This is a genomic window from Lewinella sp. JB7 (assembly GCF_024297185.1).
In the GTDB taxonomy this organism is placed as follows: Bacteria; Bacteroidota; Bacteroidia; order Chitinophagales; family Saprospiraceae; genus Neolewinella.
Genome location: NZ_JANCTD010000003.1, coordinates 460,444 through 513,601 on the forward strand (window position 1 = coordinate 460,444; position 53,158 = coordinate 513,601).

Annotated in this window: 39 protein-coding genes; 25 read left to right on the forward strand and 14 right to left on the reverse strand. The window is 59.9% G+C overall.

The window, feature by feature from the left end:
- The first annotated feature begins 376 nt into the window (after positions 1-376).
- On the forward strand, positions 377-3,043 hold the full coding sequence (locus NMA52_RS08040; RefSeq protein ID WP_254827148.1) for a PKD domain-containing protein: 2,667 nt from the start codon (positions 377-379) through the stop codon (positions 3,041-3,043).
- A 157-nt stretch (positions 3,044-3,200) separates the two neighbouring features.
- Positions 3,201-6,740, forward strand: coding sequence for a DNA polymerase III subunit alpha (gene dnaE, locus NMA52_RS08045; protein WP_254827149.1), 3,540 nt, complete (start codon positions 3,201-3,203; stop codon positions 6,738-6,740).
- A 6-nt stretch (positions 6,741-6,746) separates the two neighbouring features.
- Here the strand turns inward: dnaE and NMA52_RS08050 are convergent, their stop codons facing one another.
- The 5 genes from NMA52_RS08050 to NMA52_RS08070 form a co-directional block, all read right to left on the reverse strand.
- The gene (locus tag NMA52_RS08050) at positions 6,747-8,027 is read right to left on the reverse strand and encodes a Gfo/Idh/MocA family protein (protein WP_254827150.1); all 1,281 of its coding nucleotides are present in this window, start codon (positions 8,025-8,027) and stop codon (positions 6,747-6,749) included.
- A 58-nt stretch (positions 8,028-8,085) separates the two neighbouring features.
- Positions 8,086-9,282, reverse strand: coding sequence for a hypothetical protein (locus NMA52_RS08055; protein ID WP_254827151.1), 1,197 nt, complete (start codon positions 9,280-9,282; stop codon positions 8,086-8,088).
- Between the two features lie 182 nt (positions 9,283-9,464).
- The gene (locus NMA52_RS08060; RefSeq protein WP_254827152.1) at positions 9,465-10,655 is read right to left on the reverse strand and encodes a hypothetical protein; all 1,191 of its coding nucleotides are present in this window, start codon (positions 10,653-10,655) and stop codon (positions 9,465-9,467) included.
- 241 nt (positions 10,656-10,896) lie between these two features.
- On the reverse strand, positions 10,897-12,585 hold the full coding sequence (locus NMA52_RS08065; RefSeq protein WP_254827153.1) for a RagB/SusD family nutrient uptake outer membrane protein: 1,689 nt from the start codon (positions 12,583-12,585) through the stop codon (positions 10,897-10,899).
- Positions 12,586-12,596: 11 nt separating this feature from the next.
- Positions 12,597-15,575 (reverse strand): TonB-dependent receptor, encoded by a 2,979-nt coding sequence (locus NMA52_RS08070; protein ID WP_254827154.1) that lies wholly within the window; start codon positions 15,573-15,575, stop codon positions 12,597-12,599.
- Between the two features lie 294 nt (positions 15,576-15,869).
- Between NMA52_RS08070 and NMA52_RS08075 the strand changes: the two genes are divergently transcribed.
- Both NMA52_RS08075 and NMA52_RS08080 read left to right on the forward strand, forming a co-directional pair.
- Entirely contained in the window at positions 15,870-16,286 is a 417-nt protein-coding gene (locus tag NMA52_RS08075) for a VOC family protein (RefSeq protein WP_254827155.1), read from the forward strand.
- 62 nt (positions 16,287-16,348) lie between these two features.
- Positions 16,349-17,716 (forward strand): MFS transporter, encoded by a 1,368-nt coding sequence (locus NMA52_RS08080; RefSeq protein WP_254827156.1) that lies wholly within the window; start codon positions 16,349-16,351, stop codon positions 17,714-17,716.
- Here NMA52_RS08080 and NMA52_RS08085 read toward each other — a convergent pair.
- Positions 17,713-20,097, reverse strand: coding sequence for an outer membrane beta-barrel family protein (locus NMA52_RS08085; RefSeq protein WP_254827157.1), 2,385 nt, complete (start codon positions 20,095-20,097; stop codon positions 17,713-17,715). The two genes, NMA52_RS08080 and NMA52_RS08085, sit on opposite strands and share 4 nt — an antisense overlap.
- A gap of 428 nt (positions 20,098-20,525) precedes the next feature.
- On the opposite strand from NMA52_RS08085, the gene NMA52_RS08090 reads away from it, so the two are divergent.
- The gene (locus tag NMA52_RS08090; RefSeq protein ID WP_254827158.1) at positions 20,526-21,494 is read left to right on the forward strand and encodes a phytanoyl-CoA dioxygenase family protein; all 969 of its coding nucleotides are present in this window, start codon (positions 20,526-20,528) and stop codon (positions 21,492-21,494) included.
- 332 nt (positions 21,495-21,826) lie between these two features.
- On the opposite strand, the gene NMA52_RS08095 is transcribed toward NMA52_RS08090, so the two are convergent.
- Entirely contained in the window at positions 21,827-23,329 is a 1,503-nt protein-coding gene (locus tag NMA52_RS08095) for a DUF1593 domain-containing protein (RefSeq protein WP_254827159.1), read from the reverse strand.
- A 592-nt stretch (positions 23,330-23,921) separates the two neighbouring features.
- On the opposite strand from NMA52_RS08095, the gene NMA52_RS08100 reads away from it, so the two are divergent.
- The 15 genes from NMA52_RS08100 (at position 23,922) to NMA52_RS08170 (ending at position 38,544) form a co-directional block, all read left to right on the forward strand.
- Positions 23,922-25,655 (forward strand): alpha-glucosidase, encoded by a 1,734-nt coding sequence (locus NMA52_RS08100; RefSeq protein WP_254827160.1) that lies wholly within the window; start codon positions 23,922-23,924, stop codon positions 25,653-25,655.
- Between the two features lie 319 nt (positions 25,656-25,974).
- The gene (locus NMA52_RS08105; protein WP_254827161.1) at positions 25,975-26,652 is read left to right on the forward strand and encodes a response regulator transcription factor; all 678 of its coding nucleotides are present in this window, start codon (positions 25,975-25,977) and stop codon (positions 26,650-26,652) included.
- Positions 26,649-27,926, forward strand: coding sequence for a HAMP domain-containing sensor histidine kinase (locus NMA52_RS08110; RefSeq protein ID WP_254827162.1), 1,278 nt, complete (start codon positions 26,649-26,651; stop codon positions 27,924-27,926). Before NMA52_RS08105 ends, NMA52_RS08110 begins: the two co-directional genes overlap by 4 nt.
- Entirely contained in the window at positions 27,923-28,501 is a 579-nt protein-coding gene (locus NMA52_RS08115; protein ID WP_254827163.1) for an HD domain-containing protein, read from the forward strand. Before NMA52_RS08110 ends, NMA52_RS08115 begins: the two co-directional genes overlap by 4 nt.
- Positions 28,502-28,542: 41 nt before the next feature.
- Entirely contained in the window at positions 28,543-29,358 is an 816-nt protein-coding gene (locus NMA52_RS08120; RefSeq protein ID WP_254827164.1) for a phosphatase PAP2 family protein, read from the forward strand.
- A 247-nt stretch (positions 29,359-29,605) separates the two neighbouring features.
- Positions 29,606-30,025 (forward strand): Rieske 2Fe-2S domain-containing protein, encoded by a 420-nt coding sequence (locus NMA52_RS08125; protein ID WP_254827165.1) that lies wholly within the window; start codon positions 29,606-29,608, stop codon positions 30,023-30,025.
- Positions 30,025-31,209 (forward strand): MFS transporter, encoded by a 1,185-nt coding sequence (locus NMA52_RS08130; protein ID WP_254827166.1) that lies wholly within the window; start codon positions 30,025-30,027, stop codon positions 31,207-31,209. The genes NMA52_RS08125 and NMA52_RS08130 overlap by 1 nt, the downstream gene beginning before the upstream one ends.
- Positions 31,210-31,298: 89 nt before the next feature.
- A complete protein-coding gene (locus NMA52_RS08135; protein ID WP_254827167.1) occupies positions 31,299-31,979 on the forward strand; it encodes an RluA family pseudouridine synthase in 681 nt (226 codons plus the stop codon).
- Positions 31,980-32,027: 48 nt separating this feature from the next.
- Complete coding sequence (locus NMA52_RS08140; protein WP_254827168.1) at positions 32,028-32,519, forward strand: TlpA disulfide reductase family protein; 492 nt, start codon at positions 32,028-32,030, stop codon at positions 32,517-32,519.
- Between the two features lie 76 nt (positions 32,520-32,595).
- Positions 32,596-33,177, forward strand: a complete 582-nt coding sequence (locus NMA52_RS08145; RefSeq protein ID WP_254827169.1) for a hypothetical protein — start codon at positions 32,596-32,598, stop codon at positions 33,175-33,177.
- A 96-nt stretch (positions 33,178-33,273) separates the two neighbouring features.
- Complete coding sequence (locus NMA52_RS08150) at positions 33,274-34,128, forward strand: tetratricopeptide repeat protein (protein ID WP_254827170.1); 855 nt, start codon at positions 33,274-33,276, stop codon at positions 34,126-34,128.
- On the forward strand, positions 34,128-34,877 hold the full coding sequence (locus NMA52_RS08155) for a hypothetical protein (protein ID WP_254827171.1): 750 nt from the start codon (positions 34,128-34,130) through the stop codon (positions 34,875-34,877). The genes NMA52_RS08150 and NMA52_RS08155 overlap by 1 nt, the downstream gene beginning before the upstream one ends.
- Before the next feature lies 1 nt (position 34,878).
- A complete protein-coding gene (locus NMA52_RS08160; protein WP_254827172.1) occupies positions 34,879-36,924 on the forward strand; it encodes a 3-deoxy-D-manno-octulosonic acid transferase in 2,046 nt (681 codons plus the stop codon).
- A 40-nt stretch (positions 36,925-36,964) separates the two neighbouring features.
- On the forward strand, positions 36,965-37,189 hold the full coding sequence (locus tag NMA52_RS08165; RefSeq protein WP_254827173.1) for a dodecin family protein: 225 nt from the start codon (positions 36,965-36,967) through the stop codon (positions 37,187-37,189).
- Between the two features lie 44 nt (positions 37,190-37,233).
- On the forward strand, positions 37,234-38,544 hold the full coding sequence (locus NMA52_RS08170) for a gluconate:H+ symporter (RefSeq protein WP_254827174.1): 1,311 nt from the start codon (positions 37,234-37,236) through the stop codon (positions 38,542-38,544).
- Between the two features lie 11 nt (positions 38,545-38,555).
- On the opposite strand, the gene trpS is transcribed toward NMA52_RS08170, so the two are convergent.
- On the reverse strand, positions 38,556-39,554 hold the full coding sequence (gene trpS / locus NMA52_RS08175; protein WP_254827175.1) for a tryptophan--tRNA ligase: 999 nt from the start codon (positions 39,552-39,554) through the stop codon (positions 38,556-38,558).
- 65 nt (positions 39,555-39,619) lie between these two features.
- Here trpS and NMA52_RS08180 point away from each other — a divergent pair, with 65 nt between their 5' ends.
- The gene (locus tag NMA52_RS08180; protein ID WP_254827176.1) at positions 39,620-40,522 is read left to right on the forward strand and encodes a hypothetical protein; all 903 of its coding nucleotides are present in this window, start codon (positions 39,620-39,622) and stop codon (positions 40,520-40,522) included.
- Here the strand turns inward: NMA52_RS08180 and NMA52_RS08185 are convergent.
- The 3 genes from NMA52_RS08185 to NMA52_RS08195 all read right to left on the reverse strand — a co-directional run bounded on the left by NMA52_RS08185 (position 40,493) and on the right by NMA52_RS08195 (position 42,633).
- Entirely contained in the window at positions 40,493-40,918 is a 426-nt protein-coding gene (locus NMA52_RS08185) for a lipocalin family protein (protein WP_254827177.1), read from the reverse strand. The genes NMA52_RS08180 and NMA52_RS08185 overlap by 30 nt on opposite strands.
- A gap of 95 nt (positions 40,919-41,013) precedes the next feature.
- Positions 41,014-41,244 (reverse strand): hypothetical protein, encoded by a 231-nt coding sequence (locus NMA52_RS08190; protein WP_254827178.1) that lies wholly within the window; start codon positions 41,242-41,244, stop codon positions 41,014-41,016.
- Between the two features lie 177 nt (positions 41,245-41,421).
- A complete protein-coding gene (locus NMA52_RS08195) occupies positions 41,422-42,633 on the reverse strand; it encodes a GNAT family N-acetyltransferase (protein WP_254827179.1) in 1,212 nt (403 codons plus the stop codon).
- A gap of 102 nt (positions 42,634-42,735) precedes the next feature.
- On the opposite strand from NMA52_RS08195, the gene NMA52_RS08200 reads away from it, so the two are divergent.
- Positions 42,736-43,557, forward strand: coding sequence for a universal stress protein (locus tag NMA52_RS08200; RefSeq protein ID WP_254827180.1), 822 nt, complete (start codon positions 42,736-42,738; stop codon positions 43,555-43,557).
- Positions 43,558-44,291: 734 nt separating this feature from the next.
- Here the strand turns inward: NMA52_RS08200 and NMA52_RS08205 are convergent.
- Positions 44,292-46,142, reverse strand: coding sequence for a DNA topoisomerase IV subunit B (locus NMA52_RS08205; protein WP_254827181.1), 1,851 nt, complete (start codon positions 46,140-46,142; stop codon positions 44,292-44,294).
- 163 nt (positions 46,143-46,305) lie between these two features.
- Between NMA52_RS08205 and NMA52_RS08210 the strand changes: the two genes are divergently transcribed.
- Positions 46,306-48,822, forward strand: coding sequence for a hypothetical protein (locus NMA52_RS08210; protein ID WP_254827182.1), 2,517 nt, complete (start codon positions 46,306-46,308; stop codon positions 48,820-48,822).
- Here NMA52_RS08210 and NMA52_RS08215 read toward each other — a convergent pair.
- On the reverse strand, positions 48,819-49,913 hold the full coding sequence (locus NMA52_RS08215; protein ID WP_254827183.1) for an AI-2E family transporter: 1,095 nt from the start codon (positions 49,911-49,913) through the stop codon (positions 48,819-48,821). The two genes, NMA52_RS08210 and NMA52_RS08215, sit on opposite strands and share 4 nt — an antisense overlap.
- Before the next feature lie 237 nt (positions 49,914-50,150).
- Here NMA52_RS08215 and icd point away from each other — a divergent pair, with 237 nt between their 5' ends.
- Positions 50,151-51,380, forward strand: coding sequence for an NADP-dependent isocitrate dehydrogenase (icd, locus tag NMA52_RS08220; RefSeq protein WP_254827184.1), 1,230 nt, complete (start codon positions 50,151-50,153; stop codon positions 51,378-51,380).
- 69 nt (positions 51,381-51,449) lie between these two features.
- On the opposite strand, the gene NMA52_RS08225 is transcribed toward icd, so the two are convergent.
- Positions 51,450-52,115 (reverse strand): hypothetical protein, encoded by a 666-nt coding sequence (locus NMA52_RS08225; RefSeq protein ID WP_254827185.1) that lies wholly within the window; start codon positions 52,113-52,115, stop codon positions 51,450-51,452.
- Positions 52,116-52,259: 144 nt separating this feature from the next.
- On the opposite strand from NMA52_RS08225, the gene NMA52_RS08230 reads away from it, so the two are divergent.
- Positions 52,260-52,769, forward strand: coding sequence for an O-acetyl-ADP-ribose deacetylase (locus NMA52_RS08230; protein WP_254827186.1), 510 nt, complete (start codon positions 52,260-52,262; stop codon positions 52,767-52,769).
- Positions 52,770-53,158: the final 389 nt, after the last annotated feature.

Here is a 53,158-nt window from a genome sequence, read left to right on the forward strand (position 1 = left end):
CCATATAGTAGAATTTTTCTACCACTTGATAAATACTCCGGTATATTAGTAGAACACCCGCAAGGAGCTCTCCACGGATAACTCCCCGCAAGCTTGCGTTTTACCACACTTTGAACAACACCCATACCTCCATTTAACCCGTACTGAGTTCGCCACGCGCGATACCCTCCGCACCGTGGGGCTACCCTACTACGGCACTACCGCCGTGCGGGGTACCTGCCTCGTAACCGTCCTTTTTTACTACACGATACCGTTCGTAGGCTGGTGCTATCCGTGGCATTATGTACACCTTATTCAAACACCCTAAAGATTCTATTTCATGCAATACTTTACTCAACCAATATGCAGGATACTAAGCTGTATCCTCCCCTGCCTTATGCTGGCATCCCTGCCGTATACCGTGCAGGCCGGTTCCTCTTCCCAGGAAATTCCGGGAGACCGGGACAACGACGGCATCCCCGACGAGGAAGACACCTGTCCGGACCGGGCCAACCGCGACCAACTGCTGTTCAACTACTACCCGGATGCGGACGGCGACTCCTACGGCACGGATGAGGGGGTCGTTCAGGCCTGCGACCAACCCGCCGGCTACACCACCCGGGGGGGCGACTGCAACGATACCGATCCGGACATCAACCCGGGGGCGTTAGACGTGAATGATGTTACGTTCCTGGCTTTTGAAGACGAGGTAGACGGTATCGATAACAACTGCGATGGAAGTATCGACGAAGGCCTTATAGGCAGCAAGGACCGTTCGCAGCCAGCTTTCTACGAACCGGAGTGCGCGGAGACCGGGAGCGACTGGACGCTGAAACTGGATAAGGACGCCACCAATCAGCGATACTTTGTAGTAGAAAATGGCCGGAGTACCCTAACCGTGCCCGGCAATGATCCGCAGCAGCGTATCCGGATCGAGCGGTTTATTGATTCCCATTACGATATAGATAAATTCTCCTTCTCCGTTAAGGCGCGTAAGTCAACCGGCAACGGGAGTAATAGCCTGTGGATAAGGGCGAACGATGGAGAATGGAGCACGTTCGACTTCAATGCCGGCGATACGTTTGACTGGTTTACGTTTAAGCTCCCACGCTTAGAGTACGGTAACAACAACATCGATATAGTATCGCGGGTGGATGGCACCGACGTAGACCTGTTCCTACTGGATATTGGCGGAGACCCCCCCTCTTACTATGAGTGGGACCCCGACTACCGGGACGAGTGCGGCGGGGTGTTCTTCGACCCCAATCGCGCCCCGACCGCCCTGGCCACGGCCGACGTCACCTCCGGCGTCGCACCGCTCACCGTCCGGTTTGACGGCAGCGGGTCTTCCGATCCGGAAGAAGACTCCCTCAGCTACCACTGGGAATGGGAAGGCGGCTCGGCGACCGGCATGACGCCCACGGCCACTTTCGCGCCGGGCATTTACGAGGTTACCCTGACGGTAATGGACCCGGTCAGAAATACCGACCAGGCGACCATCTCCATTGTTGCCTCGGATGCGAACGTCGACCCCACTACGGAATTCTGGCTGGAGGCGGAGTGTGCCGAGGTCGGCAGCCACTGGCAATACCTGGAGGATACCACGGCTTCGGTCGGCCGCTCGGTAGTGGTAACCGACCGGCGTTCCGTAACCGCACCTCCGGACGATCTGCCCGAAAATCGGCTGCGCTTCTACCTCTACGGGGCGGAGGCCGGCAATTACCGGCTTTTTGCCCGCATCAGCGCGCCCGGTCCGGACAACGATTCCTACTGGGTCCGCGTAAACGAGGGACCGTGGTTACGCTGGCGTGACGGGATCCGGCGCGACGGAAGCTACGCGTGGAACCGCTACCGCGATCACCTGCTCTCCCTCACGGACGGTGACAATACCGTGGATTTTGCCTACCGCGAGAGCAATACCGAACTGGATAAGATCCACCTCAACCTGACGGGCGAAATGCCCACCGGCCTGGGACTGACGGCGAGTAACTGTACGCCCTTCATCGACACCGACGGGGACGGGGTGGCGGACGATCAGGACAATTGTCCGAACCTGCCTAACCCCGACCAGACCTTGCCGATCTTCTACGGCGACTTCGACGGCGACGGCTACGGTGACCCCGACGATACCGTACGTGCCTGTACGGCCCCGGTAAATTACGTCGACAATGACCTGGACAACTGCCCCGCCCTCAACACTTTGTACAACATAGATTCCGATAACGACGGGGTCGGCGACGCCTGTGACGAGGATTATTCCGGTCCTACCAACTTCTGGCTGGAGGCGGAGTGCGGCATGGTCAGTGCCGGATGGCGGCCGGGCAATTTCGGCGGTGCATCCAACGGAAAGTACCGGTACTACCTGGGACAACCGCACTTTAACGAACCCACTGCGACCGACCCCGCGGCGGAGCTCACTTTCCCCCTTACTATCACCGAAGCGGGAGATTACCAGGTGTTCCTGCGGATGAACGCGGTAGACAACGGCAAGAACTCCTTCTGGGTGCGTTTCGATCAGGGAGAATGGGTACAGATGTGGCAGGAGATCGGAGGCACCCAGCTCAAAACGTCCGGCTTCGAATGGAAGCAGGTCAACGACAGTGGCATCGCGGTTTCCTTCCCGCTCGTACCGGGTGACCATACGCTAACGATCGCGAACCGGGAACCGGGCACCCAGCTGGACAAAGTCTTCATTACGGCACGCTCCGCCGCGCCCACCGATGTAGGTCTGCCGGCCGGCAATTGCGGTGCCGCGCCGCTTGCTCGAAATGTAGCCGTACCGGTCAATCGTCCTCCGATTACCCGCTCCGCCGCTCCCGATCTGTCCCTTTACCCCAATCCGGTGGCCGATGAACTCACTCTGGAAACGACCAGTCTCTACGTCGGACAGGTACTGGCCCGCATCTACGACGTCAACGGTCGGATGATCCGGGAACTGACTTACGACAAGGCGGCCGAGCGCTTACAGCGGAGTGTCGACGTCCGTGCATTCGCGCCGGGCGTCTATCGTCTCCAGCTGATCGAGGGTGACCGGCAAGTTGCCCGGTCGTTCGTCCGCCACTAGGCGGTTACGTTCACCACTTTATTTAATGAGGGCCGGACCTGCGGGTGCCGGCCCTTTTTGTTGGTTACCCACATAGCCGCCGGGGTTTTGTGGATAACTTTTTGTTTGAAAAAGGCGTTTTCTGGGTACCTTGCCGGGGCCCGAAAGTCCGACCATTATGCCCGAATTTTGCCACCTCCACTGCCACACCCAGTACTCCTTGCTAGACGGCGCGTCCGAGATCGGGGTGATGATGGACAAGGCGGTGGCCGACGGGCAAAAGGGCGTGGCCCTGACCGATCACGGCAATATGTTCGGGGCGTTCAAGTTCGTCGCCGAAGCCGATAAGCGTGGGATTAAGCCCATGATCGGCTGCGAATTTTACCTCGTGGAGGATCGCCACAAGAAAGCCTTCAGCCGGGCCAACGGGGAGCGGGACAATCGCTACCACCAGCTCATGCTGGCCAAGAATAAACAGGGTTACCAGAACCTCGCCAAGCTGTGTAGCATCGGCTACATCGAGGGACTGTACGGTAAGTACCCGCGGATCGATAAGTCCCTCATTGCCCAGTACAGCGAGGGGGTCATCGCCAGCAGTTGCTGCATCGGCGCGGAGTTGCCCCAGCTGCTCATGCAGGGCAAGGACGAAGAAGCCGAGACGGCGCTGAAGTGGTGGCTCGATATTTTCGGCGAGGATTACTACATCGAACTGCAGCGTCACCGCGGACTGGACAACATCGACAACCTCGGCGTCAGTCAGGAAGACATCAACCAGAAGCTGCTCCGCCTCGCCCGTAAGCACGACGTGAAGGTGATCTGTACCAACGACAGCCACTACGTCGAGGAAGACGATTACCTGCCCCACGATATCCTGCTGTGCGTGAATACCGGCAGCCTCATGGAGGACATGAGCCGCTTCAAGTTCCCGAGCTCCGACTTTTACTTCAAGTCGCAACAGGAAATGGGCCAGTTGTTCCAGGACGTGCCGGAGAGCGTGGCCAACACCATGGAGATCCACGACAAGATCGAGCACCTGAAGCTGACCAGCGACGTACTGTTGCCCAACTTCCCGATGCCGGCCGGCTTCACCTCCCAGGACGACTACCTGCGGCACCTGACGTACGAAGGTGCCAAAAAGCGCTACGGTGAACTCACCGCCCAGGTGACCGAACGCCTCGACTTCGAACTCGAGGTCATCAAGGCTTCGGGTTACCCCGGTTACTTCCTCATCGTCCAGGACTTTACCGATGCGGCCAGAAAAATGGGCGTGAGCGTCGGCCCCGGCCGGGGATCGGCGGCGGGTTCGGCCGTAGCCTACTGTACCGGAATCACGAACATCGACCCCATTAAGTACGACCTGCTGTTCGAGAGATTCCTGAATCCCGAACGGGTATCCATGCCCGACATCGACATCGACTTCGACGACGTGGGTCGCCAGAAGGTAATCGATTACGTGATCGATAAGTACGGCCAGCAACAGGTGGCCCAGATCATTACCTATGGCACGATGGCCGCCCGCTCCTCTCTGCGCGACGTAGGGCGCGTCATGGACGTGCCCCTCAGCGAAGTGGATAAGGTAGCTAAGTCCTTCCCCGCCCAGCTCGGCGCCACGCTCCGCGACGTGCTTGCGCCTAAGGATATTCACCCCAAACTAAAGAGCAAGCTCAACGGCGACGATACCGAGAAGGCCTACCGCTTCCGCCAGATGGCCGAGCAAAACGACCAGATCGGCGAGCTGATCCGTACCGCCGGTAAGCTCGAGGGCAGTATCCGCAACACCGGCGTCCACGCCTGCGGGGTCGTGATCACCCCTACCCCGGTGACGGACCACGTCCCCGTCACGGCCGACAAGGACACGGGGATGTACATCAGCCAGTTCGACAACTCCGTCGCGGAAACCGCCGGCCTGCTGAAGATGGACTTCCTGGGCCTCAAAACGCTGAGCATCATCAAGGATGCTCTCGTTATGGTGAAGGAAAACCACGGCGTCGACATTGACATCGATGCCATCCCCCTTGACGACGAACTGACCTACGCCCTCTTCCAACGCGGCGAGACGAACGGCATCTTCCAGTACGAGTCGGGCGGGATGCAGAAGCACATGAAGAACCTCAAGCCGACGACCTTCGACGACTTGATCGCCATGAACGCCCTGTACCGGCCCGGTCCGCTGGAGTACATCCCCGAATTCATCGAGCGCAAGCACGGCCGCAAACCAATCGTGTACACCCTCGACGGGGAGGAGCAGTACCTCAAGGAGACCTTCGGCATCTACGTATACCAGGAGCAGATCATGTTGCTCTCCCAGTCGATCGCCGGCTTCTCCAAGGGACAGGCTGACGTCCTTCGCAAGGCCATGGGTAAGAAGCAGAAGGCGGTGCTCGACAAGATGTTCCCCACCTTCATCGAGGGGGGCAAGGCCAAGGGTCACCCCGAGGACAAGCTCGGCAAGATCTGGAAGGACTGGGAAGCCTTCGCCTCCTACGCCTTTAACAAGTCGCACTCGACCTGCTACGCCTTCGTCGCATACCAGACGGCCTACCTGAAGGCGCACTACCCCGGGGAGTACATGGCCGCCGTACTGACCCACAACAAGTCGGACATCGGTAAGCTCACCTTCTTCCTCAAGGAGTGTAAGCGCATGAACGTACCCGTACTCGGGCCGGACATCAACGAAAGCCAGTCCGAATTCTCGGTCAATAAGGACGGGGCGATCCGTATCGGCATGACGGCCCTGAAGGGGGTCGGGGAAGGGCCGGTCGAAGCCATCCTGAAGGCCCGGGCGGAAAAGGGCCCCTTCGAGTCGGTCTTTCACCTCATGCAGCGCGTGGAACCGGGCACCGTCAATAAGCGGGTCCTGGAAGCACTGGTCGACGCCGGCGCCTTCGACTGCTTCGAAGCGGTGCACCGCGCCCAGTATTTCGCGCCCAGCGAGAAGTACGACAGCTACCTGGAGCACGTCACCAAGTACGCCAACGCCTACCAGAGTCAGTTGGCGTCGGCGGCGTCTTCCCTCTTCGGGGCCATGCAGGAAGAAATTTTACCCGACGAGCCCTCCCCGCCCGACGCGCGCGAGTGGAACCTGCCCGAAAAGCTCATGCGGGAGAAGGAGGTCACCGGCATCTACGTCAGCGGCCACCCCCTCGACGGCTACAAGCTCGAGATCGATAACTACGTGACCTGCTCGCTAGCGGAACTCGACCCTCAGAAGTACGGCAAGATCACCCTGCGTCTGGCCGGCATGATCAGCGGTGCGCGCCACATGGTGAGCAAGAACGGCAATGGCTGGGGCATTTTCGAACTCAGCGACTTCGACGAAACCATTGAGTTCAAGCTCTTCGGGGAGGACTACGAAAAGTATAAGCACGTCCTCAATCAGGGTAAGGCCGTCTTCGTCAAGGCCAACTACCGACCGAAGTGGAACAGCGACGAGGTCGAGATCAGCGTCAGCGAGGTAAAGCTACTGGAAGGCATCGGCCGCGAAATGACGGAGGCCATCATCCTCAAACTTCCCCTCCGCGATCTGAGCCCGGAGCTGGTGATCTCCCTCGACGAGCTCTGCCAGAAGTACCAGGGGCGGCAGAAACTGCGCATGGTCTTCTACGATGCCGAGGACGATCTCAAACTGAAGATGTTCAGCCTGAAGCGGACCGTCGATGCCGACACCGAATTCATCAACGAGATCGAGCGCCTGGGCATCAAGTACCGGGTAGCCTAACCGCGCCTACGCCAGGCTCATCCGGTAGTACGGCCCGAGCAGCCGGTTCGCGCTACGGTTGTTGGTGATGCGCTCCGTCGCGGGATCCCATTCCAGCGGTTTTCCGAGCCGGTAAGCGATATTGGCGAGCGAGCAGACGGAAGCCGTCCGGTGCCCCGTTTCCGCCGGACAACTCACTTCGCCCTCGCCCCGGATGGCCGCGAACCATTCGGCAAAGTGCGCCCGGTTAGCTCCGCCGGGGATGCGCTGCGGGCCGTCGCCGTACCCGATCAGTTCCTCCACGCTGCTGTCCAGAATCCCCCGGCTCACGTCGAGGGTGCCCTCGGTTCCGACGAAACGGACCGCGTTCCCGCGCCCGAATTGACGGTGGGTCACCTTCACCCCGTCGTCGTAGAAGAAGGTCAGCCCTTCCTGCGTATCCCCCCCGGGCACGAAGAACCGGGTCGGGCCCGTATCGTCCTTCCCCAGGGCCCACTGCACGATGTCGAACATATGGGCACCCCAGTCGGTGACCATACCGCCTCCGAATTCGGCGTAGTCCCGCCATTTCCCCCACATTTTCATTTCCTGGGTCGGCAGCAACGTTGGGTGATAGGGCCGCGTGACGGTGGGTCCGATCCACGAGGTCCAGTCAAGGCCGTCGGGAACGGGCTGCCCCTCCAGATCGAAGGGGATCGGCGGTGGTCCGATGCTGACGATCGCCTCCCGGATCTCTCCCAGCTTACCCGCCTGAATCAGTTTCACCGCGTGGCGGAAGTTGTACATGGAACGCTGCATACTACCGGTCTGAAGGACCTTTCCGCTTTTCTCGGTGGCCTCGACCATGGCGCGACCTTCCTCAATGGTGTGCGCCAGTGGCTTTTCGCAGTACACGTGCAGCCCTTTCTCCAGCGCGGCGATACATATCGGGGCGTGCTGGTGATCGGGCGTGGCGATCAGCACGGCGTCCAGTCCGGAATGATCGATCAACGCCCGGTAGTCGGCGTAGGTGGCTATTTCCGGGACCGCCCCTGCCCCCGCGGCAGCGTGTTCCTCCCGTCTGGCCTTGGTATAGTACGCCAACTGGGCGGCGTGAACATCACAGGCGGCGATCACTTTGACCCCGTCCATCCGGGACAGGACGCCGCTGAGCCCGTTGGCCTGCCGCCCGCACCCGATCACTCCGATCTGTAGGTCGGCGTTGGGGCTCCCCTTCCCCGGCAGCCCCGCCCGCATCCAGGAAGGAATAAGCGTGAAGGGTGCCGCGACGGCGGCGGTACGGAGCAGGGAACGACGGGTATGGGACATGGAAATTTTTTTGTGCCTGAATATACCGCAACTCCCCCAATACGTCCCCCGGGCTGCGTCAGGGATTCAGGCGATAACCGGCTACCAACCCCACCGAGCGAAAGTTCGTGGAATTCGTGATATAGGTCTGCAGCACGTCCTGATCGTGGGTGTACCTGCCTTCCACCATCCACCGCCCCGAGCGCAGTCCCAGACCCGCGGCGAGGCCGAAGTTCCAGGTAGCCTCGTAACTGCGGACGTGGGGGCCATCCGTGATGAAGGCGAAGCTTTTCCAGGGAAGCTGCAGCAAGCCCATGACTTCCACGAACAGGGCCCGATCCTGACCGAGGTGAACGTAACGGCGCACGCCTAGCGGAAGGTTGAGCGAGCGCAACCGAACGGACGATGTCCGGTTGGGCAGGGTATCCCGCAACGTATTGATCCGCTGCAGGTACAGCTCGCCGAACACCGCCCACCGGTTGTTCGCCAGGGGAAGTACGATCTCCGTCCCTACGCCGAGACTCACCCCGTAGCTGGCTTCCAGGGGACGGTCGGCGTGTCCTCCGAATCCGTTATCCACCAACGCATTTCCGAAGAAATAGGCTAATCCCGGACGGGCGTACAACCGGAAGCGATCGGTGGCGTAACTGCGGACGGAATGGGCAAATTCCACTCCCCGACAAGCATTGTACTCCTTGAAGTAGGCCACGAGGGCCCGCCGGTCGTAAGCCAGCTCCCGGAGGGACTGGTCATTCGCCTCACAGTTCACTTGGCTACGCAGTTGCCCCCGGTACAGGTCCTGCTCCACGATGTTGTCGCCCCGCTGGTACCGTCGCCGGATGAGTTGTACGGGGACCTCGTCGCCCTTTCGGTAGAAAAATCTCCGGATTTCCCCCTCCTCCCAGTAGAGTAGGTCGGTTTCCCCGTCGATCAGCAGTTCCAGGAACGCCTGTTGTTCCCGGTATACCGGTTCCTCGGATCGGCTGAGCTCGGCCAGGCGATCGCTGGATGCGTCAATCTTCACGGTGGCGGCGACGTAGCGTAGACTGCCGTCCGTTAGTCCGAATTCCGCGATCCGATCGTAGCCGGCGGTTACGGTTTCCCCGTCGGGCGTCCGGTAGCGGATGCGCGTCGGGTTATCTACCCAGTCGGCGTTGTATATATCCACGGCTTGACGTTGTCCGTTGGCAAGGACGACGTATCCCGGCTCGAAGCCGGCCTGTCCGTAAAGAGTGAGCGTAAACAGCCAGGCGAGCAGGGTAAAGCACGGGTTCATGCAGGTAATTTGCAGTGAAGCTAATTCCGGATTTACTGTTGTCGGATTTTATTTTCGGCGGTAGCGGCGGCGCGCGGGAGCCCGCTAATTCAGCAAAGAGCGATCACTCCGGACCAGTCACATTCCGCACGCAAGGACAGCCTGGAAGGGACGGTATCGCCACCTCACGACCAGTAGGCCGCTCAGCGCAGCCGGTAGTTTATCATCATCCGAACGTCCCAAAAAGCAGTAGCGAAGTAGGCGTATTCCCGCAACATATCCCACTGCCTACTACCCTGAACTTCGACCGACCACCGTTGCCGTTGGAGGCCACCGGAGATTCCGACTTGGTAATTCCACCGGGGTTTAAGCTGGTGGGTGTGCTGAGCGCCCCCCCGCGAGTACACCATCCCGTCAAGGGGTACTTGGAACACACCCAGCGCGCGAATAAACGCGGCGGAACGGGCCGATAGATGAATATAGCGTTTGACCCCGAAGGGTACGTTGATCAATTGTAGGTAAACGGCCGATCCACCGGAAGGCGGCACCAGCGAGGTGCTGCTGATTCGCTGATATTGCGCGCCGAAGTGCACCGCCCACCGCTGTTTGGCCAGGGGAAGAATTCGTTCCACCGTGAGTCCGAGCGTCTGGGAGTAGGTCGTTCCTATCGGTTTGTCGCTTCCGGCCAGCAGATGCCGGGTGGGACCGGTATAGAGCCCCATTCCCCCACCGAGCCAGACCTGCAGGGGTGAGGAGGTAGGCGCGGGCCGGTAGGTCTTTGAGAGGTTTCCGGTGCAGGCGTTATAGGATTGGAAATAGTCCGCCAACTCCCTCCGCGTGTACTTCAGGGTAGAGAGTGCATTGCCGCTTTCCGGGCAGAATACCGCAGATTGTAGTTGTCCCCGGTAGTTATGCTGGGTAATGATCTTACGTTCCTTCAGGTAACGGCGGTTGACCAGTTGTACGGGTACCTCGGAGGCCAGGCGGTAAAAGTATCGCTTACGTTCGCCCGCTTCCCAGTAGAACAGATCGGCTTCCCCGTCCACGACGTACTCCAGAAATACCCGTTCCGTTACCCACTGGGGTTTGGAATGCTGGTCCAGCCCGGCGGTGTGATCGCGGGAAGAATCGATCTCCACCTTGGCAGTCAGGTACCGCAGGCTTTCGTCGGCGAGGCCGAACTCCGCGACCGTCGTCACGTCACCGGTAAGTATTTGCCCGTCAGCGGTGCGGTACTTAAACCGCACCGGGTTATCCACCCACCCAAAATCGTAGACCTCGATCTCCCGGCGCATTCCCTCATGATCGATGAGATATCCGGCTTGGTAGGATGCCTGACCGGTAAGCATTAACGACGGCCAGATCAGTACCACCAGGAAATAAAGTCTAGGCATATTGACAATGACGTTTCATGAGAGCAAAACACGGGCCACCAATCACGCATGACCTACCTTTTCCCTAACGTACACCCGTTCGCCGAACGTCTTATTCCCTCCATTTTAGCATTCGTCGTGGCGGGCGGCGGCGCGCGGGAGCCAACGAAAAAAGCCAGACCGAGCGTGGCACTCGATCTGGCTTTAGTAAGGTAACCTTCACTACCCGGCGGCTGCCGGCTTGATGAGGAATGGCGGTCAATTAGTTATTGTACCCCGTATTCTGCGGATAGCCACCGAGGGTACGGTCAATCTGATCCTGTGGAACCGGGCGCACGACGTGGAAATCCTGAATGTTGGGTCCACCCTCCGGGTTGTACTGGTGTACGCGCTCGACCAGGGTCATGGTGCGCGTCAGGTCGAACCAGCGATGGCCCTCACCGACGAGCTCACGGCCGCGTTCGTCCAGCAGGAAGTTGAGGCTGACGTCTCCGGCGGAGATCTTGATGTCCTCCTCCATACCCTCGACGGCGGAGCGCACGCGGATCACGTTGATGTCCTCCGCGGCACCGTCCAGGTCACCCTGCTTCAGGCGGGCTTCGGCGCGGATCAGGTAGGCGTCGGCGAGGCGCATCAGTACGAAATCACGCTGACCCTGAGTATGCTGGCGGTTGGGGCGGGTGGGGTCCAGCCACTTCTTCAGGGTGGGGTAATTGCGCTCGGTGTACTCTTCGTTCGTAAAGACGAGGTAGCGCGTGCGGGCCTGCCGCGACTGCGGCCACTCGCTTTCCAGTTGCGGGCCGGGGATGTAGATGGCCGTATCGCCCAGGGCGAATTTGGGCTGTCCGGCGGTGCCGTAGCCGGCGGCGGCCTCCTCCGCGCTCCAGGTCGGGATCGTGGATTCGTTATTGGCCAGCCAGGCGTGCTTGAAGGACTTATCGTAGCGGGTGTCGATGGACCGGTCCCACAGATTGAGGGTATACTGCGTGGGGCGGAAGCGTTTCCACGGGCGTCCGTTCTCGACGTCGCGGGTCATGCCGGGCTGATTATCGTACTCCATTAGGAAGTAGAGGTGCCCCCGGTGACCCTCGCCATCGATGCCCTCATCGACCTGTGATTTCGAGTTTTGCACGGTCCAGATCACCTCGGAATTCTGCTCGTTGGAAATGTCCCAGAGGTCTTCGAAATCGTCGAGCAACTCGAAGTCGTAGTCTTCGATCACCTGCGTCATCAGGCTTTCGGCACGGGAGGCATCTCCGGCGTCCGCGAAGCCCGTGTAGCTGCGGCGCATGTACACTTTGGCCAGCAGGAACTGGGCCGCCGGTTTCGTCGCGCGGCCGTAATCGCCCTGTTCGGCCGGCAGGTTAGCAATGGCAAACTCCAGATCCGGTATGATCGCCTGGGTATAGACTTCCGACTGGGCGGTGCGGTTGGCCTCCACTTCCACGCCAATGGTTTCTTCCAGCGTGAGGTGGACGTCACCGTAGATGCGTACTAAGTCGAAGTAGTAAAGTGCGCGAAGGAAACGTACCTCCGCAAGGCGGGCCGTTTTCACCTCTTCGGATACGGCTTCCAGTCCCTCGGACCGATTGATCACGGCGTTGGCCTGGTTGATACCCCGGTAGTGATCCCGCCAGGTATCGCGGATGAATCGGTCGGACCCGTTCAGGCGACCGTCGTAAGCGTTGATACCCTTAAAACTACCGTCCGATCCGTTGGTGTAGGTATCGGTACCGAATACGGTCATGGTAAACCCGCGCTCCACCCCGTAGAAGGGCTTCATGAAGGAGTAGGTGGCCTTTACGGCATCCTCGAAACCGCCGGCGGTGGGATAGTAGGTCGCCGCCGATACGCCGGAAATAAGTTCTTCCTCCAGGTACTGATCGCAGGAGGTGCTATAGGCGCCCAGCCCGGTAAGGGCGAGGGCGTAGATGAAATGTTTGATTTTCACGATGGTACTTTTTAGAAGGTGGCACGTACGCCAGCCAGGATGATCTTGTTGCTCGGAATAACGTCGTTCTGCGAGGGGTCCTGAAGTTCGGGGTCGAAGCTCTCGTACTTCGAGCTGAACCAGAGGTTCTGGCCCGATACGTATACCCGCAGACGGGACAGCCCGAGGCGGGTGATCACGTTGTCGGGTAACTCGTAGCCCAGTTGCACGTTGCGCAACTTGACGAAGCTACCGTCGAAGTAAGTGAGCGTGGATCCGTTACGGGGGCTCTCCTGGTTCTCGTTCGGCCGGGGGTTCGCGTTCGTGGGATTATCGATGGTCCAGTAGTCGACATCGAGGTTGTTGTAGCGGGCAAACAGCGAGTTGTTGCTGCCGTGGAAGCGACTGGAGATCATCTGCCCCTGGCGGAAGAAGAGGAAGAAGGACAAGTCCACGCCCCGGTACTCGAACCGGTTGGTGAGTCCGCCGAAGAAATCGGGGACGTCGTTGCCCAGGATTACCCGGTCGGCGGGGGTGATGACGCCGTCGCCGTCGATATCGTCGAGTTTGATCTCCCCCGGTACCTTGTTCTCGCGGCTGTCAGCCAGTTCCACTTCGTTGGACTGGTAGATGCCGATCTTGCGGTAGTCGAAGAAGACGTTGATGGGCTGGCCGATGAACCACTGGTTACCGACGTCGTCGAGCGGATTGCCGTCACCGTCGAACAGGGCCAGTTCCGTGATTTCTTCCCGGTAGCCGGAAATGTTGAAATCGACGTCCCAGTTCAGACCGGTGGGGTTGTTGAGGATACCCGCGCCGAGCACGAGTTCGGCACCGTTGGTCCGGGTAGAACCGACGTTCTGCAGAATGCTGGAGTAGCCGGAGGTCGGCGGCAGGTTGCGGGCCAGCAGCAGGTCTTCGGTGTTCGTGCGGTAGATCTCGAAGGAGGCGTTGAAGCGACCGTTCAGTACGTCGATGTCAAAGCCGGCGTTGACGGTCTTGGAAACTTCCCAGCCCAGTTCGGAATTGGGGATGTCCCGCAGGGCAAAGCCGAAGGCGGGGCTTTCGTCCCAGGCGTAGACCGTCCGCTGCAGACCACCCTGGGTCTGGTAGGGATCGACGGAGGTGTTACCTACTTCGCCGTAGCTCGCCCGCAGTTTCAGGCCGTTGAGCCAGCTCAGTCCCTGCATGAAGGGTTCGGCGCCGACGCGCCAGCCGACGGAGATGCCCGGGAAGTAATTCCACTGGTTACCCGCGGCAAGGCGGCTGGAACCGTCGGCCCGCAGGCTGGCCTGCAACAGGTATTTACCGTTGATGGCGTAGTTGACCCGGCCCATGAAGGAGGCGAGTTGCCATTCGGTCAGATCCGACTCGATATCGCCCTTAACCTCCGCGGTACGGAGGTTATAGAACAACTGGCTCTCGTAGGGAAGGTTGGTCACGCTGGCGGCAGCGCTCTCCGTCCGCAGACTCTGGATGGACTGCAGCAGGGTAACCCCCAGTTCGTCATTCGCTCCGATCGACCGGTTGTAGTTCAGGATGTTTTCCAGGGTGTAGCCGAAATCCTGCACGTTCTGAGTGCTGGCATCGGCGGGGCCTCCCCGGTTGTTGTTGGTCAGACTGCCGTTGAAGGCACCCCGACGGTAATAGCGGATGTCAGGACCGAAGTTGGTGGTGAACACGAGGCCTTCCGCCAGATTCGCCTTCAGGTACAGCGGCGCGAAAATGCGCGTTACGCGGCGATCGTCCACTACGGCGTTGGGCTCCAGTTCCGCCAGGGGGTTGGTCCGGATACCGTCGTTGGTGGGCAGGAAGCGTACCGAGCCGTCCTCGTTGTACGCCACGCCGAGGGGGTTGTTGGCCAGTGCTTCGAAGATGGTCGCCGTGGAACCGTAGTTCTGCAGGGAATTGGAGGCGGTAAAGGAGATACCGGCCTGGAAGATGCGTCCGATCTTCTGGTCCAGGTTCACCCGCGCGGTGAAGCGGCGGAAGTCCATGTTGGAGATGATGCCCTTCTCGTCAAAGTAGCCGAGCGACATATTGAACTGGGTGCTTTCGTTGCCGCCCCGTACACCGAGCTGGTGGTTGGTCTGCCAGCCGTTGCCGATAACAAGGTCCTGAAAGTCGGTGCTGCGTCCCAGGGCGATGCTCTCGAGCTCGGTGGGATCCTGGAAGACGTCCTCGTCCGTCGGGATGGCGCCGTTCCAGCCGTCGCGCTGACTTTCCCGCTTGAGGGCCGCGAACTCCGCGCCGTTCATCATATCGACGGTGTTGAGGGCGCTGGTGCCGCCGTAGTAACCGTCGTAGCTGACGATCGTACGACCGGCCGAGCCGCGCTTGGTGGTCACGATGATGACGCCGTTGGATCCCCGGCTACCGTAAATGGCGGTGGCGGCGGCATCCTTCAGGATCTCCATCGACTCGATGTCCTGGGGGTTGATGTCCGCAATGGCACTCGTGCCGGAGGTTTGGGGGATTCCGTCGATGACGAAGAGGGGGTCGTTGGAGGCCGACAGGGACCGCCGGCCACGCACCCGGATGCTGGGGTTCGCGCCGGGGCGACCGCCGGGGCTGACGATGTCGACCCCGCTCACCTGCCCCTGCATGGCCGTGACGGCACCGGGGGTAGCGATTTTCTTGATTTGTTCGTCGTCCAGACTGGCGATGGCGCCCGTGACGTCTCGCTTCTTCTGGATACCGTAGCCGACGACGACGACTTCGTCGAGGGTCTCGGCATCTTCCAGCAGGACGATCTCGAAGGCCGTTTGGTTACCAACTTGAATGATCTGGCTTTCGTAGCCGGTATAGGTGACGACCAGGTGGGGATCGTCGCCGGTGACGCTGAGGGAAAAATTGCCATCGATATCGGTTACGGTTCCGGTATTGGTTCCCTCTAAAAGTACGGTCGCTCCGATGAGGGGTTCCCCGGACTCGTCGGTTATGACCCCGGTGACCTGGGCGCTGAGCACGCTGATCCAGCCCCAGCAGAGGAGGAGTAAAATTGTTCGCATGATTACGTTAAGCTAGTGTGAGATAGTTGATTCTTTCGAACCTAGTGAAATTCAGGAATAAATATACCCAATATTAAGACTTTCGCAAGATAAAGCAGGGAAATACACTTATTCCGGTGTCTTTCGTTGCTCCCGCGCGCCGCCGCCCCCTACCCCGCCGGTGGCCGTTTCGGTCGGTCTACGGCCTCGGTCGGTTAACACCCCGGGCGTTCCCCTTAGGCCCCGATTGCCCCCGCCGAGTGGTTTCGCGTGCCGACAAAAAGATTACCTTAACTCTACTAATTTCCTACCTGCATGACCAAGCAAATATGGCTTAACCTGCCCGTCACCGACGTAGCCGCCTCCCGTAAATTTTTCCGCGCGATCGGCTTTCGGGAGAGCCCGCGCCACGCCGGTAATCCTCACCTTGCCGGTTTTCTGATCGGGGAGCACGACTTCGTCATGATGCTCTTTCCGCAAACTGAGTTCCAGAACTTCACCCAACTACCCGTCACCGATACGGGTAAGTCCTCGGAGGTACTCATCAACGTCGATGCCGAAAACCCCGCGGCCGTGGACGCTATGCGGGACCGGGTCGCCGCGGCCGGCGGGAACATCTACACGCCCCCTACCCTCGTCAATGGGTGGATGTACCTGTTCTGCTTCGCCGACCCCGACGGACACCGGTGGTGCGTGATGCACATGGACGAATCCGCGATGCCCGGAAAGTAAGGCGCGAGCGAGTTGGGGAACAGAATGCGTACTTTCCCGCCGCTTTCACTTCAACCCCGATCATGACAAAAGTATCCATCAGCTCCGAGAAGCCCCGCCTGGGGTTCTGGGAAATCTGGAATATGAGTTTCGGTTTCCTCGGCATTCAGTTCGGCTTCGCCCTCCAGAACGCCAACGTCAGCCGCATCTTCGAAACCCTCGGCGCCCAGACCGACGAACTCGCCATCCTCTGGCTCGCCGCCCCCACTACCGGCCTGCTCGTACAACCGATTATCGGTTACTATAGCGACCGTACCTGGAGTGAAAAATGGGGACGCCGCCGCCCCTACTTCGCCGTCGGGGCCATTCTGGCGACGATCGCCCTGTTTTTGATGCCCAACTCCACCGCCCTGTGGATGGCCGTCGTGATGCTCTGGCTTATGGACGCCAGCATCAACATCAGCATGGAACCCTTCCGGGCCTTCGTCGGCGACATGCTCCCCAATTCCCAGCGCACCACGGGCTTCGCGACCCAGAGCTTCTTCATCGGCACCGGAGCCGTGATCGCCTCGGCCCTGCCCTGGATATTTACCAACTGGTTCGGCATGGAGAATACGGCCCCGGCCGGCAGCATCCCCGACGCCGTGCGCTGGTCCTTCTACCTCGGCGGCATCGCCTACTTCAGTGCCGTGATGTGGACGGTCTTCAACACCAAGGAATACCCCCCCGACGATATCCACCAGCTCCAGGAGGAAAACGCCGCCCGGGGCATCTGGGACGGAGTCAAGGAATCCTTTATGGGCATCTTCCGGATGCCGAAGACCATGGTGCAGCTCTCCGCCGTGCAGTTCTTCAGCTGGTTCGCCCTGTTTTCGATGTGGATCTACATGACCCCGGCCGTAACGAGCCACATCTACGGCACTACCGACAGTACCTCGGCGGCCTATAACGAGGGGGCGGACTGGGTCGGCATCTGCTTTGCCGTATATAATGGCTTCGCGGCGCTGTTCGCCTTCGCGCTGCCGGTCATCGCTAAGCGACTGAGTCGCCGCATCACCCACCTGGTGGCCCTCTTCGCCGGGGGCATCGGCCTGCTCTCGGTGTATTTCGTCAGTGATCCGAACCTCCTGTTGGTGAGCATGGTCGGGGTAGGCATTGCGTGGGCGAGTATTCTGTCGATGCCCTACGCGATCATCTCCAGTATCCTGCCGGCGGACAAGATGGGTTACTATATGGGCGTTTTCAACTTCTTCATCGTGATCCCGCAAATTTTGGCGGCGGGCATTCTGGGGTTCATCCTGAAGAACTTTTTCGGTAATGTATCCATCTACGCCCTCCTGCTCGGGGGCGCGGCCTTCTTCCTGGCCGGTCTGCTCTGCCTGATCGTGGACGACAACGATGTGGCGGTCGACTTCGCCCAGCCCAAGGTGCCCATTGAGCCGGTGACCTAGAACTGCTTCTGCCCCCCGAATTCCATCGCCTCGCCCTTGCCGAAGCCGTAGCTTAGTCCGACCGTGACGAAGCGGCCCCGCTGCCGGTAGTTATAGAGGTAAAAGTCGGGCTGCGTAGCTTCGTTTTCGTCGATCATGGAAGCGAAGGCGTCGCGGACACTCACGTTGAAGATCATCCGTCCCTTCAGCACCTTCTTGCGTAGTCCCACGTCAGCGTACGAGAAGCCCGACACGCGTCCCTGAACCGTCCGGTACCCCGAGCGGAGGTTGCCGGCGACCTCGAAGTCGATGTCCAGGGGCAGTTCGAATTTCGTGACCAGGCGGCCGTTGAACCGCTCGGCGCTGAAGTCGTAGCTCACCCCTTCCAGCTCGGCGGTGCGGTCGAAGTGGTTGTAGTTAAAGTCGCCGTTCAGGGTAAGCCACCTCACCGGGCGGTACTTGCCATTGAGTTCCACCCCGTTGGTGCGGCTGGTACCGAGGTTGACGGGTTGGGTGACGTTGACGTTGTCGCGGAAGAAGGACACCCGCTCCACCACGTCCGTTGTATAGCGGTGATATATGCCCGCGTTGAGGCTTACGTCCCCGACGATTACGATGCCCGTCAGTTCGTAGGAGTCCGTAAATTCCGGTTGGAGGTTCGGGTTGCCCGCCCGCACGTTGAAGTTGTTGCGGATATTGAAGAAGGGGTTCAGGTCCCAGAGCCGGGGCCGGAAGATGCGCCGGGAGTAGCCGGCCTGAACGGAAACCGCCTCGCTGAATTTGTAGGAGGTATGGAGCGTCGGAAATAGGTTGAGGTAGTTCTGCGCGTTCGCTTCATCGGTATCCACCAGCAGGGTGCTCAGATCCGTTTGCTCCACGCGTAGTCCGGCCTTAACGCCCCAGCTGTCGCTTTCGTAGGCGCCCGTGGCGTAGGCACCCAGCACGCCCTGATTATACTCGAAGCGGTTGGAGAGCTCCGGTACCAGCTGAAAATCATCGTCGATGAAGTCGCTCACCGAAAAGTCGTTGCCCACGTCGTTGAATTCGTACTGCAGGCCGGTTTCGACGGTGACTGCCTCGCTCACGGGCCGGGTGTAGTCGACCTTGAAGGTGTACTCCGTCTCGCCGAAGTCGGTGGCCGTTCGCTGGTCGCCGAAGAGCGCCTGCCCCTCGCTGGTGTTGGTGGTGAATTCGGACGATTGGTCCTTCGTGAACGAATTACCCAGGGCGCTGACTATGAGAACGTGGTCTTTATCCTCGGCATCGAACTCCCGCTTGTAATTCAGTTCGTACTGCCACTTGGGGTTGGTGGCGTCGGTGGCTTCCGTGCGGCGCCAGGCGTCGGTAAGGGTGTTGGTGGAATTGAGTACCCGAAAGTCCGTCAGGGCATTTTCCGTTTCGATCTCGTAGGCCAGGTGGCCGGTCAGGGAGAGTACGTTGCGATCGTTAATATGGTAATCGGTACCGAGGATAAGGTTATAGAACTGTTCGTTCTTATCCGCTTCTCCTTCGCTGAGCACGGTGGTGCCGGTGGTCAGGTCGCGGTTGATGCCCCGGTTCACCTCCGGGAAGGTCCGGTAACCCACCCCGACCTGGCCGAAGAGGTTGAACTTGGTCGTCCGGCGGTTTACACTCAGTCCGAGGCTGTGGTTGTTGGGGGTGCCGGTATTGACGGTTACCGAACCGTTCAGGCCCCGCTGCTCCTCCTTCTTCAGGACGATGTTGATGATGCCGGCGGTCCCTTCGGCCTGGTACTTCGCGGAGGGGTTCGTGATGACCTCCACGCTTTCGATCATATCGGCCGTGATGGTGCCGAGGGCATTGCCGTTGTCGGCGGTGAGGACCGAGGGCTTGCCGTCGATCAGGATTTGTACCCCGCCGCTGCCGCGCAGGTTGATCTGGCCTTCGATGTTGACCGTGACGGAGGGGACGTTATTCAGTACTTCTAGGGCACTGGCTCCGCTGCTGCTCAGGTCTTTCCCGACGTTGAACACCCGTTTATCCAGCCGGAATTCGGTCGTGGACCGTTCCCCGGTGACGAGTACTTCGTCCAGGGTTTCCCCGTCGGGCTTAAGGATGATGGTTCCCAGATCGGCGGCTTGCACTCCTTCGATCCGGGTGGGGGCAAATCCCAGGAAACTCACCTCCAGGGTAAGGCCCGGCCGTGGCACTTTCAGCAGGAAGACGCCTCCATCATCGGTAGTAGTTCCGGTAAGCATATCCCCGCTTGCCGGGTCGATGGCCTTCACCGTGGCGAATTCCACGGCCGCCTCTCCGCTGCTTTCCACTACCCTACCCGTCAGTTCCAGGCTCTGGGCGCGGACGCAGGTGCAGAGGAATACGAAAAGAGCGATCAGGATGGGTCGGTGCATGATGTTTGGTGGCGTAAAGTGCTGCTTCATTGGGTGCGGTAAACTCATTCGGTCCCTAAATTGGGGATTATCCTGCGGTTGGGGGCGACCATTCTACGGTCCGGGCTAATAAAACGACCATTCGGCGCGGGGAAGCAGCTTCTTAGGTCGAGTGGCCTCTGGTCCGAGACATCACAGGTCGAGGCGTTGCAAACTCCAAGGTCGAGCGGCCTCCGGTCCGAGACGCTTCACCACGGATGGGCACGGATTCTCACGGATTTCGCTGCCGCACGGCTTAGGTCGGGATCTCAGGTCGAGGCGTTGTACGCCGAGCTTGGTATAGGTCAAGCGGCCTCCGTTCCGAGACATCACAGGTCGAGGCGTTGTACGCCGAGCAAAGTCAATAGGTCTATCAGCCTCCGATCCGAGACTCTCCCGTAATTTAGGTACCTCAACTCCACTTCAAGCCGCTCCCAACCATGCCATCCGACGCCAACGACCGTATCCCAAACAATCATCACGACATCCCGGGTAACCCGTCTACCGCCAAGAGCAGTAGCGTAAAATTGCGCACCGAAGCCGCTCCCGACTCCCTGCGCGTCCTTACTCCCGAACAGTGGACCTTCTGGCGGGAGAGTGGATACGTAATTGTCAAGCAGGCCGTCCCCCGCGAGCAGGCCCTACGCACCGTCGACTTCCTGTGGGAGTTCGAGGATAAGGACCCCGACGACCAAACCACCTGGTACACCGCCCCGCGCGCCGAAATGAAGATGAAAGAGCTGGTGGGTACCGGCATGGTGGAAGTATACAACCACCAAACCCTGTGGAATAACCGACAAACACCCCGCGTCTACGATGCCTTCGTCGACATTTGGGGCACCGAAAAATTATGGGTCACGATCGACCGCGCTAACCTCAATTTTCCCATCCGCCCCGGATTCGAATATCAGGGTTTTATCCACTGGGATTACGACCCCGAAACCAAGCCACAAAACGTACAGGGAGTGCTCGCCCTCGCCGACCAGACCGACCCCAATATGGGGGGCTTCCAGTGTATCCCCTGGCTGTACCGCCACTACGACAGTTGGAAACTCACCCAGCCCACCGACCGCGACCCCTTCAAACCCGACATTACCGGACTGGAAGACAAGATCGTAAAGGTCCCCCTGGAAGCTGGCGACCTGCTCATCTTCAATAGTTCCGAACCCCACGGCATCCGCCCCAACCGCTCGGAAGACCGGGTGCGTATTGCCCAGTACATCGCCATGGCCCCGGCCCAGGAAGAAGACGAAGCACTGCGCGAGTGGCGGATTACGTCATGGAAAGAGCGCAAAGCACCCGAAGGATACGCCTTCCCCGGAGACCCGCGGAATTACGAGCAGACGCGTTACGAATGCGCTGAGCTGTCGGAGCTCGGCGAGCGGTTGCTGGGGCTTAAAAGTTGGTAGCTTCCCGGGCAACGAAAATCCTCCCTACTTAGTCAGGAGGGGCTCTCGGAAGCCGTCCGCAACGTATCCCTTCACCGCCTCTCAGGCAGGGTGCCGAGAAACAGAAAACCTCCTGCCCGACCGCAGTGAATCTGTGCCCCGACGAAGGCGATCCGTGTTTAATCCGTGGCCGTCCGTGGTGAGCCTATTGCTCCGACGAAGGCGATCCGTGTTTAATCCGTGGCCATCCGTGGTGAGCCTATTGCTCCGACGAAGGCGATCCGTGTTTAATCCGTGGCCATCCGTGGTGAGCCACTATCCAACAAAGCCAATCCCCTGCTTAGTCGCCAGACCTACTTCCCCGCCCCGGTCAGCACCACCCGTGCGTACCGCGTCAATGAAGGCGAGCCGCCGTCGGTCACTTCCAGGATCAGGTGGATGGTCTGCCCCGGTTCTATATCGCCGGGAACGGTCACCCGAGCCTCCTCTTTGTTCAAGATAAGCATCGCATCGCCGGGATAAGTTCCCACTTCGCCGTACTGCCACCAGTGGTAAAAGAGCTCGTCGCCGTCGGGATCCGTGGCCCGGGCACGCAGGGTGATCTTCTGGCGGGGACTCACGGTTAAGCGGGTTTCACCATCGATCTCTACGCTTGGAGGGTGGTTGGCTTCTTCGTACGACAGAATGCACCAGTCGGCCCGCGCGGCGAAATCCCGCTGCAGTGCCGGCAGCCAGCGAATCTGGGCGTAGATCGATTCCCGGCTTTGCTGGTAGGGGTTATAGTCGGTGGCGGCGGGCCCGTCTTCCCAGCGACGGAGGGTGCTGTCGGTAGCGACCAGTCGTCCACCCCAGCCGCCCCACGACGGATGGTCCAGGTTCTGCAGCCCCACGTCCACCAGGTGGAGGAAAGCCGGAGAATCGCCCTCGGAAATGAAATCGTACTGCCCGAAGCTTCCCCACTGCGCACTGTCGAGCCGGGTCGGATCTCCGTGGATGTGTTCCTCATCGCCCGCCTGCTGCTGCCCGTCGCCGTAACTGTAGTAGGCCGCCGTGAGGGGACCGTGGTGCTTAATGATATGATCTCCCATAAAACCGCCCTCCAGCCAGTGGTGCAGGGGTTTGGGTACGGTCTGTTGCCAGGGATAGGCCAGGGCCGCGAACTGGCGATAGTTATAGAGGACGGGGATGTCTGGCCACTTTACGGCTACATAGTCGCGGTAGGTCGCATCCTGATCCATCACCGTATAGATGATGGCCTTTTTGACGACCCGCTCGTAAATCATCGGCCACTCGGCGCTGGCAGCGTAGGTATCCTCGATCGATTTGAGGGCGCGCGCGATGGTATTCGTTCCGCCCCATACTTGTAGGTAGATCGGCCGCACGTCGGTGGTGTCGAGCAGCAGGTCGCGGATAAAGTCAGAGCCCTCCGTGTCGTGCTCCATCTCTCCTTCGAATTCAATGTTGCCGACCTTCACGAGCGAAAGGAGATGCTCGGCGGTGGGGTATCCGTCCGCGTGGGTGGAAAGCACCGGGTACACCTCGGCGTACTTCCCGATCAACGCTTGCATCCATTGTTCGCCGGGCCAGCGCAGGTCGGTGCGTTCGCCGTACATTTCGCGCGTCATCTCCATTTTGGAGGTCATTGTCGTACCCTTACCGTCACCCTTATAGTGCCACATGGAGCTGCTGTACACCAGCCCTTCCAGCTCGAATTCGTTGGCGTATAGGAGCAGGCGGACGAAGGAGTCGACATCATCAATTTCTCCGTCGGTCGTCACTACGGTACGTACGGGCGGGGCCGCGGGTGCGGTGGCCGTACCAAAGAGCAATAGAATTAGGTAAAGGAAGCGGTGCATATGCCGGACATTTATTGTCGGCAAGGTACGGTGGCTCCTGTTCGAACACGATGATCCCCCGCCCGATCTCCGCCTGCCAACTTTCCCACAGGGCGCCGGCACTTTTCGCAGAATCGCCCTGGAAGGCCTTATGGATGTATCAATCAAAGGTTGAGGCTTTCCAAGCCGACCCTGCACCGCCCGCCCTTCTTGCAGGGGCGCCCTGCAAGGCCTTATCCTTGTATCAATCAAAGGTTGAGGCTTTCTAAGCCGACCCTGCACCGCCCGCCTTCGTGCCAGATTTCCCTGGAAGGGCTCATCCTTGTATCAATCCAAGGTTGAGGCTTTCTAAGCCGACCCTGCACCGCCCGCCTTCGTGCCAGGGTTTCCCTGGAAGGGCTCCTCACTACGCATAGCTACTCCGTGTTGCCCGCCCCACCGCATGGGCATATTTCCAAAAGGATAGGGAGTAGAGCACATTCTACTGCCCCGTAGCGACCCGGCAAGATGCCGGGTACCGCTACGGCGAGCAGCGCGAAACCAACGAAGCTTGCCGGCGTTTAGCCGCTATAACTTGCCTTGCACCCGCGACCCCGCCCAACGCCTAAGCCGCATGAATCGATTGTTCCTTTTCCTATGCTTATTCCTCTTACTGCTCGGATGCGCCAGGAACACCGAACCAAGCACGGCGGCCACCGAAGTAGCCAGCGACGACTGGTGGAAGGAAGCCATCGTGTACCAAATTTATCCCCGCAGCTTTCAGGATACGAACGGCGACGGAATCGGTGACCTTAACGGCATCATCGAACGGCTGGACTACATCCGAGACCTCGGTGTGACGGCCGTATGGCTCAATCCGATCTACAGCTCGCCTAACGACGACAACGGCTACGAAATCAGCGACTACCGTAATATTATGGCCGACTTCGGCACCATGGCCGACTTCGACCGCATGCTCGCCGGCCTACACGAAAGGGACATCAAACTGATCATGGACGTCGTAGTGAACCACAGTAGCGACGAACACGAGTGGTTCGTACAGAGCAGAAGCTCCCGCGACAACCCCTACCGCGATTACTACCACTGGTGGCCGGCCGAACGGGGAAAACCTCCCTACCGCTACAGCCTCTTCGACGCGGAAGGCAATGCCTGGAAGTACGACTCCATCACCAACGCCTACTACCTGCACTACTTCAGCCAGAAGCAGCCCGACCTGAACTGGTCGAATCCGGCGTTGCGACAGGAAGTGTACGACATCATGACCTTCTGGGCAGATAAGGGCGTGGACGGATTCCGGCTCGACGCCTTTCAGTTTTCGGCCAAGGACACCACTTATCCGGTGTTCGAAGGTCTTACGGAAACCAATTTTGTCGACTACTACGCCATGCAGCCCGGCCTGCACGACTACCTCCGGGAAATGAACGAACGGGTGTTCAGCAAGTACGACGTCATGAGCGTGGCGGAGGGTGCCGGCCGCAATTTTCAGGATGCCCATGATCTGGTCGATGCCGACCGGAGAGAACTCGACATGGCGTACGCCTTCGACGGAGTGGATATACCTAAGTACGGCGGCTACGAACTACGCACCATGAAGGAGGTTTTCAGCCGGTGGGACCGGGAATTCGCGGAGGACGGCTGGTTGTCGATTTTTCTTTCCAACCACGATCAGGCGCGCATGGTGAGTCGGTGGGGCGATGACCGTCCGGAGTACCGCGCCCCCTCTTCCAAGTTGCTCAACACCTTCCTGCTGAGCATGCGGGGCACCCCCTACTGCTACTACGGCGACGAAATCGGGATGACCAACATCGACTTCGACGAGATCGATGACTACCGGGACATTGCCGCCCGCAACGGCTACCGGAAAGCCCAGGCGCAGGGAAAGGACATAGCCCGGTTCCTGGAGGAACTCAACTTCAGTAGTCGCGACAACGGACGCACGCCCATGCAGTGGACGGACGGCCCCCAGGCCGGCTTCACGACCGGAACGCCGTGGCTACCCGTTAACGAAAATCACGCGCAGATCAACGTTGCCGCCCAGGAGAAGGATCCGCGATCCATCCTGCAACATTTCCGCGCGCTGACCAAGCTGCGGCGGGAGAACCCCGTGCTGGTCTACGGCAGCTACGACCTGCTGTTGTCCGACCACGAGCAAGTATATGCCTACACCCGCACCGGGGACAACGACCGGATGCTGATCGTGCTGAACTTCTCTTCGGAGTCGGTGACCGTCGACCTGCCGGAAGCGGAGGATGCCGCCGTGGTCATTAATAATTATCCCACCTTCGACCGGCAGGGGGGTGAGCTACGCCTGGCGCCCTGGCAGGCGGTCATTCTGAGACGAGGATAGCGGTCGGCCGTGGTGGCTTAGTATGATCGGTCAAGCGCCATACGGCTCTCCGCGTACCGTAGCGTTTTGTGTCCCGTGTACGGTCCTTTCACCGTCGTATAATCCTTCGAAATGCGGATTGGAGGGGGGACCGCAATGATCACTTGCCGGAGCCCCCACCATTGGACGGTCCCCCACCGTCCAACGGCTATAGCGGTCCGACGGCTATAGCGGTCCAACCGCTAGCCGCCACCCCCCCCTCCAGGATTTCTCCAACATGTTACGCCAACATTGTCGGTGCGCGCTTCTCCGCTTACCTTAATAGCCCCGTACCCGCCCCATGAAGATCCTGATCATCGAAGACGAGCCCACGCTGGCCGAATCCATGCGCGTATACCTGGAGGCGGAGGGTAACCGCTGTGAACTGGCCGCCGACTTCGACGAGGCCTGGGACAAAACCGGACTGTACGACTACGACTGCATCCTGGTCGACATTACCCTTCCCGGCGGCAGCGGACTGGAGATCATCCGTAGGCTCAAGGACAATAACCAGCGGGCCGGAATCATCATCGTCTCCGCCCGGGACAGCATCGACGATCGCATCAGCGGCCTCGAACTGGGCTCCGACGACTACCTGCCCAAACCTTTCCACCTGGCCGAGCTCAATGCCCGCATCAAGGCCCTCGTGCGGCGCAACCAGTTCGGCGGCCAACAACACATCGATTACCGGGAAATCCACGTGCAGCCACAACAGCACGCGGTGACGGTCCACCAAACGACGGTCCACCTCACCCGCTCCGAATACGACCTGCTCATCTACTTCCTGGCTAACCAGAACCGGGTACTGACCAAGGAAGCCGTTGCCGAGCACCTCAGCGGCGACCAGGCCGACCTGCTCGACAGCATCGACTTCATCTACAGCCACGTCAAAAATTTGCGCAAGAAACTCACCGGCGCGGGGGCGGCCGACTACATCCAATCGGTCTACGGACTCGGCTACAAATGGGCACCGGCATGAAGCTACTGCAGCGAACCTCCCGCTACTACCTCGCCTTCGGCTCGCTCGCCTTCCTGGTCACCGGCGTACTACTCTTCGGGGTACTCCGGTACGTCATCAACGACGAAATGGACGATCAGGTGGCCGACGCGAGCGTACGGCTGGACAATTACCTCGCCCAACTTCCGGTGGTACCGGACAGCTTCTACCAGCTGGATGCCGTCGTCACGACCCGGCCCGTCGCCGCCGTCACCATGCCGTTCACCTTCTCCGATACCCTGATGTTCGAACCCATTGAACGGGAAATGGAGCCCTACCGCACCGTGACCTACGACCGCGAGATCAACGGGCAGCCGTACCGCATCACCGTCTCCCGGCTCACGGTGGAGAACGAGGACCTCATCGAGGTAATGTTCTTCGTGAGTATGGCCTTCTTCGCGCTGTTTCTCTTCGGATTCTTTTTGCTCACCCGCTACCTTTCCGGATGGCTGTGGCGTCCTTTTTATGCGGCGCTGGCGCAGGTGCAACATTTTGACCTGAAGAGCCGACAAGCACTGGTATTCCCCCCCTCATCCATCGACGAGTTCGATCGACTCAGTACCACCCTACGCGCGCTTACGGCCAAACTTCGCCGGGATTACCTCGCGCTGCGGCAGTTCACCGACAATGCCAGTCACGAACTGCAGACCCCCCTGGCCATCATGCGCAACCAGGTCGACCTCATGCTCCAGACCACCGACCGGAGCGAGGAGGATTTTACCCGCCTGCAGCACCTCAGCGAAGCCCTGGAGCGACTCAAGAAACTGAATCAGGCCCTGCTGCTCCTGACGCGCATCGACAACGAACAGTACAGCGGTACGGAACCCATCGAACTGACGGCTCTGCTGGACACCAAGTTGCGGCAACTGGCGGGAATGCTGGATGCCAAATCCCTCCGCCTCGAACGCGACTTGCACCGCACCTGCGTCCGCGCCCACCCCGTACTGATGGACGTGCTGCTGAACAACCTGCTCAGCAACGCCATCAAACACAATGTGACCGGCGGGAACCTTGGCGTCTTTCTTAAACACGATCGCCTGACCGTGACCAATTCCGGTGCCCCGCACACCGGGCAGACCGCCCACCTGCTCGAACGCTTCACCAAGGGGCGGGCGGATAATCAGTCCCTGGGGCTGGGCCTGGCGATCGTAGCGGAAGTCTGTGAGCGGTACGGATTCGCCCTGGATTACCGCGCTACCGCAGCCGGAGTCCATACCGTTTGCCTTAATTTTCGGACGCACAATCCCCCGTCATGAAAAAGCAGAAACGCATCACCCAACGCGCCAGCCGCTACATCACGCGGCGGCTGATCCGGGAGCTGCCCCACAACCGCATTTTTCACAACATCCACCACACCCTCACGGTCTGGCGGGGCGTGAAGGTGATCGGCAAGGCCATGGGCGTATCGAAGGAGGAACTGGAAATCGTGAGCCTGGCCGCGATCTTCCACGACGCGGGTCACGTGGAGTGCTACATCGGCCACGAGGAAGCCAGCGTCAATATGGCCCGCGAGTGGCTGGAACAGGAGGGCTACCCTAGCGATAAGATCGAACGGGTGGCCGCCTGCATCCGGGCCACGTCCATGCCCCAACAACCGCGGGATCAACTGGAATCCATCATCTGCGACGCGGATCTGTTGCATCTTTCCTTCGAATCCTACCCCGATTACCAGGAAATGCTGCGGCGGGAGTGGCAACTGGAACTCGGGGTGAAGTACACGGATGAAGACTGGGAAACTACCAACAACGCCTTTCTGGCGGATCACCGCTACTTCACGGATTACGCTCGTCGGGAACTGGAACCCCGAAAACAACAACTAAATTTACCCTAGTCTCCAGGAAGTCTCCAATTTTATCCGGCACATTCGGGACCATGAATCACCCTTGGATCATACCGCGCTGCGTACTGCACTCCTGGATCTTTACCCTCGTGCTGCTGGTGGGCACCGCCCCGGTAGTCGCTCAGGCAAACGGACCGTACTATCTCTCCCTGAAACGCGACCTCGTGTACGGAACGGCCGCCGCGGGGTCGGTCGCGCTGGGCAGTTTGCTGCGCAGCCGCACGCCGGACATCGTGCTCTCCGACCTTGAACTGGGCAGTATTCCCTCCTTCGACCGCATCGCTACGGAGTTCAGTTCCGCTGCGGCCCGCAATCTTTCCGACTACGGCCTCTACGCCTCCGCCGCGCTGCCGGGCTTACTGCTGCTCGGCCCCGAAACGCGCCGCGATGCTCCTAAGATCGGTCTGTTGTTCGCCCAAACCATGCTCCTGAACCAGGGCCTCACCGACATCGTCAAATCCTCGGCCAAGCGCCCCCGCCCCTACGTATTCGACGAGAACCTGGATCCCGCGACCGTAATCCGGGGCAACGACCGGGCGGCTTTTCTGTCGGGGCACACCAGTACCTCGGCGGCGGCGGGCTTCTTTTTCGCGCGGGTGTTCAGCGATTATTATCCCGACTCCCGCCTGAAGCCATTCGCCTGGATCCTCGGGGCGGGCTTTCCGGCCCTGACCGGTTACCTGCGCATCCGGGCGGGGCAGCATTACCCCTCCGACGTACTGGCCGGTTATACTCTCGGCGCGCTCATCGGCTACGCCGTACCAGCGCTGCACCGCAAGCCCCCGGGCCGTCGGCGTATGAGCCTGGTGCCGGCGGGGAGTAGCCTGTACCTTTCGTACCGCTTCTGACCGGCATTCGCCGATTACACCCCGACGGAAACGCTCCACGCGACCCGCCGACTGCTACTAAGTCTGTCGGCTACCGACCTCCTGATTGCCTTCCGAGCCCGGGAGTCGTTCACGGACGATACCTTTCGGGTAACCACCAAAAATTTCCCCGAACCGTCGGTGATCACGATAGGCGTCAAGTTCCAAATGAAGTAACGGGGCGACCGTTTTTCAAACCGCCCGCCCCTCCCTAATCGTAGCTGTTTCTATGAACCGTAAAGACTTTCTCAACAACTTAGGCATCGGCGCCGCATTCGCCCTTACGGTTACCTGTCTGGGTAGTTGCAGTAAGGAGGATAAGGCCTTCGTTCCGACCTCCCCCACCGGGGTGGATTTCACGCTTGACCTCGATGCGACCGAAAACGCCCCCCTGGCGACCAACGGCGGCTACGTAGTGCGCAACGCCATCGTCGTGGCCCGTACCCTCGACGGTAATTACGTAGCGGCCACCCAGCAGTGTAGTCACGAGGGCAATTTTGCCATCCAGTTGCGCAACGACGAATGGTACTGTACCGTACACGGTGCACGCTTTACCCTGGCGGGTGGGGGACTGAACCAGTTCGGTTCCAACGGTCTGACCACGTACAAGACCGCGGTGAGCGGTACCGAGCTGCGGGTGTTCAGCTAATGAAATCCATCCTGACCCGTACGGTCGTTCTGCTCGGCATCGTGAGCCTGTTCACGGACCTGGCGAGTGAGATGCTTTATCCTATTCTACCGATCTACCTCGAATCCATCGGGTTCGGCGTGATCGGCATCGGAGTGCTGGATGGCATCGCCGAGGCTACCTCCGGACTGAGCAAGGGTTTTTTCGGACAATGGAGCGACCGGATAGACCGCCGACGGCCCTTCGTGGTCTGGGGTTATGGCCTGAGCGCGGTGGCCAAACCGCTGCTCGTACTTTTTTTGTCTCCGGCCTGGATCCTTTTCACCCGTACGCTTGACCGCTTCGGTAAGGGAATTCGAACCGGGTCGCGGGACGCCCTGCTTGCGGGGGAGGCGAGGACGGAGACCAGGGCCCGGGTGTTCGGATTTCACCGATCGATGGATACCCTGGGGGCGGCTCTGGGGCCCCTGTTCGCGCTCGTGTTCCTGTACTTTTACCCGGGGCAGTACCGCTGGCTCTTCTTCCTGGCCGTCATACCGGGGGTATTGGCGGTCGGCGCGGCCCTACTGCTGCGTGAGCGGGAGACGCGACGCACGACGGGCAGCCGTCCGGGTTTACTCGAGTTCGTAGGGTACTGGCGGCGGGCCACCCCCGCCTACCGCCGTCTGGTGACCGGACTCGCCGGATTCGCCCTCATCAATAGCTCGGATATGTTCCTGCTTCTTTACCTGAAGCATACCGGACTGACGGACGTAGCCGTGATCGGTTGGTACGTTTACTATAATCTGGTGTACGCCGTAGCAGCTTATCCCCTGGGTGGCCTGGCCGACCGCTACGGCCCGAAACGGATGTTTCTTTTCGGCTTGGTCTGCTTCGCGATCGTGTACGCCGCGCTCCCCTTCGCTGCCGCTACCTATGCACTGGCCGTCATTTTCCTGGTGTACGGTTTGTTCGCCGCGGCTACCGAGGGCGTAGCTAAAGCCTGGATATCCCATACCTGCGCGCAACGCGACATGGCTACGGCCGTCGGAACGTTCAGTGCCCTGGCGAGCCTGTGCAGTCTGCTGGCGAGCACGGTAGCGGGCCTGCTGTGGTACCGTTTCGGGGCTCATTCGTTACTCTTGCTGACCGCGGGGAGCAGTTTTATTCTGTTTGCCTACATGATGACTTTACGTCCGGTTCGTCCCGGTGCGGGGCAACAATGATACCCGGCACCTCCGATTTCCCGGGGGGCACTCCCCCATCCCCGCGGGGAATACGTGAACCTTCGCGCGGAAACTTGTTTTAGTGCAACATGCTCGAAATTCTCGCCGAAGGCCCGAACTGGGCGGTCATTAATAAACCTGCCGGTATTGCTACGGAACGTCACTTTCAGTACGACACCGTGGAGGCGCGGGCGCAGGAGCAATGGAAACGCCCGGGTGCAAAGAAGCCGGGCTACGTCGGCATCGTTCACCGGCTCGACCGTCCCGTAAGCGGGGTTCTCCTGCTTGCCCGGAATAAATCGACGCTGGTCACGCTGAACGAAGCCTTCGCCCACCGCAACACCACGAAGGTGTACTGGGCGGTGACGGAAGCCGCCCTGCCCCGTACTACCGGTGAACTACTTCACTACCTGGGGCGGGAGCCGATGCGCAAGAAAGCCTTTGCCAGTACCCGACCGCTACCCGGCACTCAGGAGGCGCGCCTGGGGTACCGACTACTGACCCAATCAGAGAGGTATTACCTATACGAAGTGAAGCCTATTACGGGGCGTTTTCACCAGATTCGCTGTCAGTTGGCTACCGCCGGAGCTCCCATCATCGGCGATCATACGTACGGTTCCCTCCGACCACTGCAGGAAAATTGTATTGCTTTACACGCCTATAGTCTTACCTTTCCTGATCCGAAAACCGCCGAACCGCGTGAAGTGACCGCCCCGCTTCCGGACTACTGGCCCGTCGGCCCGGCCGCCACCCCCCCTTTACCGACCTGACCACCGACAATGTTGAAATCGCCCGCTAGCCTACTTTATGTTGCCTTAATGATCATCCTGTCAGGATGCAGCGACCCCCCGCCGGTGGCCCCCGTCTCCACGGTGCTGGCTCCCGCGGACGCGCCCAAAATCTACGGTGATTTTAGTGAGGTAGCTCCCTTGTTTAACCAGCAAAACGATACGACCTACCTCATCAACTTCTGGGCCACCTGGTGTAAACCCTGCCTGGAGGAATTGCCCCTGTTGCAACAACTCGAACAGGAGTACCGGGAGGGGCCGTTGCGCGTCATCCTCGTGAGTCTGGATACCGAACCCGGTGCCATTGCCCGCATCCCCGGTTACCTCAGTCGGCGGGGCATCAACCTGCCCACCATCGTACTTACGGACGAGCGACAGGGCTGGATGCGCGACCTTGACGATAAGTGGAACGGGGCCTTACCGACCACGGTGATCTACCGCAATAATCTGCGTTACATCTACCGCCGCAATTTTATTTCCCTACCCGACGTGCTGGCCGCCGTGGAACCGCTTGTTGGCTAATAGCCGACTTTTTTCCCTATGGTGGGTGGGTTGCGCGGCCGCATTTTGCTATTTTACGGGAATAATCGCAACGAATATGCGGCAACTCTACCTCCTCCCATTTCTCCTGCTTCCCGTCCTGCTGCCCGCCGAATCCTACCGGGGATTTCTGCTTACCAAGGACGGCCATCAATTGACGGGCTACCTCAACGTGTTGCAGTATTCGCCGGGCGGCAACATCATCACGTTCACCAATGACTTCGGAGACGAGTACCAGATCCACCCCTTTCTGGTGAGCGGGTTCGGATTCAACTACCACGGTGAGGCGATGCGTTTCGTCAGCCGGCGCCACGAAGGCATGTGGTACTTCCTGCAGGAAGAGGTACGGGGCAGGGCCATCAGCCTGTTCCGCTTACCGAAGGGCAGCGGTCGGTGGGTAGACGATAGTATGCTGCGCCTGTTCCGCGAGCCACCTCCGGAGTACTATCTGGAGTACGGACAGGGTCAGTTTCTGCCGGTCCCCCGGGGCGGCTACAAACGAAATTTACGGGCGTTCTTTCGCCAGGCCAGCCCGGAGCTGGCCGGCAAGATCGGTTCACGGGGGTACCGCTACCGCGATCTGCACGCCATCGTGACGGAGTTCAACACCCGGAGTAATCGCAAACGCCGCAGACTCTGACGGAGCCGGAGCCGACCGCCAACACTTCCGGAAGGAAAGACGTTAGTTTAGCGCCGCGCCTTCCGACCGGTTACACCACCATTCGTCAGCTAGCACATGTTAAAAAAAGACCTCGCGGGATTTTTCGCCTTCTTTCTGGGCATGTTCGGCGTGCACCGCTTCTATCTGGGGCAGTGGTGGCGGGGGGCGGCGCAGTTCGTCGGCTTCTGGGCCATCATCGCCTTTCTGGCGGAGGAGGGTCCGGAGATGCCGGCACCCTTCATTCTGGTCGGCTTCGTGCTTGCCCCCATGATTACGGCCATCGTGTTCTGGGCGACTCCCTACGAGAAGTGGGCCGCGAAGTATGACCCGGAAGCCCTCGTAGCGCGCGGTTACTCTCCGCCGTATAAGGCCGCGACCACTACCCTGAATGCTCCGCCGCCGCCCCGCGCCAACCTACAATCGCTCAAGGCGGAGGGGGTCAAGTATTACCGGTCCGGAGATTATGATCTTGCCGTAGAGGCCTTCCAGGAAGCCATCGAACAGGCGCCCACGGATCCGGTCGCTCACTTCAACATCGCCTGTTGCTACGCTTTACTGGGTCAGTACCCCGCGGCCCTGCACGCGCTCGAACTTTCCGTGACCCACCGGCTTCCCAAGCCCGAGCGCATCGAAAGCCACCCCGCGCTGAACGAGCTCCGGGAATCGCCGGCGTATGCCCGATTCCGCAGTAATAATTACCGGGAGCTCAATCTTGTGGACCTCACCCGCCCGCCGCGGAGCACGGACGACGAGGCCGGGGAAGTACTGGAAGACTTCGGTGCCCCGCCCCCCCGCAGCGATGCCTCCCGCAAGCGACGTCCGCTGGATGCCGACGTACTGGAGCAGATCACCCGCCTGCGGGAACTACACGACGCGGGAGTGCTTACCCAACAAGAATACCACCTACAGAAGGAAAAACTGATGGGCTGATGCGCTGGACATTTTTCCTGTCGCTGATCCTGCCACTGTCGGTTTACGCCCAGTCACTAGCCGGCGTACGCAACCTCGATCGGGCGGTCCTGGTGCATCTGGGTTATGGGGCCTTTACTTCGGCGGGGGACCTGGGCGATCGCTTCGGCGGCGGGTTTTCCCTCGAGAGCGCCGTGACCTTTATGCCCCTCGATTCCCGTTGGCAGTTTGGCGTCATGGGGCAGTACGGCTTCGGCAACCAGGTTAGGGAGGACGTGCTCGCCGGCCTGCGCACCAGTGCCGGATTCATCATTGGCAACCAGCGAGAGCCCGCGGCCATCGAGCTGCGGCAGCGGCAACTCTTCGTGGGGCCGCGCGCCGGTTATACCCTTCCTCTGGGCGACAATCCCCGCGCCGGGCTTCAGTTGACAACCGGCGTGGGCTACTTTATGAGCCGCATCCGCTTTCAGCAGGACCCTGCTCAGTTCGTACCCCAGATTGACAAGGGTGCCCAGGCCGGGTACGATCGCCTGGCGGGTGGGCCGGCCATGTACCAATTTATCGGCTACCAGCAACTCGGACGGGACCGTCGCCTCAACTTCTTCGCCGGGGGGGAGATGACCCTGGCCTTCACGAAGCAGCTGCGGAGCTACGACATTCCCCTCGGCACCGCTCCGCCGGCGGACGGCCGTACGGACGTCGTGCTGGGCCTGCGGGCCGGGCTCATACTGCCCATCTACGGAGGGGAAGGCAAGGAAATATTCTACTGATTTGGAGTGGTTGTACCGTACCGGCCTGGCTGTTTATCACCGTAGCATCCACACGGCCGCACGCCTGGGTAACGTGCGGGCGGCGAAGTGGGTCAAGGGTCGCAGACGCGATCCCCGTTTGCAGATCGAGCAACTGCACCGGTCCGGGAAACCCATCGTCTGGATGCATACGGCGAGTCTGGGTGAATACGAACAGGGCCGCCCCGTACTCGAACACCTGCGGCAGTTGCGTCCGGACTGGGCGGTGGTCCTTACGTTCTACAGCCCGAGTGGGTACGATCGGTGCCGGAGTACGGAACTGGCGGAGGTGGTCACCTACCTCCCGCCGGACACCGCCCGCAACGCCGCGGACTGGCTGGCTCTGCTTCGCCCCCGCCTGGCGATCTTCGTGAAGTACGAGTTCTGGTTCTATCACCTATCCGCCCTCCACGCCGCCTCCGTTCCGACCTTTCTGGTAGCGGGCAGCTTCCGGCCCCAGCAACCCTTCTTCCGGTGGTACGGTAGCTGGTGGCGTAAAATGCTCGGATACTTCACCCATATCCTGGTGCAGACCGATCAGGACCAATCCCTGCTGACTCGCTTCGGTATCGAGCACGTGACCGTTACCGGCGACCCCCGGGTCGATCGTACGCTGGCCCTGGCCGGCGCTCCTTTCGCGGACGATCGGTTGCAGCGGTTCACGGAGGGTCATCCTACCTTAATCGCGGGATCCGTCTGGGGCCCGGACGTGGAGGTCATTGCGGCGGCCTGGCCGACCGTACCGGACGATTGGCGTCTCGTGCTGGCCCCTCATCAGTTGCGGGAAGACGAAATCATGGCCTGGGAATCCCGCTTCGACGCCGACCGGTACACGGGACCGGATAGCAACCGGCGCGTTCTTATCCTCGACACGATCGGGATTCTGAGCCGGGCCTACCGCTACGGGAGAGTAGCCTACGTCGGCGGGGGATTCAAAACCGGCCTCCACAATACACTCGAACCCATGAGCTACGGTCTGCCCGTAATCTTCGGGCCGCGCTACCATAAATTTCCGGAGGCCCGGGAAGCGATCGCGCGGGGCGGAGCCGCGACCGTAGACGGTGCGAACAGCCTGGTCCGGCAGCTGAGCAAACTTCGGAAGGGCATAGCCTACGCCCGTAGCCGGCAGGCACAACTGGATTACGCGGCCGATCATGCCGGAGCGGGGCGGCGCACCGCGGAACTCATCCTGCGTCTCCTGCTGTTGCTGCTTTTCATCAATCCACTGCCCGCCCAATCCTGGGCGGCGGCCGATCGGCTGACGTCCACCCTCGAAGGCCTCTACACGAAGTGCAACCTCATGGTAGCCGTTTCCGGTTCGGCCTGGCGGCCCGGACTCTGTATGGCCGGTGCCGAGCTGCGCCGGGGGGAGACCGTTTCCTTACAGTTCAACCTGCAGTCCGGGCAAACGTACACCTTCATCGCGGCCGGAGAAGCGGGTGCTACCGACATTGATCTGGTCGTGCGGGATGCCTACGGTACGATCGTGGCGACGGATACGGAAGCGGACCTGACCCCCGTAGTGGACCTAACCGTCGAGTCGGCGGCTACCTACACCGTTCAACTGCACCTGGTGGGAGGCCGGGACACCACTTCGATGGCCGCGCTGGGCGTGCTGCAGACCTACGGGGAGGCGATCGACGACGCCGCGTTCCGACAGGTCAGCCGGCAGTTCGGCGTAGCGGCGGGAGCGGTACGGGCGGCGGGAGGTGCCAGTCGCTTCCTGGGCGGCCCCAACAACTGGTGCCTCTTCGGCTACCTGGTACAGGAAGGGCGGGGGGCAACCATCGAAAACCTGATCCTCCCCCCCGGCAATCACTTCCTGGCGGCCACCACGGCCCACGACGATCACGATATCGATCTTTATCTGGCGGATAAACAGTTCAGGCTACTGGCGAGTGACCGGGACGGAGATGCCTACCCCATGATCGAATACCACAGTACCGAACCCGGCCCCTACAAATTGCGCTTAGAAGTAGAAAAGGCCCGGGAACCCAGTTTGATTCTCATCGGCCGCTTTATCAAGTAAACCGGGTACGGCAAGTGCCGGTCCGCAAAATCAACCCAGCATGGCCCACGTATTGAAAGTAATCGAAGTCCTCAGCGAAAGCAACAACAGTTTCGAAGAAGCCGTCGCTTCCGCCGTAGCGGAGACCAGTAAGAGCGTCCGGAACATACAGAGCGCCTACGTGCGGGAGCAGAGCGTCACCGTCAAGGACGGAAAAATAGATAAGTACCGGGTGAACGTCAAGATCACTTTCGCCGTGGATATGAGTAATGCGCAGAATGCCTAAGTAAGCGAGCGGGGCATTGATCGCCAAGTCTGTACCTTGACGACATGCCGATCATTGTTACCCTGGTGGCCGTTGTGGCCCTGCTTGCACTCATCGTATTTCTTAAGTGGCATCCCTTCATCGCCCTCGTGCTGGTATCCGTAGCGGCCGGGTTGGCCCTGGGGATGTCGGCCGAAGCGACGCTTGCCTCGGTGACGTCCGGTGTCGGCGGCACGCTCGGAGGCCTGGCCCTGATTCTGGGGCTCGGCGCGGCCCTGGGAGGTGTAGTAGCCGAGACGGGTGCCGCCCAGGTAATTACCGACCGGCTCGTCGGGGGGCAGCGGGGTACGGCGGTCGTGTGGGGTTTATGTCTGGTTGGATTCCTGATCGGCATACCGCTGTTTTATTCGGTCGCCTTCGTCATGATGGCGCCCATCATCTTTTCGACCGCGAAGAAGACCGGTTTGCCCTTGGTCATGGTCGCGGTAGCTTCCGTCGCCTCCCTTTCCGTTACCCACGGTTTTCTGCCCCCCCACCCCGCCCCGGTGCTGATCGCCGACACCTTCGGGGCCGATATTGGTAGGACGCTCGTGTACGGGCTGATCCTCGCCGTACCCTCCGTGGTCATTGCCGGCCCCCTCTTCGCCCGCACCCTCCGCGGAATGCCCCAGACGACGGGAGCCGCCGTGCTCGATGATGCCGAACTACCCGCCCGCCTACCGAGCTTTGCCAGCTCGGTATTCTGCGCGCTGCTGCCGGTAATTCTGCTGGCCGGCGTGGCCATCATCAAGACGTTCGACGCTTCCAGTCTTACCTCCCCCCTGCTGTTTGTTGTCGGCGATGCTACCGTCGCTCTCCTGATCGGCGTGGTCGTTTCCATGTTTGTCCTGGGTCGCCAGACGGGCCAATCCATTCCCCACCTCATGTCGCGTGTCGGGGCTCAACTGGCTCCCATGGCTGCGGTGTTGCTCATCATTGCGGGGGGTGGTGCCTTTAAGCAGGTGCTGGTCGATAGCGGCACCAGTGAGTTCATCGTCACTACGCTCGAGGGCTTCAACGCCCATCCGCTGCTCATTGCGTGGCTGATCGCCGCCGCCCTGCGGATCACTCTCGGTTCGGCGACCGTAGCGGCGATCACGGCGGCCGGTATCGCCCTCCCCCTGGCGGGGACCGGCGAGGTAGCTCCCGAACTGCTCGTGCTGGCGACCGGGGCGGGTAGCCTGACTTGCAGTCACGTGAACGATACCGGATTCTGGCTCTTCAAGGAGTACTTCGGGCTCACGGTTACCCAGACCCTCCGCAGTTGGACGGTCATGGAAACCATCGTCAGCCTCGTCGGGCTGGCCGGTTGCTTCGTGCTCGATATGTTTATCTGATCCGGGGCTGTTTACCTCACCAGACCGCACAATTCCTTTACCTCCCGCACGGTCTCCTGAGCGCGTTGGCGGATCTCGTGGCTACTCTGCTTGATCTGATTTTTCACGGCCTTGCGATCGCTCTTCAGCTCTTGGTAGCGTTCCCGGATCGGAGTCGATACCGCAACCAAACCGTCGGCTACCGCTTCCTTCAGGTCGGCGTACCGCAGGCTGCCGCTCTGGTAATCATGCAGGAGGGCGGCATGTGCTTCCTCCCGCCCGCTCGCTTCCAGGAGGCTGAACAGGTTGGCTACTCCCGCCGACATGGCTCCCGCGTCCCCGCCTTCGTCCTTTCCTGTATCGGTGACCGCGGAGCGGATTTGCTTGCGAATGCGCGATTCCTCGGCGAATACGTCGATGTTGTGTTTGTCGCCCAGGCTCGCACTCATCTTACGGGAGGGATCGGCGGTGCTCATCACCTTCGGGATCTGGGTGTACAGGGCCTCGGGAATCGGGAAGTAGTCCCTGCCGGCAAAATTATTGAACCGCTGGGCGATGTCACGCGTCAGCTCCAGATGTTGCTCCTGATCCTTACCGACGGGTACCGCCGTGGCCCGGTAAATCAGGATATCCGCCGCCTGGAGTACGGGATAGGTGTACAGGCCGGCGGAGATGAACTCCTCGTTCTGGGCGCTCTTGTCCTTGAACTGCGTCATACGGCCCAGCTGCCCGAAACTGGTGAAGCAGTTGAGGATCCAGTTCAGTTCGGTGTGCTCGGGGATGAGACTCTGCACGAAGAGGTTCTCGACCTGAATGCCGCAGGCCAGGATATTGAAGCAGGCCTCCCAGCTGTTCTCGATCAGTTTTTTGGACTGAAAGGGCATCGACATGGCGTGGTAATTCGCGATCATGTAGATACAGTCGTGCTGCTCCTGCAGGGCCGTCCAGTTCTTCACCGCGCCGAAATAGCGGCCGAAGTGAATTTTACCGGTGGGCTGGATGCCGGAGAGGATGGTCTGGCGGTTACTCATGCCGCGAAGGTAAATGCCGGCGGGCGGAACCAAACAATCCGCCGCCCCGAACATTGCTTTGGGTAATGGGAAAATCACTACTCATCCTTGCGGCACTCGGCGTGGGCCTGCTGCTCCCCGCCCTCGACGATTACACCTGCACGCTGCGGCCCTTCCTGATGATCCTCCTGTTTTTTTCGTTTCTCGACGTGCGGATCGACCGGAGCATCTTCGCCTGGCAGCAGGCCGCGGTGGCGCTCCTCCTGCCGGTGATCGGCCTGTTCGTTTACTATCTGGGGAATATGTACACGGCGGAACTCGGTTGGACCCTACTACTCATGGGTCTGGCGCCGACGGCCGTTATCACCCCGGTGCTTGCCGGACTCATGCAGCGCCGCGCGGGATATATGGTCGGTGCCATCATCGTTACCCACCTTAGTTTCGCCCTCGTGGTGCCCCTGGCGCTGCCGGCGGTACTGGGTGTCGACCTGTCCTGGCGCTCCCTGGGCGAACTCGTCTACACCATCGGAAGTACGGTGGCGGGGCCGCTGGTCCTGGGTCAACTGACCAGACGCTACGGGGGTCGGGTACTCGCCGGATTGCGACGCATAGGCCCCTATGCTTTCGCTTTATTCCTGAGCAATATCGCGGTCGCTTCCGGTAGTCTGTCGCACTATCTACGCTACGAAAGTCAGGTACCCTGGCAGTTTGTCGCAATCACGGCGGCGTGTATCGGAGGCTTACTGCTGATCAATTTCGCCATCGGGAGCCGCCTCACGCCCCCCGGACACCGCGTGGAGGGTAGTCTGGCGCTCGGCCGGAAGAATACGATGCTCTCCATCTGGATCGCCCTGGAATACATCAATCCCCTGGTGGTTCTGGGGCCCATGCTGTATATCCTGATGCAAAATATTTTCGTGGCCGTGCAGATCGTGTTCGTCGAACGCCACGACAAGCGGTTAAAGGCGGTCCCATTTCAGTCGGAGTAGCCCCCCACGTTCGTAGATGCGGATATTGAAGTTGTTCTCGGTCAGCCGGTCGATGGTGCCCAGCCACCGGAAATCCGGGTTGCCGAAGGGATCAAAAAAGTCGGCGTCGATAGTGAACTCCAGATCGTCATCCCGGTCGCGTAGAGCACTGATCCTCCAGTAACCGGTGAAGCGGCGGCCGGTACCGGTTTCGTAGTAGGCCGTGTAGTCCGGATCGAAGGTGATGCGGTCCCCCCGAAAGTCGTCGGTAACGTTGCGGGTGAAGAGTGCGTCGTCACCCCGGTACGTGGCACGCTCGAGTTGCCAGGATCCCATCAGACGGTCCTCCCGGCGCTCGATCCGATCCTCGATGCTACAGGAAGCGAAGAGGAGAAAAACCAGGATGAGAAAGTACACGAATTTCACGGCAACCGAACTTGGTTACCAGAATATCGGGGGATTAACGGCCAAAATTGACTGAATGGATGGCTTTAAGCGAAGTTTAACGCCCACTAGGCCCTTTCCAGTGCCTGAATGCTTTCTTCGTAACTTTTGAGCGTACGTGCCTGAATTTCGGCCGTCGCATTGAGCACCTTAAGCTCCTCGTTCAGTTTATTCTCCCGCACGGGATCCTCCTTGAAGAATCGTCGTTTTCGGTTTATTTCTAGTAACTGTTGGATGGTTTGACTGAGCGCGATCTTGGTTTTGAGGTACTTGTACTTCAGGTGCTTCCTTGTGCTCATTCGGTTGATTTATTTTGCTGGTGTCTCGCCAGTTACGACGAGAAAAGTAGGGAAAAATTGCTGGGCCGGCAAGTTTTAAGAAGCGATTTTTTCAGTCGCGCCGGTACGGTAAGGAACCCCTAAAATCGGCGAGCGGTTGCCAGGACAAGCATTTAGTGACCGTAAATTAACGATCCGCTATTCCCGGCGGAAGGGCCTGCGCCGTACCCACTCCCGGTGCGCGAAAACGGCGGGCACGAAATGCGGCACCAGTGGATTCAGGACCGGCGACCGCAGTTGCAGCTGGGTAGCGAAGTACCGCGGTTCGGCGCCGAGCGAGCTCTTGATTTCCAGGGCGGTCCGGCCGTAGTCCAGTTCCCGGTACCCTCCCCGCAGCGCATCCTCCAGCAGGTCGTACAGCATGTTGTGGTACAGGTGGTGGCTGTACTTATAGGCTTCCATCAGTCCCAGGTAGTGCGCCTGGTACACCGGCCCGTTGGCGATGGCGGAGGTGAAGCCTACCATCGTGCCGTCTTCGGAGTAGTACCCGTATACTTCCCCTACCCCGATCAACCAATCGAAGTAGGCGGGCGTGAGGGTCGTCAGGTTAAAGGACGCGCCGCTGCTGGTCTCCCGGTAAAGCGCATAGAGGCGATCGCGCCGCACGAGCGCTTCCGATCCGTCGATTCGCCGGCGGGAAATGCCCTGCCCCTTGCTGCGCGCCCTTCGGTACCGGATCCGGTACTTACTGCTCAGACTCTCGAGGTAGTCTTCCATATTTTTCCACTGACTGGTGTCCAGTACCATGACGGGGTCCACCGGCAGCGACGTAAAGCCCCGCCGGACCAGGTCGCGGGCGGCGGGCGATCCGGCTGCGCAAATGTCTTTGATCAGGATCGCACGGTAGCCGCTCCGCTCGGCGCAGAGCGTACCGGCGGTCGCCACCAAAAGCCTGGCGAGCTCGGCATCGGGGATCGCGTCCGTGCCGTCCTGTGCCAGGTTGCCGGAGGTCAGGAGCTGGCCGATGGTCAGCACCTTACTCGAGAAGGGGGCCAGCAGGCGGCGACGTATGTCCCAGCGCGAGGTATCCCCCTTCGCCGAATCACTGACCTGAGTGCCGAGATGAAAGGTGAAGGTCTGCACCGTCAACCGGAGGGAGCGCCCCGACGGGGTATGCTGAAGCTGAACGGCCTCGGTCGTCATCCCCTGCGGATGAGCACTCAGAAAGGAAAGCGTGGTGGGGCGCAGCCAGAAATCATCGGCACGATCGGGCTGCGGCCACTGCGTGCTGAACTCCCGCGCTTCGTCAAAAGTCGTCAGTTGCCAGTCGGAGAGGTTATGAACGGACCTTACCCGCTGCGTTCCGGTCCGGGTGATCGTCGGGGGGCACGGGCAAAGTAGTTTATTCATAAAGACGGCGAAGTATTTAGGCTACAACGCACCGTAGGGGGCAAAGGTCGTGCCAAAGGATGACGGGCGGACTGTATCTTCGCCCCCAACCAGTGAATGCACATGATCAACCGAGTCTTAGTTCCCATCGATTTTAGCATTGGGTCGGCCGCCGCGCTGCGGTACGCCGAAGCCATGGCCGTTTCCATGGGGGCCCGGGAAGTTCGGGCGATTCACATCTTCACGCCGCAAACGGTTGCCGGTGACGCGACCATGGTCGCCCCCGTCGGCGAACTCATGGACGCCCGCGAAGTAGCCATGAACGATTTTCTCCGGGAGATCCCTGCTCCCGAGGGAATCCGTCGCCGCAGCGAACTGCTCCTCGGTTTTCCGGGCGATAAGATCGTGGAGGAGAGTAAATCGACGGATCTGGTCGTGCTCGGTGCCACCGGTGAATCCGACGTACTCGAACAGGTGTTCGGCAGTATTGCTTCGACCGTGGCCCAACGGTCCCACTGTCCCGTCCTCTTGGTTCCCGCCCAGGCGGTCTTCGAGGAGTATCGCCATATTCTGTACGCCAGCAACAGCCTGTCCCTGAGCCGGCGCGCCGTCCTGAAGCTCATGGACTTCAACGAGTTGTTCCGCGCACGCATCCATTTCGTCCACGTTAACGACGATAACAGCGAGCACCGTCGGGAACGGGAAAAACTGTTCGCTCCCCTCTTCAACAACCCCGACCCAGAATTCGCCTTCGAGATCGTCGAGGTTACCGCCGAGTCGGTACAGGAGGGATTAGTCAAATACCTACGCGCCAATCCGGTCAAGCTTGCCGTCATGGTCACCCAACACCGGGGCTTCTGGGAGCGACTCTTCCATTACAGCAACACGAAGCAGATGCTATTGCATCCCGAGGTGCCGGTACTGATCTTTCATTTAGAACATTAGTGGTAGCGCTCCCGGAGGTCGCTGTGGTATCGTTCGCTGCGCTCACTGATGGTAGCGCTCCCGGAGGTCGCTGTGGTACCGTTCGCTGCGCTCACTGGTGGTAGCGCTCCCGGAGGTCGCTGTGGTACCGTTCGCTGCGCTCACTGGTGGTAGCGCTCCCGGAGGTCGCTGTGGTACCGTTCGCTGCGCTCACTGGTGGTGGCGCTCCCGGAGGTTGCTGTGGTACCGTTCGCTGTGCTCACTGATGGTAGCGCTCCCAAAGGTCGCTGTGGTATCGTTCGCTGTGCTCACTGGTGGTGGCGCTCCCGGAGGTTGCTGTGGTCTTCTCCGGCGAATGTAATACCGAGACCCCACCTCAACTCAATGAACAACCGGTACATCAGTATCCACTTCCGAATCGCCTGATTGGTACCCATAGCAGCCATGCTACCGTACCATCCGCGAGCCTATGCGAGCGACCACCAGCGAACGCAGTGAGCGATACTAAAAGACTAACCTACCAACCGTGAGCCTAAGCGAGCGACCACCAGCGAACGCAGTGAGCGATACTAAATTACTACCCGCGAGCCTAAGCAAGCGACCACAAGCGAACGCAGTGAGCGATACTACATTACCAAACTACCAACCGCGAGCCTAAGCGAGCGACCACCAGCGAACGCAGTGAGTGATACTACATTACTACCCGCGAGCCTAAGCAAGCGACCACAAGCGAACGCAGTGAGCGATCCTAACCCCTACTCCTCATCCCGCTCCACCCGCAGATTATCAATAATGAAGTTCTGCCGCGAAGGCGTATTCTTCCCCATATAGTAGCTGAGCAAGTCGTCGATATTGGTATTATCGGCCATGACCACGGGTTCTAGGCGGATGTCGTCGCCGATGAAGTCCTTAAACTCGTTCGGACTGATCTCCCCCAAACCCTTAAAGCGCGTAATCTCGGCCTTCCCCCGAAGCTTACCGATGGCTTGCTGCTTTTCTTCCTCGCTGTAGCAGTAGTAGGTCTTCTGCTTATCCCGCACCCGGAAGAGCGGGGTTTCCAGAATGTACAGGTGCCCCTTTTCGACCATATCGGGAAAGAACTGCAGGAAAAAGGTAAGCAGCAACAGGCGAATGTGCATCCCGTCGACGTCGGCATCCGTAGCGATCACGACGCGGTTATAGCGGATCTCATCGATGTCGTCCTCGATGTTGAGCGCGTGCTGCAGCAGGTTGAACTCCTCGTTCTCGTACACGACCTTCTTGGTCAGGCCGTAGCAGTTCAGGGGTTTACCGCGGAGCGAGAATACCGCCTGCGTCTGCACGTCCCGGGCCACGGTGATGGACCCACTCGCCGAATCGCCCTCCGTGATGAAGATGGTGGTTCCCAGCCGGGTTTCCTCATCCTTAGTTTTGCCGTCGCTGAAGTGTGCACGGCAATCCCGCAGTTTCTTGTTGTGGAGGTTTGCCTTCTTGGCGCGCTGATTGGCCAGTTTTTTGATGCCGGCGATTTCCTTGCGCTCCCGCTCCGACTGCTTGATCCGCTTCTCCAGGGCCTGGGCGATCGTGGGGTTCTTGTGCAGGAAGTTGTCCAGCTTCTCCAGCAGGAAGTTCTTCAGGAAGGTCTGCACGGTCGGCCCCTTAGGTCCCATGTCGGTGCTGCCGAGCTTGGTCTTTGTCTGGGATTCAAAAACGGGTTCCTCGACCTTGATCGCAATGGCCGCGATCACGCTGGCCAGAATGTCCTTCCGGTCGTAATTCTTGTTGTAGTGCTTCTGCAGCGTTTCCACCAGCGCCTGCCGGAAGGCGATCAGGTGGGTTCCCCCCTGGGTGGTATGTTGACCGTTGACGAAACTGAAGTACGTTTCCCCGTAAGCGTTTCCGTGAGTCATGGCCACCTCGATGTCGTCCCCCTTCAGGTGGATCACGTCGTAGCGCAGCTGCTCCACGTTGGTCTTGCGCTCCAGCAGGTCCCGGAGTCCGTTCTTCGATACCAGGGTTTTACCGTTGAAGTTGATCTTCAGGCCGGCGTTGAGGTAGGCGTAGTTCCAGAGCTGGTTTTCGACGAAATCCGTCCGAAAGCGGTACTTCTTGAAGATGTTTCCGTCGGGCACGAAGCTCACGAAGGTTCCGTTCTGCTCCGAGGTCTTGGTGGGCTTGTGCTCCTTCACCAGGTTGCCCTCGGAAAAATCGGCCTGCTTCAGCTTCCCCTCCCGCACGGCATACACCCGGAAGTCGTCGGAGAGAGCGTTCGTAGCCTTAAGTCCGACCCCATTCAGACCAACGGCTTTCTTGAACGCCTTGCTGTCGTACTTTCCTCCGGTATTAATTTTAGAAACCACGTCGACGACCTTGCCCAGCGGGATGCCACGTCCGTAATCCCTCACCTTTACCGTACCGTCTTCGATCACCACGTCGATCTGCCGACCGTGCCCCATTACGTACTCGTCGATCGAGTTGTCAATGACCTCCTTAAGCAGAATATAGATGCCGTCATCCGGACTGGAGCCATCCCCCAATTTACCAATGTACATGCCGGGGCGCATGCGGATGTGCTCCTTCCAGTCGAGGGAGCGGATGTTGTCTTCGGTATAGGTCGCTTCTGCCATTTACTGCTGCTGTTCTTACCGGGCAAACATACGAAATCCCCGGAATATTATCAAACAATTTGTTTAATATTGTCTCGCGCTCTCTGCCTTCCCGTAAACAAACAATACCCGCGCTTTGGACTTTTAGCTGAGATGACCTTTTCCCTCACCCCAGGTAGTTTCCATGGCCGATCGTAGCTTTTCCTTTCGTTGGTGGTACCTGCTTTTTCTGCTCCCCCTTTTATTGTACGCCGGCGCGCGCTGGTACGTCGGTTACCGGATCGATCGGGCCATCGCCGGGGCCAATGACGACAGCAACACGCTCACCGTGGCCGAGTACACCTTCGGCTTCTTCCCCCTCGAGTTTTCCGCCCGGGACATACGCTTCGACCAGCAACGGAAGAACATCAGCGCCACCGGCTACCTCCATCGGGGGACCCTGAGCGGCCTCCGCCTGTTCAGCCTCTTCGGCGACGATCCCATTGCCGTGGACCGATTAGCCCTTACCGGCTTTGACGCCCGGCTGGTACGCACCGGATCAAGCAGTACGGCGGACAGCAGCACTTTTGCCTTCGAGGTAGGCGACGTGCAACTCGACAGCACCTTCCTGGAGATCGACGATCGCGCGGGCCACCGCCTCCTGCGCCTGTCCAACCTCCACGTGGCCATGCAAACCTTTCAGCTCCCCTTCCAACCCACCAAGATCAGCGACCTGCAACTCCGGGCCGATTCTACCCTGTATGCGCAGGATGGCGGCGCACGTATTGCCATTACCCGGGTCGACTACGATACCGAATCGTCGGCCATTCTCGCGGCCTCCGTACGCGTCCGGCGGGGTGACAGCACCGACGTGCGGGCGGAAAACGTGCGGATCAGCGGCCTCAACACCGGAGATTTTGACGGCGCGGTGTCCGTCGACAGTCTCTCCGTAGCCCATTTGGGCGGCGGCGCGCGGGTCCAACGGAGTACCCCAAAAGCGGAGCCATCCGGCAATACCCCCAACATCCGCCTCGGTCACCTGTCCCTTCCCGACGTCGACCTCGCCGTATCGGGGTCCTTCGGTACGCTGCACTATGCGGGCAACCTCCGGGCGGACGAACTGAATTACCGCGACAGCTTTGACCTGCGGGATCTCCAACTGAACGGTCGCGACATTACCTACCGCAACGACCGGGAGTTGGATATTCGGGCGACCGACGCCCGGATTGACCAGGGGCACCTCCAATTTCCCCTATCCGCAACGACCCTCGGAGCTACCTCCGCCCGCTTCCCGAGCATCACGGTGACCACGGACAAGCAAGAGTTTCGGGTAGACGACCTTCGGTACCGGAGCGATTCGACGAGCATGGCGACCGGCAGGATCGAATGGAGTGGCGACCGGCTGCGGGGATCCATGGCCGGCATCCGGCTGGAAGGAATCGACCGCGATGCGCTGCTCGACGATGGAGTACCCGCGACTATAGCCCGTGCCGTAGTAACGGACACCCGGATGAATCTGCGGCAGCAGGAAGGTGGGGCCTACGAAGTCACGATCCCCACCACCGAACTCTACGATCTGGTCCGCGCAGATGGCTTTCACATCGCCCGGGTACGGTTGTCCGACGCAACGGCGACCCGCTTCACGACCAAGGGAGAAAAGGACATGGTCGCCCGGGGCATTTACCTTGACCAGTACAATATTGCCTCCCCCTTCTCCCTGTCCCGGATCGGCCATAGTAAGTTGCGCGTCACCGACATCCACATGATTGGAAACCGGGAACCCATCGATTACATCTACGCCAATCTAGCCTACAGCAGTCGGACCGGCACTCTCACCCTCGACAGCCTGAACCGCATCAATCGCTTATCCCCCGACGAGCTCTTCTCGCAGGGTAAGGACAAGTCCTGGCTGTCCTTCAGTTTCGACGGTATCCGGGCCTCCGGCATCGATCACGGCGCAATGGTTTCCGGCGAGTCGGTGCACATTGACTCTCTGGTGTCGCGCGACTTCCGGCTACGGGTGGTGGAGGATATTACGATCGAAGTCCCCGAACGGGATAAACAGATGCCGATGGAAGCGCTCCGCTCCCTCGGTCCCCGCATCGTACTCAACGGGGCGCGCCTGTCGTCTACGGACATCGCTTACGGGGTCGTGGATTCGGTCCATCAGCCCAAAACCATTCACTTCTCCGGCGGGACCGTTCGGTTCTCCGGACTCGACACCAAGCTCAGTACCACGGATTCCCTCCGCGTCAGCCTCGATGCCACCTTCGAGAAAACGACCCCCATTCACACCGAGTTTGCCCTTTCGCGGGACAGCAGCGGTCGCAATTACGCTATTCGCGGATGGATGGGGAGCTACGATCTGAGCCGCATTAATCCGCTGATGGAGGTGGCCGCGGACGCGATCATCGAGACCGGCGTCATCGACAGTCTGAGCTTCCACGGCCGCCTGCAGAATGAACTGATGACCGGAGAGCTCACCCTCCTGTACCACGATCTCGACCTGAAGGTGGTCGGCCCCGGAGCCTGGATCAAGAACTTACTTTCCGGCGTAGTCATGAAGGATGACAACCTGCCGGGAGAGGACTTCCGTCAGGGGCGTATGTACCACGAACACCCGCGGACGAAGAGTTTCTTCAATGCTTTCTGGAAGGGACTGGTCAGCGGCATGAAATCTTCCGCCCTGTCCGATATCGCCCTGCCGAAAGAGCTCGACTAGTCGGCGGCAATCTCCTCCGCTTCCTCCTTCTTCCGGCCCCGCCGCTTAAGCTTGCGGGTGTTGACGTCGCCGTTGCGACTCAGCAAAATCGCGATCGGCCGCGTTTCCGGGAACTGTGCACATACGATGATGATGGCTACGGTAATGGGTACGCTCAGCAGCATGCCGACGATCCCCCACAGCATCGACCACAAAATCAGGGAAAGGACCACTACCAGCGGACTGATGTTGAGCGTACTGCCCATCAGGCGGGGTTCGATGATGTTGCCGACCAGGATCTGGATCACCGTCACGCCCAGCACCACTACCAGGAAAGGCGTCAGACTGTCAAACTGCACCAGGGCCAGCAGGGCGGGAAGGGCCGTAGCCGTGATGGACCCGATGGTGGGCACGAAATTGAACAGAAAGATCAGAAATGCCCAGAACAGGGCGTAGTCGAGATCGATGACCCGGAACACGACGAAGCTGAGTAGTGCCGTGGCGATGCTGGTGAGCGTTTTCACTCCCAGGTAGGTGCGCATGGCGATATTAATTTCCGCCAGCACGTAAGTGAATCGCGTACTGCCCTGCATGTCCAGTCCCAGGGCACGCATTTTGCGCGGAAAACTTCCCTGTTCGACCAGGAAGAAGAGCACGTACAGCAGCACCAGGGCGACGCCCTTGGCGGCGCTCGTGACCCCGGCAAAGACCAGGGCAAAGTTACCCAGCAACTGTTGGCCGAGTTTCAGGTCCAGGATGCTGGGTGGCGGGCGGTCGATGCCAATGCGTTCGTACATCCGCGCGATCTGGGCCTCAATCTTGGGCAGGTAGATGTCGCTCTCCTGCACGAAGCCGTTAACCGTGTTGACGATCATATCCGAAATCGCGTAAAGGGTAAGTCCGATAAAGACCAACGACATCAGCAGGGTGACGGAATTGGGCAGGCGCGTACCCACGAAGGGCAGATGCCGGAACTGATCGTTGAGGGCATTCACCAGATACCACAGGACGAGCGCCACGAAGATGGGCACCAAATAGCTCTTCCCGACGACAATCAGGGTCAGGATGAGACCGATGGTGAGCAGCCAGGCGGCAACGCGAAAGATGGACATGTGGGGCGTGGGCAATTTCTAAGGGGTAACGAACGATCGGCCCCGAATGTGTTGGCCGGCATCCGTCCGAAGACATAAATGTACCTACTCACGCGCGGTATCGGTTGACCGGGATTGCTACTTCCCGCAAGCCGTTGCTCCCGCCCCCCGGGCCCACCTCCCGTTGAGCTTACGAATAATCGCTATTTTGCCGGCCTGCCCGAATACGGGCTTTATCATGTAAAATCAAACACCCCTATGAGCGGATCTAAAATTACCATTGCCGACGGCAAGCTCAACGTACCCAACGACCCCATTATCCCCTTCATCGAGGGCGACGGTATCGGTCCCGACATCTGGGCCGCCGCCAGCCGCGTGCTCGAGGCCGCCGTGGAAAAAGCCTACAACGGCGAACGGTCCATCGTCTGGAAGGAAGTCCTGGCCGGACAAAAGGCCATGGACCAGACCGGCGAATGGCTGCCCCAGGCCACCCTTGACGGTATCGAGGAATACCTCGTATCCATCAAAGGGCCCCTCACCACCCCCGTCGGTGGCGGTATCCGCTCCCTCAACGTAGCCCTGCGCCAGAAACTCGATCTCTACGCCTGCGTGCGCCCCGTGCAGTACTTCACCGGCGTGCCCAGCCCGGTCAAGAACCCCCAGGACGTGGACATGATCATCTTCCGCGAGAACACGGAAGACATCTACGCCGGCATCGAATTCGCCGAGGGTACCGAGGAAAACAAGAAGTTCCTGAGCTGGCTCAAGGAAACCTACCCCGACCGCTACGCTAAGGTCCGCTTCCCCGACACGGCCGGCATCGGCATCAAGCCCGTCAGCCAGGAGGGTACCCGCCGGCTCGTCAAGGCCGCCATCCAGTACGCGATCGATAACGACAAGGACAGCGTAACCCTCGTGCACAAGGGCAACATCATGAAGTTCACGGAGGGCAGCTTCCGCGACTGGGGCTACGAAACCGCGGCTAAGGACTTCGGTGCCACCCCCCTTGACGGCGGACCCTGGCACACCATCACGACCGACAGCGGCAAGACCATCACCATCAAGGACGTGATCGCCGACGCCATGCTGCAGCAGATCATCCTGCGCCCGAAGGAATACAGCATCATCGCAACCCTGAACCTGAACGGCGACTACATCTCCGACGCTCTGGCCGCTCAGGTGGGAGGCATCGGTATTGCACCGGGGGCCAACATCAACTACACCACGGGCATCTCGATCTTCGAGGCGACCCACGGTACCGCTCCGAAGTACGCCGGACAGGACAAGGTCAACCCCAGCTCCGTCATCCTCTCCGGGGAAATGATGTTCCGCTACATGGGCTGGCCGGAAGCCGCCGACCTGATCATCAAGGGAATCGAGGGAGCCATCAGCAAGAAGCGCGTTACCTACGACTTCGAGCGGCAGATGGAGGGCGCGACCCTGCTGAAGTGCAGCGAGTTCGGAGATGAGATCATCGCCAACATGTAGAAGAGAATCTGAGCTGATTTTTAGATTCGAGGAAGGTCGTCGCCAGCAGTGGTGACGGCCTTTTTTCATCTAGCCCGTCACCCGGCCCACGAGTTCCCGGACCGCCAGGCTCATCAGCAGTTGCTCCTCCTTTTCGTTGAGGTCGTCGGGAATGAATTCGAAGGCGCGCTGGCTCAGCGGGTCGTCGGTCTTGACCGTCGCTTTAGTCAGGGCACCGACTTCCCGGTCGCCGACGCTCACCGGCAGGTAGTTGTCCGTACTGTTCGCGGCGATGCGCGCCAGTTCCTTACCCGTACGCTCGCCGAGGAGCACCTGTCCCTGGATGGTCCCTACGGGTTGGTTATCGATCTCCAGGGACGTCTTGCCCTTTTCCGTCCAGTACACGTAATCGTGATCGGCGGTGCGGGCGTACAGTAGTTCATTGACCTGCTTACCGAGGTAGCGGCGGTAGCTGTAGCTGACCACCGGCTCGTGGAAGATGGTCGTGAAGGTTCCCTTTGCGGTCGTGCCGGTACCGGTTTTGAGTACCTGCTTATCCTGGGTCAGACTGAAGAGGTCGAGTTCTTCCTTGTTCATCTTCACCAGGTCGGCGCTCCAGCCATCCATATCTTCCTTCATGTCGCGCAAGACCTGGGCCCGGCGCTTTTTTGACGGCATGCGGTTGTTGCTCCACTGGCTGTACATGTACACCAGGGCGACGATCAGCAAAATGGAAAGAATGAGTAAAGGAATCATGGACGTGCGCTTATGTCTAGTTAACAATTCGGGGGGGCAAGCGGGTTCAGGTATTGGTAGATTGCCCGGGGCCATTCGTCGGTAGCGGTGGCGGGTGACCCGAAAATCCCCTTATACCGTCTATCCAATGAATACTGGAAGCTTATGGCAAACATCACCCTGCTCCGTTCCGACATCACCACCGTCGCGGCCGACGTCATCGTCAATGCCGCCAACTCCTCCCTGCTCGGTGGAGGGGGCGTCGACGGGGCTATCCACCGGGCCGGCGGACCGGCCATCCTCGAGGCCTGTAAGAAGATCCGTGCCGCGCGGGGCGGCTGCCCGACCGGAGAGGCCGTGATCACGACGGCCGGAAAGCTGCCGGCGAAGTACGTCATTCACACCGTGGGGCCGGTCTGGCACGGAGGCACCGGCGGAGAGGATGCCCTACTGGAAAGCTGCTACCGCAGCAGCCTTCACCTGGCCGAAACGGTCGGTGCTACCTCCATCGCCTTTCCCAACATCAGCACCGGTGTATACCACTTCCCCAAACGGCGGGCTGCGGAGATCGCTTTCCGGACCGTGCGAGAGTTTGTTGGCCGCTCGATCAGTGAAGTATACTTCGTGTGCTTTGATGCGGAGAATTACGGGATTTACGAGGCGCTGCTGGAGTGAGTGCGTGGTTGTCTCCTCGGCGTACAACGCCTCGACCTTACCTCCCCACCTGAGCCGCGCAGTAGCGAAATCAGTGTTGAATCCGTGCCCATCCGTGGTGAACTTATCTCGGACCCGAGGCCGCTCGACCTTACCTCCCCACCTGAGCCGCGCGGTAGCGAAATCAGTGTTGAATCCGTGCCCATCCGTGGTGAACATATCTCGGACCCGAGGCCGCTCGACCTTACCTCCCCACCTGAGCCGCGCGGTAGCGAAATCCGTGCTGAATCCGTGTTTTCTATGATGCTTGCAAGTTTGGTTGATAATTTTTTTGATATGTAGTGCCCCGCCGCACGACGGCGAAGACGCGCTCGATGATTTTGTTCTTCACCGCGTTGGCCACCACCCGG

What these genes read in the sequence shown, in the direction of transcription:
- NMA52_RS08040 (WP_254827148.1), top strand. Translation starts at nt 377, where the DNA reads ATGCTGGCATCCCTGCCGTATACCGTGCAGGCCGGTTCCTCTTCCCAG.
- dnaE (WP_254827149.1), top strand. Translation starts at nt 3,201, where the DNA reads ATGCCCGAATTTTGCCACCTCCACTGCCACACCCAGTACTCCTTGCTA.
- NMA52_RS08050 (WP_254827150.1), bottom strand. Translation starts at nt 8,027, where the DNA reads ATGTCCCATACCCGTCGTTCCCTGCTCCGTACCGCCGCCGTCGCGGCA.
- NMA52_RS08055 (WP_254827151.1), bottom strand. Translation starts at nt 9,282, where the DNA reads ATGAACCCGTGCTTTACCCTGCTCGCCTGGCTGTTTACGCTCACTCTT.
- NMA52_RS08060 (WP_254827152.1), bottom strand. Translation starts at nt 10,655, where the DNA reads ATGCCTAGACTTTATTTCCTGGTGGTACTGATCTGGCCGTCGTTAATG.
- NMA52_RS08070 (WP_254827154.1), bottom strand. Translation starts at nt 15,575, where the DNA reads ATGCGAACAATTTTACTCCTCCTCTGCTGGGGCTGGATCAGCGTGCTC.
- NMA52_RS08075 (WP_254827155.1), top strand. Translation starts at nt 15,870, where the DNA reads ATGACCAAGCAAATATGGCTTAACCTGCCCGTCACCGACGTAGCCGCC.
- NMA52_RS08080 (WP_254827156.1), top strand. Translation starts at nt 16,349, where the DNA reads ATGACAAAAGTATCCATCAGCTCCGAGAAGCCCCGCCTGGGGTTCTGG.
- NMA52_RS08085 (WP_254827157.1), bottom strand. Translation starts at nt 20,097, where the DNA reads ATGAAGCAGCACTTTACGCCACCAAACATCATGCACCGACCCATCCTG.
- NMA52_RS08090 (WP_254827158.1), top strand. Translation starts at nt 20,526, where the DNA reads ATGCCATCCGACGCCAACGACCGTATCCCAAACAATCATCACGACATC.
- NMA52_RS08095 (WP_254827159.1), bottom strand. Translation starts at nt 23,329, where the DNA reads ATGCACCGCTTCCTTTACCTAATTCTATTGCTCTTTGGTACGGCCACC.
- NMA52_RS08100 (WP_254827160.1), top strand. Translation starts at nt 23,922, where the DNA reads ATGAATCGATTGTTCCTTTTCCTATGCTTATTCCTCTTACTGCTCGGA.
- NMA52_RS08105 (WP_254827161.1), top strand. Translation starts at nt 25,975, where the DNA reads ATGAAGATCCTGATCATCGAAGACGAGCCCACGCTGGCCGAATCCATG.
- NMA52_RS08110 (WP_254827162.1), top strand. Translation starts at nt 26,649, where the DNA reads ATGAAGCTACTGCAGCGAACCTCCCGCTACTACCTCGCCTTCGGCTCG.
- NMA52_RS08115 (WP_254827163.1), top strand. Translation starts at nt 27,923, where the DNA reads ATGAAAAAGCAGAAACGCATCACCCAACGCGCCAGCCGCTACATCACG.
- NMA52_RS08120 (WP_254827164.1), top strand. Translation starts at nt 28,543, where the DNA reads ATGAATCACCCTTGGATCATACCGCGCTGCGTACTGCACTCCTGGATC.
- NMA52_RS08125 (WP_254827165.1), top strand. Translation starts at nt 29,606, where the DNA reads ATGAACCGTAAAGACTTTCTCAACAACTTAGGCATCGGCGCCGCATTC.
- NMA52_RS08130 (WP_254827166.1), top strand. Translation starts at nt 30,025, where the DNA reads ATGAAATCCATCCTGACCCGTACGGTCGTTCTGCTCGGCATCGTGAGC.
- NMA52_RS08135 (WP_254827167.1), top strand. Translation starts at nt 31,299, where the DNA reads ATGCTCGAAATTCTCGCCGAAGGCCCGAACTGGGCGGTCATTAATAAA.
- NMA52_RS08140 (WP_254827168.1), top strand. Translation starts at nt 32,028, where the DNA reads ATGATCATCCTGTCAGGATGCAGCGACCCCCCGCCGGTGGCCCCCGTC.
- NMA52_RS08145 (WP_254827169.1), top strand. Translation starts at nt 32,596, where the DNA reads ATGCGGCAACTCTACCTCCTCCCATTTCTCCTGCTTCCCGTCCTGCTG.
- NMA52_RS08150 (WP_254827170.1), top strand. Translation starts at nt 33,274, where the DNA reads ATGTTAAAAAAAGACCTCGCGGGATTTTTCGCCTTCTTTCTGGGCATG.
- NMA52_RS08155 (WP_254827171.1), top strand. Translation starts at nt 34,128, where the DNA reads ATGCGCTGGACATTTTTCCTGTCGCTGATCCTGCCACTGTCGGTTTAC.
- NMA52_RS08165 (WP_254827173.1), top strand. Translation starts at nt 36,965, where the DNA reads ATGGCCCACGTATTGAAAGTAATCGAAGTCCTCAGCGAAAGCAACAAC.
- NMA52_RS08170 (WP_254827174.1), top strand. Translation starts at nt 37,234, where the DNA reads ATGCCGATCATTGTTACCCTGGTGGCCGTTGTGGCCCTGCTTGCACTC.
- trpS (WP_254827175.1), bottom strand. Translation starts at nt 39,554, where the DNA reads ATGAGTAACCGCCAGACCATCCTCTCCGGCATCCAGCCCACCGGTAAA.
- NMA52_RS08180 (WP_254827176.1), top strand. Translation starts at nt 39,620, where the DNA reads ATGGGAAAATCACTACTCATCCTTGCGGCACTCGGCGTGGGCCTGCTG.
- NMA52_RS08190 (WP_254827178.1), bottom strand. Translation starts at nt 41,244, where the DNA reads ATGAGCACAAGGAAGCACCTGAAGTACAAGTACCTCAAAACCAAGATC.
- NMA52_RS08195 (WP_254827179.1), bottom strand. Translation starts at nt 42,633, where the DNA reads ATGAATAAACTACTTTGCCCGTGCCCCCCGACGATCACCCGGACCGGA.
- NMA52_RS08200 (WP_254827180.1), top strand. Translation starts at nt 42,736, where the DNA reads ATGATCAACCGAGTCTTAGTTCCCATCGATTTTAGCATTGGGTCGGCC.
- NMA52_RS08205 (WP_254827181.1), bottom strand. Translation starts at nt 46,142, where the DNA reads ATGGCAGAAGCGACCTATACCGAAGACAACATCCGCTCCCTCGACTGG.
- NMA52_RS08210 (WP_254827182.1), top strand. Translation starts at nt 46,306, where the DNA reads ATGGCCGATCGTAGCTTTTCCTTTCGTTGGTGGTACCTGCTTTTTCTG.
- NMA52_RS08215 (WP_254827183.1), bottom strand. Translation starts at nt 49,913, where the DNA reads ATGTCCATCTTTCGCGTTGCCGCCTGGCTGCTCACCATCGGTCTCATC.
- icd (WP_254827184.1), top strand. Translation starts at nt 50,151, where the DNA reads ATGAGCGGATCTAAAATTACCATTGCCGACGGCAAGCTCAACGTACCC.
- NMA52_RS08225 (WP_254827185.1), bottom strand. Translation starts at nt 52,115, where the DNA reads ATGATTCCTTTACTCATTCTTTCCATTTTGCTGATCGTCGCCCTGGTG.
- NMA52_RS08230 (WP_254827186.1), top strand. Translation starts at nt 52,260, where the DNA reads ATGGCAAACATCACCCTGCTCCGTTCCGACATCACCACCGTCGCGGCC.